Annotated in this window: 28 protein-coding genes; 11 read left to right on the top strand and 17 right to left on the bottom strand. The window is 75.5% G+C overall.

Translation table 11 applies throughout. The features are described from left to right. Window positions 1-303: 303 nt before the first annotated feature. The gene (locus QK440_RS28515) at window positions 304-948 is read right to left on the bottom strand and encodes an FMN-binding negative transcriptional regulator (protein WP_282796098.1); all 645 of its coding nucleotides are present in this window, start codon (window positions 946-948) and stop codon (window positions 304-306) included. A gap of 387 nt (window positions 949-1,335) precedes the next feature. Between QK440_RS28515 and QK440_RS28510 the strand changes: the two genes are divergently transcribed. Further along, on the top strand, window positions 1,336-2,661 hold the full coding sequence (locus tag QK440_RS28510; RefSeq protein ID WP_282796097.1) for a lysine N(6)-hydroxylase/L-ornithine N(5)-oxygenase family protein: 1,326 nt from the start codon (window positions 1,336-1,338) through the stop codon (window positions 2,659-2,661). 238 nt (window positions 2,662-2,899) lie between these two features. Here the strand turns inward: QK440_RS28510 and QK440_RS28505 are convergent, their stop codons facing one another. Next, on the bottom strand, window positions 2,900-3,124 hold the full coding sequence (locus QK440_RS28505; protein ID WP_190139609.1) for an MbtH family protein: 225 nt from the start codon (window positions 3,122-3,124) through the stop codon (window positions 2,900-2,902). A 648-nt stretch (window positions 3,125-3,772) separates the two neighbouring features. On the opposite strand from QK440_RS28505, the gene argJ reads away from it, so the two are divergent. From argJ to QK440_RS28490, 3 genes are read left to right on the top strand one after another with little or no spacing between them, the layout of a single operon-like run. Beyond that, the gene (gene argJ, locus QK440_RS28500; RefSeq protein WP_282796096.1) at window positions 3,773-4,927 is read left to right on the top strand and encodes a bifunctional glutamate N-acetyltransferase/amino-acid acetyltransferase ArgJ; all 1,155 of its coding nucleotides are present in this window, start codon (window positions 3,773-3,775) and stop codon (window positions 4,925-4,927) included. After that, the gene (gene argB, locus QK440_RS28495) at window positions 4,924-5,835 is read left to right on the top strand and encodes an acetylglutamate kinase (RefSeq protein WP_282796095.1); all 912 of its coding nucleotides are present in this window, start codon (window positions 4,924-4,926) and stop codon (window positions 5,833-5,835) included. Before argJ ends, argB begins: the two co-directional genes overlap by 4 nt. Then, on the top strand, window positions 5,832-7,064 hold the full coding sequence (locus tag QK440_RS28490) for an acetylornithine transaminase (protein WP_282796094.1): 1,233 nt from the start codon (window positions 5,832-5,834) through the stop codon (window positions 7,062-7,064). The genes argB and QK440_RS28490 overlap by 4 nt, the downstream gene beginning before the upstream one ends. Window positions 7,065-7,250: 186 nt before the next feature. On the opposite strand, the gene QK440_RS28485 is transcribed toward QK440_RS28490, so the two are convergent. Beyond that, window positions 7,251-7,769: a hypothetical protein gene (locus tag QK440_RS28485; protein WP_282796093.1), complete on the bottom strand. Its 519-nt coding sequence runs from the start codon at window positions 7,767-7,769 to the stop codon at window positions 7,251-7,253. A 329-nt stretch (window positions 7,770-8,098) separates the two neighbouring features. Then, window positions 8,099-9,598 carry an amidohydrolase family protein gene (locus QK440_RS28480; RefSeq protein ID WP_282796092.1) on the bottom strand — a complete coding sequence of 500 codons (1,500 nt, stop codon included), beginning with the start codon at window positions 9,596-9,598 and terminating at the stop codon, window positions 8,099-8,101. Window positions 9,599-9,730: 132 nt separating this feature from the next. Between QK440_RS28480 and QK440_RS28475 the strand changes: the two genes are divergently transcribed. Next, window positions 9,731-10,729 (top strand): Ppx/GppA family phosphatase, encoded by a 999-nt coding sequence (locus tag QK440_RS28475; protein WP_282796091.1) that lies wholly within the window; start codon window positions 9,731-9,733, stop codon window positions 10,727-10,729. Window positions 10,730-10,872: 143 nt separating this feature from the next. On the opposite strand, the gene QK440_RS28470 is transcribed toward QK440_RS28475, so the two are convergent. The 10 genes from QK440_RS28470 to QK440_RS28425 all read right to left on the bottom strand — a co-directional run bounded on the left by QK440_RS28470 (window position 10,873) and on the right by QK440_RS28425 (window position 30,674). Then, on the bottom strand, window positions 10,873-12,171 hold the full coding sequence (locus QK440_RS28470) for an aromatic ring-hydroxylating dioxygenase subunit alpha (protein ID WP_282796090.1): 1,299 nt from the start codon (window positions 12,169-12,171) through the stop codon (window positions 10,873-10,875). An 80-nt stretch (window positions 12,172-12,251) separates the two neighbouring features. Continuing rightward, window positions 12,252-15,113, bottom strand: a complete 2,862-nt coding sequence (locus QK440_RS28465; RefSeq protein ID WP_282796089.1) for a PEP/pyruvate-binding domain-containing protein — start codon at window positions 15,111-15,113, stop codon at window positions 12,252-12,254. After that, entirely contained in the window at window positions 15,110-16,264 is a 1,155-nt protein-coding gene (locus tag QK440_RS28460) for a methyltransferase (RefSeq protein ID WP_282796088.1), read from the bottom strand. Before QK440_RS28460 ends, QK440_RS28465 begins: the two co-directional genes overlap by 4 nt. Next, entirely contained in the window at window positions 16,252-17,067 is an 816-nt protein-coding gene (locus QK440_RS28455; RefSeq protein ID WP_282796087.1) for an alpha/beta fold hydrolase, read from the bottom strand. The genes QK440_RS28460 and QK440_RS28455 overlap by 13 nt, the downstream gene beginning before the upstream one ends. 39 nt (window positions 17,068-17,106) lie before the next feature. Next, window positions 17,107-25,392 carry a type I polyketide synthase gene (locus QK440_RS28450; protein WP_282796086.1) on the bottom strand — a complete coding sequence of 2,762 codons (8,286 nt, stop codon included), beginning with the start codon at window positions 25,390-25,392 and terminating at the stop codon, window positions 17,107-17,109. A 22-nt stretch (window positions 25,393-25,414) separates the two neighbouring features. Then, window positions 25,415-27,124, bottom strand: coding sequence for an amino acid adenylation domain-containing protein (locus tag QK440_RS28445; protein ID WP_282796085.1), 1,710 nt, complete (start codon window positions 27,122-27,124; stop codon window positions 25,415-25,417). A gap of 5 nt (window positions 27,125-27,129) precedes the next feature. After that, window positions 27,130-28,992 carry an aminotransferase class I/II-fold pyridoxal phosphate-dependent enzyme gene (locus QK440_RS28440; RefSeq protein ID WP_282796084.1) on the bottom strand — a complete coding sequence of 621 codons (1,863 nt, stop codon included), beginning with the start codon at window positions 28,990-28,992 and terminating at the stop codon, window positions 27,130-27,132. After that, a complete protein-coding gene (locus QK440_RS28435; RefSeq protein WP_282796083.1) occupies window positions 28,989-29,261 on the bottom strand; it encodes an acyl carrier protein in 273 nt (90 codons plus the stop codon). The genes QK440_RS28440 and QK440_RS28435 overlap by 4 nt, the downstream gene beginning before the upstream one ends. Before the next feature lie 7 nt (window positions 29,262-29,268). Next, entirely contained in the window at window positions 29,269-29,607 is a 339-nt protein-coding gene (locus QK440_RS28430) for a phosphopantetheine-binding protein (protein WP_282796082.1), read from the bottom strand. 35 nt (window positions 29,608-29,642) lie between these two features. Further along, window positions 29,643-30,674, bottom strand: a complete 1,032-nt coding sequence (locus QK440_RS28425; protein ID WP_282796081.1) for a beta-ketoacyl-ACP synthase III — start codon at window positions 30,672-30,674, stop codon at window positions 29,643-29,645. 452 nt (window positions 30,675-31,126) lie between these two features. Here QK440_RS28425 and QK440_RS28420 point away from each other — a divergent pair, with 452 nt between their 5' ends. From QK440_RS28420 to QK440_RS28395, 6 genes are all read left to right on the top strand, one after another. Next, a complete protein-coding gene (locus QK440_RS28420) occupies window positions 31,127-31,411 on the top strand; it encodes a hypothetical protein (RefSeq protein ID WP_282796080.1) in 285 nt (94 codons plus the stop codon). Then, window positions 31,408-32,757 carry a beta-ketoacyl-[acyl-carrier-protein] synthase family protein gene (locus QK440_RS28415; protein WP_282796079.1) on the top strand — a complete coding sequence of 450 codons (1,350 nt, stop codon included), beginning with the start codon at window positions 31,408-31,410 and terminating at the stop codon, window positions 32,755-32,757. The genes QK440_RS28420 and QK440_RS28415 overlap by 4 nt, the downstream gene beginning before the upstream one ends. 125 nt (window positions 32,758-32,882) lie before the next feature. Continuing rightward, a complete protein-coding gene (locus QK440_RS28410) occupies window positions 32,883-33,773 on the top strand; it encodes a DUF6206 family protein (RefSeq protein WP_282796078.1) in 891 nt (296 codons plus the stop codon). Window positions 33,774-33,777: 4 nt separating this feature from the next. Beyond that, a complete protein-coding gene (locus QK440_RS28405; RefSeq protein ID WP_282796077.1) occupies window positions 33,778-34,539 on the top strand; it encodes a hypothetical protein in 762 nt (253 codons plus the stop codon). 14 nt (window positions 34,540-34,553) lie between these two features. Continuing rightward, on the top strand, window positions 34,554-35,948 hold the full coding sequence (locus QK440_RS28400) for a RedV protein (protein WP_282796076.1): 1,395 nt from the start codon (window positions 34,554-34,556) through the stop codon (window positions 35,946-35,948). Between the two features lie 406 nt (window positions 35,949-36,354). After that, window positions 36,355-37,029: a response regulator transcription factor gene (locus tag QK440_RS28395; RefSeq protein WP_282796075.1), complete on the top strand. Its 675-nt coding sequence runs from the start codon at window positions 36,355-36,357 to the stop codon at window positions 37,027-37,029. A gap of 117 nt (window positions 37,030-37,146) precedes the next feature. Here the strand turns inward: QK440_RS28395 and QK440_RS28390 are convergent, their stop codons facing one another. From QK440_RS28390 to QK440_RS28380, 3 genes are all read right to left on the bottom strand, one after another. Continuing rightward, window positions 37,147-37,509 carry a RedY protein gene (locus QK440_RS28390; RefSeq protein ID WP_282796074.1) on the bottom strand — a complete coding sequence of 121 codons (363 nt, stop codon included), beginning with the start codon at window positions 37,507-37,509 and terminating at the stop codon, window positions 37,147-37,149. Between the two features lie 167 nt (window positions 37,510-37,676). Continuing rightward, window positions 37,677-38,852 (bottom strand): L-prolyl-[peptidyl-carrier protein] dehydrogenase, encoded by a 1,176-nt coding sequence (redW, locus tag QK440_RS28385; protein ID WP_282796073.1) that lies wholly within the window; start codon window positions 38,850-38,852, stop codon window positions 37,677-37,679. After that, the coding region (locus tag QK440_RS28380; RefSeq protein ID WP_282796072.1) for a polyketide synthase at window positions 38,849-41,000 on the bottom strand (2,152 nt) is incomplete at its 5' end. The genes QK440_RS28380 and redW, both read right to left, overlap by 4 nt.

Below are 41,000 nucleotides of genomic sequence, written 5' to 3'. Positions count from 1 at the left end.
GGGGGGGCCGCTGCGCGCTCGGGGGCGTTTACCGGCGCCTCCCGGCCGGTCCGGCGGCAACCCACCGGCCCCCCCCCCCGGGCGGGGGGGGGGGCTCCTCGCCGTCGGCGGGGCGCGGCCCCGCACGCCGGGGCGCCCCTGCCGCGGGCCGCGGGCCGCCGCGAGGACCCGGAGGCGCCGCGAGGGCCCGTCACGCCTGTCACGAGGGCCCGCCGCGAGGGCCCGCCCGGGGCGGCGCGCCACGAGGCGCGCGCCCTCACCCGTGGGGGCGGTGAGGGCACGCGCCCGCGGCCATGGGGGCTGCTACGGCAGCTTGTCCATGAGCCCGGCCGCCGCCCGGTGCCGGGTGCACTCACGGCCGCCGAACGAGCGCCGTACGCGCTCCTGGACCTCGGCCGGCTGCTCCTGGCTGAGCTTGAACATGCCCTCCGCGCCGGTCACCTTGAAGTGGAACGCGCCCACCGCGGGGACGATCTTCCGGAAGTAGTCGAGGGACTCGGTCATGTCCCAGCCCGCCCCGAAAGCGCCCTCGTAGGCGCGTACGGTCTCCTTCACCACGGCCAGGGTGTTCTCTATGCCCTCGATCTTCTCCACCACGCCGTGCACGTGCACCGAGGTGAAATTCCACGTGGGCGCCGCCGGCGTCACCTCGTACACCGTCGGCGAGACGTAACCGTGCGGCCCGGTGAACGTCAGCAGATTCACGCTGCCGGATTCGAGCGCCTTCCAGTGCGGGTTCGCGCGGTTCATATGGCCGAGCAGCCTGCCGCCCGCGAGGTCGTCGGACCATTCGCCCGTCCACTCCGGGTCCCTGATCACCGGCAGGTGCGTGGCGAACGGCCCGGCCTCCGGGCTGCCGTTGCTCACAAAGAGTGCCAGCGGATTGCTGAGGATCAGGTCGACCATCCACGAACTGTCCGGCTGGCGGTACTGGCTCGGAACGTACATCCGCAGCTCACCCTTTCGTTAATGTCACGCATGGCGCGGCGCCGAGTCGGCGACGTTAGCAACGCTTTGAGCGGCACGACCAAAATGCGGACGAGCGATCTGGCTGTCCCGTCGACAGGACAGCCGTCGCCTGGCCGGGCACGGTGGTCAGGTCCTCTTGAAAGGTCCGTCCGGCCCCTCTAAGTTGGCGTGGCGGTGTTCTCCAACGCAATACTCAATGCGTGTCTTCCGGGCCGCAGGTCGAGATGCCCGAGACCTTCAGCCGCAGACGGAAACGGGAGTTGCCAGCATTTCCGACCTCGGTCCTCCTGGGCAACCGCAGTTTTACTGAACCTCATCGATGATGCGGGAAGTCCCTGTCGAAGCTACGCCAGCGGGAGATTATCTATGGGTACGCGTGAACACGAGATATACGACATCGTTGGCATCGGGTTCGGCCCGTCCAACCTGTCCCTCGCCATTGCCCTGGAGGAACACCAGAGCAACACCTCCGACCAGCCGGTCACCAGCGTCTTCTTCGAGCGGCAGGCGGCCTTCGGCTGGCACCGCAACATGCTCCTTCCGCAGGCGACGATGCAGATCTCGTTCCTGAAGGACCTGGCCACCTTCCGGAATCCCGTGTCGCGGTACAGCTTCGTGTCGTACCTGCACGCGTCCGACCGCCTCGTGCAATTCGTGAACAACCAGGACTTCTTCCCGACGCGGCAGGAGTTCCACCAGTACCTGGAGTGGGCCGAGTCGAGCTTCAGCGACCGCGTCACGTACAACGCGGAGGTCACCGGCGTCCGGCTCGCGCAGGACACCGGGACCGGCCCGGAGCAGTGCCTCCAGGTCGAGGTCCGGGACACCGTGAGCGGCGCGACGCGCGTCGTGCTGGCCCGCAACGTGGCCGTGTCCACCGGCCTCGTGCCGCGCATGCCCACGGGCATGGAGCGCGACGAACGCGTCTGGCACAGCTCGGAGTTCCTGGCCAAGTACGGCCGGATGAACCCCGCGGAGCTGAAGCACGTGGCCGTCGTCGGCGCCGGGCAGAGCGCGGCGGAGATCACCAAGTTCCTGCACGACATGCTGCCGCACGCGCAGGTGTCGGCGGTCCTGCCGTCGTACGGCTACTCGGTCGCCGACGACACGCCCTTCGCCAACCAGGTCTTCGACCCCGCCGCGGTCGACCACTACTACTACGGCACGGAGACGACGCGCGACGCCTTCTGGCGCTACCACAAGAACACGAACTACTCCGTGGTCGACGACGACGTCATCCGCGAGCTGTTCCGCCGCGCGTACGAGGAGGAGGTCGCGGGTGAGCAGCGGCTGCGCTTCCTGAACCTGACCCGGGTCAAGGAGGTGAAGCGCTCCGGCAACGACACCCGCGTCGTCCTGCACTCGCTGCTCGACGGCGAGTCGGAGCAGGAGATGGACGTCGACGCCCTCGTCTTCGCCACCGGCTACAGCACCATGGACGCCACGGCGCTGCTCGGCGAGCTCGACCGCCACTGCCTGCGCGACGAGCAGGGCCGCCACCGCGTCGAGCGCGACTACCGCGTGGTCACCGACTCCGGCCTGACCTGCGGCATCTACCTCCAGGGCGGCACCGAGCACACGCACGGCCTGACCTCGTCCCTGCTGTCGAACATCGCCGTCCGCAGCGGTGAGATCGCCGAGTCCGTCCTCCGGCGCCGGCCCCGCCTCACCGCGGCCCGCGGCGAGGCCTAGCCGCCACCCGCCGCGCCGACGGCTCCCGCGCACGGCCCGTCAGCCCGGCTGGCGGGCCGTTGCCGTGCCCGGGGCGGCCGTTCCCGTGCCCGTGCCCGGGGCGGCCGTTGCCGAGCCCGTCACGCGGCCACCGGCCGGGGGAGGGCCGCAGCGGCCCGGTGGCGTACCGCCGCGGGCGTGCGCGAAGGCCCCGGTGCCGCACCCGGCACCGGGGCCCTCCGCGTCGCGCGAGGACGCGTCACGCGGCCGAGTCGGCCGCCATCGCGTCGCGCAGGCTCTTGGGGCGCAGGTCGGTCCAGTTCTGCTCCACGTAGTCCAGGCACTCCTGGCGGCTCGCCTCGCCGAACACGACCCGCCAGCCCGCGGGCACCTCGGCGAAGGACGGCCACAGCGAGTGCTGCTCCTCGTCGTTCACCAGGACGTAGAACCGGCCGTCGGCGTCGTCGAACGGGTTGCTGCTCATAGGTACTCCAATTCAAGAGGTCTGGTCTCCGGTCGGACCGGTCCTCGCGCTCCGCAGATTCCGCGCGCCGCGGAGCATCGGCGAAAGGAGAATCCGGCCGGTGGACCGGGGCCCGCCGCCGCGGCGAGATCGTCCGCGGGCCGGGCTCCGGCTCCGCCATTGTGGTTCGGGACGGCTCCGGCGTCCAGGCCTGCCCGGCCGCCGGCGAATTGCCGGGTGCTGCCCGGGTGCATTATTGCGACGCGGTGAAATCCATGGGGACAACACAATGACCGGAGAATGCGTGGCCTCCCGCGACCGTCCTCGGCGGCGGGTGCGGCACGCACCGGTGCGTCCTGTGGACAGGACAACGCCCCGGTGCCGAACGCCGGAATCGCCGGTACTTTGTTGCGAGTCGCCCCTCACCCCGCCCGGCCGTCGAGGAGCGGCGCCGCCGATGCCCGTCGGTGCGCCGAGGGCTGGTGGGCGGGGTGGGCAACGACCGCGGCCGGACAGCGCCTTGTCGCGTCACGGCGCTCCGCCGCCAGAATCGAGAAGGGGACGGCACGGCCCGTGCCATTTCACCGGAGTCGTGGCCGGTGTCCTTGCCGGCGGCCCCCTCGGCCTTCCCGGACGACCGGGAACTTCCGCTTTAGGAGTCGTAGAGCCATGAGCGTCACGGCAGCAAAAGGGTTTTCGGCCGCGGGCGTCGCGGCCGGAATCAAAGCAAAGGGAAAACCCGATCTGGCCCTGGTCGTGAACAACGGCCCGCGCCGGGCCGCCGCGGGGGTCTTCACCGCGAACCGGGTGAAGGCCGCCCCCGTCGTCTGGAGCGAACAGGTCCTCGAGGGCGGGCAGGTGGCGGCCGTCGTCCTCAACTCCGGCGGCGCCAACGCCTGCACGGGCCCCGCCGGCTTCGACGACACCCGGGCCACCGCCGAGAAGGCGGCCGCGGCCCTCGACGGCCACCGCGCCGACCAGGTCGCGGTGGCCTCCACCGGCCTCATCGGCACCCGCCTGCCCATGGACAGACTGCTGCCGGGCGTCGAGGCCGCGGCCCGCGCGCTGTCCGAGGACGGCGGCGAACAGGCCGCCGTCGCCATCAAGACCACCGACAGCGTGCACAAGACGGCCGTCGTCGAGGGCGACGGCTGGACCGTCGGCGGCATGGCCAAGGGCGCGGGCATGCTCGCCCCCGGCCTCGCCACCATGCTGGCGGTGCTCACCACCGACGCCGACCTGCCCGCCGCCGACCTCGACCGGGCGCTGCGCGCGGCGACCCGCGTCACCTTCGACCGCGTCGACTCCGACGGCTGCATGTCCACCAACGACACCGTGCTGCTCCTGGCCTCCGGCGCCTCCGGGGTCACACCGGCGTACGAGGAGTTCGCCCAGGCCGTCCGTACGGTCTGCGACGACCTCGCCCGGCAGCTCATCGGCGACGCCGAGGGCGCAAGCAAGGACATCCGCATCGACGTCGTCCACGCGGCCACCGAGGACGACGCCGTGGAGGTGGGCCGCTCCATCGCCCGCAACAACCTCCTCAAGTGCGCCATCCACGGCGAGGACCCCAACTGGGGCCGGGTGCTGTCCGCCATCGGCACCACCTCCGCCGCCTTCGAGCCCGACCGCCTGAGCGTCGCCATCAACGGCGTCTGGGTGTGCAAGGACGGCGCCATCGGCGTGGACCGCGCGTCCGTGGACATGCGGGGCCGGGAGGTCGTCATCACCGCGGACCTGGCGGCCGGCACCGCGTCGGCCACCCTGTGGACCAACGACCTGACGTCCGCGTACGTCCACGAGAACAGCGCGTACGCGTCATGAGGATCCCCACCCACGAACACCCCGCCCTGGAGAAGGCGCAGTCCGTGATGGACGCGCTGCCGTGGCTGAACCGCCACCAAGGCATGATCTGCGTCATCAAGTTCGGCGGCAACGCCATGATCGACGACGAGCTGAAGGCCGCCTTCGCGCACGACGTGGTCTTCCTGCGCCACGCCGGCCTCAAGCCCGTCGTCGTCCACGGCGGCGGCCCGCAGATCAGCGCCGCGCTGCGCCTGCACAACATCGAGAGCGAGTTCAAGTCGGGCCTGCGGGTCACCTCGCCGCAGGCCATGTCCGTCGTCCGGATGGTCCTCGCCGGGCAGGTGCAGCGCGAGCTGGTCGGGCTCATCAACCAGCACGGCCCGCTCGCCGTCGGCCTGACCGGCGAGGACGCGGACCTGATCACCGCCGTCCAGCACCGGCCGAAGAGCGAGGACGGGGAGATGGTCGACATCGGCCGCGTCGGGGAGATCACCCAGGTGAACCCGGGCGCCGTCGAGGCGCTCCTCGCGGACGGCCGCATCCCCGTGATCTCGCCCGTGGCCCGCAGCGTCGACGACGACTACGTCTACAACGTCAACGCCGACACGGCCGCCGCCGCGGTCGCGGCCGCCCTCAACGCCCACACGCTGGTCTTCCTCACCGACGTCGAGGGGCTGTACCGGGACTGGCCGCAGAGCGACGAGGTCATCAGCCGCCTGAGCGCCAGCGAACTGGAGAAGATCCTGCCGGACCTCGCCGACGGCATGGTGCCGAAGATGGCCGGGTGCCTGCACGCGGTGCGCAACGGCGTGGGCAGCGCGCGCGTCATCGACGGCCGCGTCCAGCACTCGGTGCTCCTGGAGATGTTCACGCGCGAGGAGATCGGCACGCTGGTCATGCCCGACATCGTGGAGGGCCTGGAGTGACAGCGATCGTGGAGGGGTCCGGCACCGACCGGGCCGGCCGGTCGGAGAAGACGCTCACGGAGCGCTGGCAGGCGTCGATGATGGACAACTACGGCACCCCGCGGGTGCCGTTGGTGCGCGGGGAGGGCGCCGCGTTCTGGGACGCGGACGGCAACAAGTACCTCGACTTCGTCGGGGGCATCGCCGTCAACTCCCTGGGCACCGCGCACCCCGCCGTCGTCCGGGCCGTCAGCGAGCAGATCGGACGCCTCGGCCACGTGTCGAACCTGTTCGTCGCGGAGCCGCCGGTCCGGCTCGCCGAACGGCTGCTGCGCCTGACGGGGCGCAGGGGCCGGGTGTTCTTCGCGAACTCCGGCGCCGAGGCCAACGAGGCCGCCTTCAAGCTCGGCAGGATGACCGGCCGGCGCCTCACGGTCGCGGCCGAGGGCGGCTTCCACGGCCGCACCATGGGCGCCCTCGCGCTGACCGGACAGCCCGCGAAGCGGGCGCCGTTCGAGCCGCTGCCGGGCGAGGTCACGCACGTGCCGTACGGCGACACGCAGGCGCTGCGCGCCGCCGTCGACACCGACACCGCGCTCGTCGTGCTGGAGCCGATCCAGGGCGAGAACGGCGTGGTCGTGCCCCCGCCCGGCTATCTGGCGGCGGCCCGCGAGATCACCCGGGCCGCGGGGGCGCTGCTCGTCCTCGACGAGGTGCAGACCGGAATCGGCCGTACCGGCCACTGGTTCGAGTGCCAGGCGCAGGGCGTGGAACCGGACGTGCTCACGCTCGCCAAGGGGCTCGGCGGCGGGCTGCCGATCGGCGCGACCCTGGCGTTCGGCCCGGCCGCCGAGCTGCTGGCACCCGGCACGCACGGCACCACGTTCGGCGGGAACCCCGTCGCGTGCGCCGCCGCGCTCGCCGTGCTCGACACCGTCCACGCCGACGGCCTCCTCGACCACGTCAAGCGCCAGGGCGAGGCACTGCGCCAGGGCATCGAGGGCCTGGACCACCCCTTGGTGGACCGGGTCCGCGGGGCCGGGCTGCTGCTCGGCATCGTCCTGACCGAGGCGGTCGCCGGGCGGGTGCAGGAGGCGGCCCAGGACGCGGGGCTGCTGGTGAACGCCGTCGCGCCGGACACGATCCGGCTCGCCCCGCCGCTCGTCGTGGGCGAGGACGAGGTGACCGCCTTCCTGCGCGCGCTGCCGGGCGTACTGGAGCGGGTGCGGCGGGAGGCCGCCTCCGCCTGAGGCGCGGCACGCCGGGGCGCGTACGGCTGCGGGCCGCGCGGTGGCCTCCGGCGCCGCCTGATCCGCCTCGGCACGCGGTGACCGGACGGGGCCGCCCACCACCGGTGGGCGGCCCCGTCCGCGGTGTCCAGCGGCCGTTCGCCAGTGTCCAGCGGCCGTTCGCTCAGCCCGCGTCGCCCCCGCCGGTCACGTGCCGTCCTCGTCCGGACTGCTGTCCTCGTCCGGGCCGAAGAGCGCCTGGCAGACGTCGTCCAGGCACGGCGTGCGCGGGGCGAGCGCGGTGGCCTCGGCACCGGCTCCGTCGAGCGCGTCCTGGAGGGCGCGCAGCGCGGGCGTGCCGCCGTCGTCCGGTACGTCCAGGGCCAGTGCGGCGGGGTCCGGCACGGCGCGGTCCAACAGGGCCGCGGCGGGCTCCGGTTGGCTCACGGTGGCGAACCCCAGCGGGACGTGGCCGCCGGACAGGAGGTCGCTCACCCGCTCCAGGGAGCCGTGTCCGCCGGGTGTCGGCGGGGTGGCTCCGTCGGCGTCGGGGCCCGTGCTGAGCAGCGTGAGCCGGGCGGGCCGCTCCTCGCGCGCGGTGAGCCGGACGGGCGGATCCTGCGGCGTGCCCGGTCTCCGGTGCGGGTTCCGCCCGTCTACTCCGCCCGCGTCCGCGGCGGCGGCGAGCTCGTACGGGGAGTCGTCGGCGTAGGGCGTGAGATCCATGACGCCATGGTGGCACAGTTGTGGCGCCATAAGGGGCAACTCGCGTTCCGGGTGCGGAACTGTCCGGATTCCGCCCCTCGCCCCCGGCGCCCACCGCCCCGGAATGCCTGGTGCCACTTCACCGTGCAGCCGTTTCACCAGCACTTCACGGTATACGCGCACCGCCTGCCCCTTCCCGTCCGCAGGCGGCACCGGTCGCTGACGGGCGCGCCTTCCGCAGACCACCGTACGCCCGGCGCGCGCCCGGTGTGGCCGTTCGCGGTGCCTGCGGGGGCAATGTGGCGCCATTCGTGCTGCCAGTGGCGCCATCCCGCCGCGCCGGGTGACGGTCAGCGGCGCACCGGGCGCCCCGGCAGCGCGTCCGGGAGCAGAACGCCGTCGCGGACCACGGGCGTGCCGCCGACCAGGACGTGCGCATGGCCTGTCGAGGGCCGGGTGCTGTCGGTGTACGTGGCCCGGTCGCTCACCGCGGCGGGGTCGAAGACGACGAGGTCGGCGTCGCACCCCGCCTGTACGCGCCCCTTCTTGCGCAGCGCGGGCACCCCCGCCTCCAGGATCCGCGCCGGGAACAGGCTCGCCCGCGCGACCGCGTCCATCAGGCCGAGGGCGCCGAGCTCCCGCACGTACCGGCGCAGCACCTTGGAGAACGTGCCCGCGGTGCGCGGGTGCGTGACCGCGGCCCCGGGCGGCACCGGCCACGCCAGCGGGTCCGCCACCGGGCCCGTCCAGGTCAGCGGCATCGCGTCGGAGCCGATCACGGTGTGCGGGTGCAGCAGCGCCCGGTCGAGGAAGGCCCGGTCGCGGGCGTCGTCCTCGTCCAGGAAGGGCAGGAACGCCAGCGCCCCGGGGTCGGCCGCGCGCAGGGCGCGCAGCTCCTCGGCGTCGCGCACGCGCCGGCCGGTGCGGGCGTACACGATGTCCGACGCCTCCCGGCCGGACAGCCGGCCGGGGTCGAGGAAGGCGGCACCGACGGCGGTCATGCCCGCGCCGTACGGATAGGCCTCCGTGGACACGCGGGCGCCCTCGGCGCGGGCGCGGTCGAGGACGGCGAGGACGCGGTCGGTGTGCCGGTGCGAGGTGGACGGCACGTGGCAGTAGTGGGCGTGCACGCCGGTCTCGCCCGCGGCCCGGGCGATCTCCTCGGCCCCGTCGACGGGCGTGTCCGGCTGCTGCTCCACCAGGTCCCGCGCGTGCGTGTACGTGGGTACGCCGGTCTCCGCGGCGAGGCGGGCCACCGCCAGGTACTCCTCGGGGCGCACGCGCGGCGCGTAGCCCATGAGCACGCCGATGCCGAGCGCGCCGGCGTCCAGGTCCCGGCGCACCAGGTCCAGGAGCGCCTCCTCCTGGACCCGGGTGGCCTCGCGCCGCCAGGCGGGCTCACCGAGGCGGTGCAGGGTCGCGGTGATGCCCCCGCCGTGCGGCAGCCCGCCCACGGCCGCCATCCGGGCCTGCGCCCAGGACGCGGAGAAGCCGTAGTTGAGGGGGCGGCCCTCGGCGGCGGCGAGCCGGTAGGCCTCCTCGACGGGGGACAGGCCCGCTTCGAGTTCGAGGACCGTGGTCACGCCGTCCAGGGCCTGGAGCCGGTGGCCCTGGACGGTGTGGGAGTGGCTGTGCAGATCGATGAAGCCCGGGGCGACCACGAGCCCCGAGGCGTCCACGACCCGGCGCCCCGGCAGCGGCGTCGCCGAGACCCCGGAGATCTCCCGCCCTGTCACGCCGACGTCGGCCACCGCGTCGAGGCCGCTCTCCGGATCGAGCACGCGGCCGCCGCGCAGGACCAGGTCGTGGTGGGGGGCGGGGCGGTGGGCGGGGCGGGTGGGTGAGGTCATGGAGCCACGCTACGGACCCCGGAGCCGAGGGGGCGGCGCATGCGGCCCATGGAAACGGGGCATGTCATGGAGGGAAACGGCACATGTCGTGTGTGTGGGCGTGCCGGGGTGCTGCCGGGGTACTGAGGGCTCATGCGAGTGAGCGTGCTGGATGTGGGGTCGCGCACGGCGCGGCTCGTGGTCGTGGACGCCGGCAGCGGGGCCCCGCTGCCCGTGCACACCGCCAAGTGGAAGCTGCGGCTCGGCGAGCAGGTGGAGCCCGGCGGGCCGCTGGGCGAGGAGAGCGTGGAGCGCCTGGCGCACGCCGTGGCCTCCGCCGCCGCGACGGCCGAACGCTGGGGGGCGGGGCGGCCGCTGGCCTTCGCCACCGCCGTGATCCGGGACGCGCCGAACCGCCAGGAGGTGCTGCGGGCGGTCGCCGCGCGGACCGGTGTGTGGCTGCGCACCCTGCCGGGGGAGCTGGAGGCCGAGCTGACGTTCCTCGGCGCCCGCCGCTGGCTGGGCTGGCGGGCCGGGCCGCTGGTGCTGATGGACATCGGCGGCGGCTCGCTGGAGGTGGCCTTCGGCCGGGGCCGGCTGCCGGACTTCGCGGTGTCGCTGCCGCTCGGCGCCCACCGCCTCACCCACCAGTACCTCGCCGCCGAGGACCCGCCCTCCGAGCAGGCCCTCAGGGACCTGCGGCGCCAGGTGCGGCACCAACTGCGGGACGTGGCGGCGCGGATCCGCTGGGAGGGGCCGCGCACCGCCGTGGCGACCTCACGGACGTTCCAGCAACTCGCCCGCCTGGCCGGGGAGGAACCGGGGAGACACGGCCCGTTCGTCGACAGGACCCTGCGCCGCTCCGGCCTCCGCGAGGCCCGTGAGCGGCTCGCTCGTCTGCCCGCCGCCGAGCGGGCGCGGCTGCCCGGCATCTCGGCGCCGCGGGCCGGGCAGAGCCTGGCCGGCGCGGTCGTCGGGCACACGGCGATGAAGCTCATGGGCGTCAAGGCGGCGGCCGTGTGCCCCTGGGCGCTGCGCGAGGGCATCCTCCTGCGCCACATCGAGGACGGCTCGCAGTGGTGGGACGAGCTGGCCGAGGACGGCGACCCGGTCGCGCCGGGCAAGGCACCGCTGCGCGTGGCGACCTCCTGACCCGGCTCCCGGGCCGGTGCCCCGGGGCCCCGGTGCTCCGGTGGCGCGGCTGCCCGATGACCTCCCGGCCCGGGTTCCCGTCGGTGGCGGCCCCGCCGCCGCGGCGCGCGTCCCGGCCGCCCGTGCCGGAACGCGCGCGCGGCTCAGGACGCGCTCTTGCTGAGGTCCTCGGCGGGGGCCGCGGACTCCTTCGCCCCGGCGCCGCTCCGGGCGGCGGCGCCGTTGCCGCTCCCGGCGCCGTTCCCGCCGTTGCCATGGGCGTCGCCGTTTTCGCTGCCGCTGCCGCTGCCGCTGCCGCTGCCGCTGCCGCTGCCGTTGGCCGTGACCGCCGCCGTCGGCGGGGCCTCCGCCTCGGCCGTCGCGGGGGCCGAGGCCGCGGGGGCCGGAGCAGGCGCGGCGGCGCGTGCCTCGGCCTCGGCGCGGGCCTCCGCCTTCAACCGGTCCCGCATCTGCAGGTACTTGGCGTTCATCTCGTCCGGGGCGATCAGCTTGTTCACGCCCCGCTCGCTGACCTTGGGCTCCTGGCGCGCCATGATGTCGTTGTCCTGCTGGTCCTGGACGTACTTCTCCATCTGGAGCGACGCCCGCAGGATCCACGGCCGCAGCGGCTTGATCGGCACCATCCGCTTGAGCAGCGGGTACTCCCACAGCCGCATGATCGCCTGGGTGTTCTCGTCGTCGATCGGCGTGAGCCAGGTGGTGACCTCCAGGAGGCCCTGGCGGACGTGCGTCATGCAGGGCGCCTGGTAGATGAGGTCGAAGTGCCAGATGTTGTCGGGGTTGCCCTCCTCGCACTGGTCGAAGGTGGAGCGGATGATCGTGCCGTCCACGTCCACGCGATGGTTCACGATCTTGTTGGCGGCGATGTAGCGCTCGCGGCCGTCCGTCCAGAGCTTGCGCCAACTGCCGTACATGAACGTGTAGTCGATTATGTTCGCCCAGTGGTCCCGGTGGACGAACGTCACGTGGTAGAACTCCAGCAGGCTCTCGATGTACCGGGTGTAGTGGACCGGCCTGCTCCAGGTGATCGTCTCGTACGGGCGCGGGTGCTCGGCGAGTTCCCGCGGCAGCACGATCTCCGGCAGGGTCGCGCGCTTGTCGCCCCACCACAGCCACACCAGGCCGTACTGCTCGCGCACCTCGTACGTGTCGATCCGCATCGACGCCGGGATACGGCCCTCTGCCCCGAGGGCCGGGATCAGACGGCAGGCGCCGCTCGTGTCGTACCGGAAGCCGTGGTAGGGGCAGGCGATGGAGTTGCCCACGAGGCGCCCGTCGGACAGGTTCGCGCCCTTGTGCGGGCAGCGCGCCGACTGGCAGACCAGCCTGCCGTCGAGGTCGCGCCAGAGCACGAGCTCCTCGCCCAGGCGCTTCACCCCGGTCGGGGCGCCGCGTTTGACGTCTTGGGTCCGCAGGATCGGATACCACTGGTTGGGGATCATCTGGTCGCCTCTCGCTTTCCTCTGCGCTGCTGCTGTCCGCTCGGGACCCCGGGGTCCGCCGCTCGGACTTCGGGGTCCGCTCAGCCCTCGACGACCTCGACGAGCCCGGTGTCGCCGTCGACCAGGACCATGTCGCCGGTGCTGATCACTTGGGTGGCGTGCTTGGTGTTGACCACCGAGGGCACGTTGAACTCGCGGGACACGATGGAGCTGTGCGAGAGCATCGACCCGATGTCCGTGACCACGCCGCCCGCGATGGCGAACAGCGGCGTCCAGGACGCGTCGGTGTGCCGGGTCACGAGGATCTCGCCCGCCTGGAACTCGTCGGCCTGCCACACCAGGTCCTCCACGATCCGCGCCCGGCCCACGATCCGCCCCGGCGACGAGCCGAGGCCCGTCAGCCGCGCCCCGTCCCGGGCCGGCCGGGCCGCGCGCGTGCCGTCGTACGTGCCGACGAACGTCAGCGGCGGCTCCGGCAGGCGGTTGTGGTACTCGTGCACGCGCCGCCGCTCGTCGACGGCCTCCCGCGGGAACGCCTCGCCGGCCGTCGCCGTGCCCGCCACGAAGCGGCGTACGTCCGCGAAGTCCAGGTAGGCGACCTCGTCGAGCGAGCGCAGCACGCCGTCGGCGACGAGCCGCCGCCCGACCTCGTACACCACGTTCCTGACCAGCCAGATCGACGTGATCATCGACATGCGGGTGGACTCGCGCAGCTCGCTGCAGAGCGCGTACATCGCCATCACGCCCTCGAGGGTCTTGCGCCGCGGCAGCGGAAGACCGGCCAGCACCGCGCGGACGTCGCCCTCCTGGCGGGCGCGGCTGCGGCCCATGATGTCGTCGGCGGTGAAGCCGTCGGCGGCGTAGCGGCGGATCATCTGGAAGACGTACGACGGGTCGTCGATCCAGCGCGGGTGGGTGAGCTCCATCTCCTGCCGGCCGCGGGTGCCGTTGGCGCGCAGGAACGGCTCCATCCGCGTGTCCCAGAACACCTGCCCCTCGGCGTCCGCGCGCAGCCGGTCCGGGACCTCCTCCAGGGGCGCCGACTCGATGATCTCCATGACCCGGGGGCGGGCCTTGGCGGCCTGCGCGACGGCCCAGATCTCCTGCGCGGACGCCACGGTGCGCAGGCTCGACATATCGGTCTTGAGGCGGTTCTGGAGGTTGTCGCCCGCCGCGCCGAGCCACCGCGCGCACAGCTCCGTGAGGATGCCGTAGAACCCGAACGCGTTGATGTAGTACGGCATGTAGCCGACGTGCGCGTCGTGGAAGTAGTGCAGGTAGCGGGTGAGTTCGGCGTCCAGCTCGCGCCGGGACATCCGGGTCAGGTCCAGGCGCCGGGCGCGGTCGAACTCGTAGTCGCGCGTCCTCGCCATGTCCCGGGCGCGGCCCTTCATGACGACCATCTCGCGCCCCGTCTCGCGCAGCCAGTGCACGGTGGACAGGAGGTCCTCGACCCCGCCGGGGAAGGTGCCGAACGGGTTGGTGTACGTCGCGAGGTCGACCTCCTCGCTGACGAAGCGGCGGGTGAAGTGCCGCTGGTCGCGCGTCGGCAGGGCCTGCCCGAGCAGGTACGCGGTGTAGGAGATGTTCAGGTACACATGGCCCTGGAGGTAGCCCATGTGCAGGTCGACGTCGCCGATGTCGCGCACGCCCAGGGCCCGCGCGCAGTCGCCGTGCACGTGGTCCTGGTAGTGGCGGGCGAAGCTCAGGCCGAGCGGGGACATCAGGCCCACGAAGATCTCGCCGATGTCCATGCGCGACCACAGCGTGCCGCCAAGGACCGCCTCCGGCTGCCGCCCCCGGCTGCGCGGCAGGTACGGGCTGCGGTCGCCGTCGGCCGCCTCCGGGCGCGGCCGGGTGGTGATGGGACGGGCCTGGAGCAGGTGCAGGGTGCCGTCGCGCAGCGCCCACTCGACGTCCTGCTCGCAGCCGTAGTGCTCGCGCACCCGGAGGGCGAGCCGGGCCAGGGCCGTGAGCCGCTCCCGGGTCAGGCAGGGCGCGTCCCGGTCGGCGGCGTCCACCTTGGTCATGCCGATGCGGCCCGGAGCGAGCGGCGCGCACTTGGTGACCTTGTAGCGCACGCGCTCCTCGACGACGTCCAGGGTGCGGTCGTCCACCACGAAGAAGTCGCTGGAGACCCGGCCCGACACCAGGCCCTCGCCGAGCCCGCAGCACGCCTCCACCACCAGCCGGTGCGGCCGGCCGCCGACGGGGTCCACGGTGAACAGCACCCCGCTGACGTCCGCGTCCACCATCTCCTGGACGACGACGGCGATGGCCCCGGCCGGGCCGGAGCGGTAGGCCGCCGCGCGGTCCGACCAGAGCGACGCCCAGCAGACCCTGACCGCGTCCAGCAGCGCCGCGTCGCCCGCCACGTCGAGGACGGTGTCGTGCTGGCCCGCGAAGGAGCGCCCGGCGGAGTCCTCCCGCACCGCCGACGAGCGCACCGCGACGCGCGGCCGGCCGAGCTCCTCGTAGGCCGCGACGACGGGCCGCGCGACGGCCTCCGGGAGCTCCCGCGCGAGCACCAACTCCCGGAGCACTGAAGCGGGTTCGTGCCGCGCCTCGGCCGCGCGCAGCTCGGCGCCGAGCCCGCTCTCCCGCAGGAACAGCTCGAAAAGCCCGGTGGTGAGGCAGAACGCGGGCGGCACCGGAAGCCCCGCCCGCATCAGCTCGTCGAGCCGGGCCCCTTTGCCGCCGAGTACGTCCGCACCGCTGAGTACGTCCGCACCGCCGAGCGCGTCGGCACCGCCGGCGCGCGCGCGGCCGAGGACGGTGACGAGGCCGGTGCCCGGGGTGGCGGCGGAGGCCGTCGTGGCGTCGGTGGTCCCGGAGGCGGAGGTCGCCCCGGCGTCGGTGGTCCCGGCCGCCGGGTCCGTGCCCGTGTCCGTGTCCGTGGTCGTCGGGCCCGTGCCCGTGTCCGTGGTCGCCTTCGTGGTCATGACGCGGCCTCCTCGACGGCCTGCGGGGCGGGGGAGAGCGCCCGCGCGGCCGGGCGGTGGCGCACCGGGCCCGCGGGAACGTTGACACCGGTGACGGCGCGGAACGGCTGGCCGGGCACGACGCCCGAGGCCCGCACGTCGGTGAACCCGGCCTCCCGCACCTGCCCCAGCAGCTCGTCCTCGCGCGGCAGCGGCCCGCCGAACGCGGCCAGCTCGAACCACAGGTTGAGCACCTCCAGGCCGAACGCGCTCCCGCCCCGGAAGGACGAGGTGAGCAGCAGCCTGCCGCCCGGGGCCAGGAAGGACCGCGCCCGCGCCAGGACCTCGGCGCGCTCCTCGACCGGGAAGTAGTAGATGTTGTTGTGCAGGGTCACCAGGTCGAACTGCGGCTGCAGGTCGAGGGTGCGCAGATCGCCCCGGCGGGTCTCGACGCGGTCGGCGAGGCCCCACCGCGCCATGTTCTTCGCGGCCTGCTCGGCGACCTCGTCCTGGAGGTCGACGGCGAGCGCGGTCAGGCGCAGGTTGAGCCCGGCGGCGTACCGGACGTACGCGCCGCTGCCGCAGCCGATCTCCAGGAGCCGTACCGGCCCCGTGCGCGGCAGCGCCCGGCCGACGGCCTCCTCGACGAAGCCGCGCAGCACGAGCGAGGAGCGGGCGACGACCAGGCCGTCCTGGTCGGAGAGCGTGAACCGGTCCCCCGCGGCGAGCATGCGCGGGGCGTCGCGCAGCGCGGGCACGTGGAAGCGCAGCACCTCCTCCAGGGCCGCGGCCACCGGATCGTTGGACACCTTCGCGAGCGCCTTGGCGGTGCGGCTGCGCAGCAGGTAGCAGCCCTCCTTGCGGCGCAGCTCGCCGAGGCGCACCCCGGCGTCCAGCCAGGCCCGCAGCCGCTCCCGGTCCGCGGGCCCGGCGCCGGTCCGCTCGGCGAGGCTCTCCAGGTCGCAGGGGCGGGCCGCCAGGCACCGCAGCACACCGGAGCCCGCCGCGGCCGCCAGGAACGAGGCCCGGTACAGCGGGTGGAACAGGGTCCGGTCGAGCGCGAACAGCAGCGGCAGGCGGGGGTCGGTGACGACGCGCGCCGCGGCCGGCACGTCCGCGACCGGCTCCCGCGCCCGGTCCTTGACGGCCCTGGCCAGGCTCAGTAGGTCCATGAGGGTTCCTTCTCCTCGGCGGTACGGGTGAGTTCGGTGCGCAGGTCGCGCAGGAGGGGACGGCGCTCGGGGCCGTTGAGGAAGAAGTGGCCGCCCGGCACGCGGCGGCACAGCAGCGAGGCGCCGGTGTACGCGCGCCACGCCTCGACGTGCGGCGCGGGCGCGACCGGGTCGCCGTCGGCGGCGTACGCGGTCATCGGGCAGGCCAGCGGGCGGCGCGGCCGCCAGCGGTAGCGCTCGCACGCCGTGAGGTCGGCGCGCAGCACCGGCAGGCGGCGCTCCAGATAGGCCCCCGCGACACGGTCGCCGGGCGCCAGCGCCCCCAGGTCGTGGACCAGGGCGCGCAGCGCGTCGTCGCCGAGCGCGTGGTCCGCGCGGTCGCCGTACAGGTGCGGGGCCCGGCTGCCGGACACGAACAGGTGGCGCGGCTCGGGCGCGCCGCGTGCGCGCAGCGCGCACGCCACCTCGTAGGCGACGAGCGCGCCCATGCTGTGCCCGAACAGGACGTAGTCGCGGGCGAGTCCGGCCGCGAGCAGTGCGTCCGTCACGTCGGACACCAGCGCGTCCAGGTCCGTGTACGGCGCCTCGCGCAGCCGCCGGCCGCGCCCGGGGAACTGCACCGGCACCACCGGCGCCCCCAGCAGGTCCGGCCAGTCGCGGTACACGGAGGCGGTGCCGCCCGCGTAGGGGAAGCAGATCAGGCGCGGCGTCCCGGCGGCTGCCTCCGGGTCCGGGCTGGGGCCGGGGAACCAGTCGGCGGCCGTCGGGGGCGCCGGCCGGGCCGGGCGCGCGGATGGGTGCACGGGTGGGGTCCTCTCGCGGTGCGGTGGCCCGGGGGGCCGTCAGCGCTTGACGTGGGCGCGGCCCTCGGGCGAGTCGAGCCAGTCGAGGGTGAGCCGCACCCCCTCCTCGAAGGTCACCTCGCTCTTGAAGCCGAAGTCGTCGCGGGCCCGGTCGACGGCGTACGACTGGTCGCGGTCGAACAGGTGCACCGCGTGCCGCGTGAGCACCGGCCGCGCCGTGACCCGCAGCGCCCCGTACACCCCCTCGGACAGGGTCGCGACGCCGCGCGCCAGCGGAGCGGGCAGGCTCAGCGACGGCGGTTTCACCCCGAGGCCGCGGGCGAGCGCCTCGATGTAGGCGCGCCACGTCGTGCGCTCCGGGTCGCGCAGGTTGTACGTCCCGCCGGCCGCCGCCTGCGCCCCGCAGGCGGCGATCATCGCGTCGGCAGCGTTGCGCACGTAGAGCAGCCCGGCCGGGACGTCGCCGCCGCGGATGTAGACCATCTGGCGGGCGAGGAGCAGCGTCGCGATCTCCACGACGAAGTCCTTGCTGCGCGGCCCGTACACACTCACCGGCCGCACCACGGTCAGCGGCAGCAGGGCGCGCGCCGCCGCCTCGCGGACCGCCTGCTCGCCGAGGAGCTTGCTGCGGTTGTACGGCAGCCCGATGTCGCGGGGCGGGGTGCTCTCGTCGCCGGGCCGGACCGGGTAGCCGTACACGTCGGTGGTGCTGACGTGCAGGAACCGCTCCACGGTGCCCGCGTGCGCGGCGGCCTCCACGAGGCGGCGGCTGCCGTCGATGTTGACCCGCTGGAACCGGTCCCACGGGCCCCAGTCGGCGGACAGGCCGGTGCAGTTGTAGACGTGCCGGACCCCGGCCGTGGCGCGGCGCAGGCTCTCCGGGTCGTCGAGGTCGCCGACCGCCACCTCGACGGCGTCGGGGTCCGCGCCCGCGAACCCGGACCGGTCGCTGCCCGCGCGCACCAGCGCCCGGACCCGGTGGCCGCGCTCGACGAGGCGGTGCGTGAGGTGGCCGCCGACGAAGCCGCTGGCTCCGGCGACGAGCACCTCCGGGGCGGCGGCGACGGGGCCGGGAGCGGGGGCGGCGGGGCGCGGGGCGGTGGTGGCGGCTTCGCCGGCGGGCCCGGTGGGGTGGTTGGTCGCGCTGGGGTCGGTGGGCTCGGGGTCGGTGGGTTCACCGGCTGCGGCGGCCCCGGCTGCCCGGGCTACCCCGGCGGCCCCGACAGCCTCGGCCGCCTCCGTGCCCGGGATTCCGTTCTGCTGCTGCTCTGCCATGGCTCGTCCCAACAGGTCGAGGGCGCGGTCGAGTTCGTCGCGGGTGTGGTCGGCGTTGATGAAGAAGCGCAGGCGGCACTCGTCGCGCGGGACGGCCGGATAGCCGATCGGCATCACGTTCACCCCGAGCCGCAGCAGCGCGTTCGACAGCGCCATGGTCCGCTCCCAGCCGCCGATGACGACCGGGACCACCGCCGAGGCCCGGGACACGCCGATGTCGAGGCCGCGGGCGCGGGCCGCGTCCCGGAAGTGCTCGGCGAGGTGCCGCAGCCGTGCCACGCGCTCCGGCTCGTCCCGGATCACCCGCAGCGCCGCGAGGGCGGCCGCCGCGTTGGCCGGGGCCGTGCCGGTGCTGAAGATGTGCAGCGGGGCCGTGAACTTCAGGTACTCCACGATCGTGCGCCGCGCCGCCACATAGCCGCCGAGGCTGCCGACGGCCTTGCTGAGCGTGCCCATCCACAGGTCGACGTCGGCCCGGTCGACGCCGAAGTACTCGCCGATGCCCCGGCCGGTGCGGCCGAGCACGCCGATCGAGTGGGCCTCGTCGACCATGAGCATGGCCCCGTGCCGCCGCTTGACGTCGATGAACCTCGGCAGGTCCGGCAGGTCGCCGTCCTGGCTGTAGGCGCCCTCCACGAGCACCAGGGCGCGCCGGGCCCGGCCGCGCGCGGCGGTGAGCATCCGGTCCAGGGCCCGCCAGTCGTTGTGCGGGAAGGGCCTGCGCAGGGCGCCGGACAGGACGCTGCCGCGCACCGCGCTGTCGTGGATCCACTCGTCGTGCAGGATCAGGTCCTCGGGCCCGAAGAGGTGGCCGATGGTGGCGACGTTCGTGGCGTGCCCGCCCGCGAACACGATCGCGGCCTCGGTGCCGAGGAACGAGGCGATCTCGGCGTCGAGTTCGTGGTGCAGCGGGGTCTCCCCGCACAGCAGCGGCGTCGCCGAGCAGGACGTGCCGTACCGGTCGACGGCGGCCCTCGCCGCGGCGCGGACCCGCGGATGGTGGGAGAGCGCCAGGTAGTTGAAGGCCGCGAAGTTCAGGACCCGCGCGCCGCTCACCCGGGCCCGGCCGCCGTTGAACCCCTCGTGCGTCCGGCCGTACGGGTTGGCCCCGTCCGCCGTGGCCAGCCGCAGCCGCTCCCGCAGTTCGGCGTACTCGGGCCACTCCTCGAAGACGCGCTCCTGGACGACGGGTCCTGGGGCCGGTACGGGGGCCTCCTCGGGCACCGGTGGCACCGGAGCCGCAGTCCGCTCAGGAGGCGGTTCGGGGCTCTGCCCCGCGGCCCCTGCTCCTGCCCCGGCTCCGTCGAGGAGGTCCACCAGCTGCCCGACGGTCGGGTCCTCGGGCAGCCGCTCGCGGTTGCCGTTGAGCCGCCCCGGGAACCGCCGCAGCAGGGCGCGCTCCAGTTCCTGGCGCATCAGCGAGTCGAAGCCGAGGTCCATGCCGAGCCGCGCGTCCTGCGGTATCCGCCGGGCGTCGTAACCGCAGACGCGGGCGACGTGGGCGAGGACCTCGTGCCGGGTGGAGGGGGTCCCGCGCGGGGGCGCGGGCGCACCGTCCGGCGTGGGGGCGGGCGCGGTCCGGGGCGCCGTGGGCCCGGACGTGGCGGGCGCGGGCCCGGTCGTGCCGGGCCCGTACGTCTCAGGCCCCTCCGGGCCGGGCTCCGCCGTGACGGGCGCCGCCGTCCCCACCCCCGCCGTCCCGGGCCCGGCCGCGCGAGGTGGCGCCGCACGGCCCGCGGAGCCCTCGGGCCCGGCGGCCCCGTGCGCCTCCGCCTCGTCGGTCTGACGCGCCACCGCCTCCGCACGCCCGGCTCCGTCCCGCATGTCTGCCTCCTCCGGCGGTGTGAACCAGTACGGCTCGGGTTCCAGGACCGCGTGCGGCACCGGCACCCGCGGCCCGGGGCGGCCCTCGTCGAGCGCCGCCCAGTCCACCGCGCCGCCCGCGCAGTGCAGCCGCCCCAGCGAGGTGAGCAGCGTCTCCCAGTCGCCCGCGCCCGCCGCGGCACCGGCGTAGGGCCGCCGCAGCGACGGCAGCCACAGCTCCGGCCCCCGCGCGGCCGCGGCCTCGGCGGGGGTGCCCGCGAGCGCCGCGCGCGCCAGGCCGAGCAGGGTCGGGTGCGGTCCCGCCTCCACGAACGCGGTGCAGCCGAGCCGCCGCAGCGTCGCCACGCCGTCGGCGAAGCGCACCGTGCCGAGCAGGTGCGCGGCCAGGGCGTCGGCGTCGATCCGCCCGACCGGCTCCCCGGTGGCGTCCGACACCCACGGCACGGCCGGCTCGGCGAACCGCACGCCCCGCGCGGCCGCCCGCAGCGGCTCGGCGGCACCCGCCATCAGCGGCGAGTGGAAGGCGCCCGAGACCGCGAGCGGCCTGACCGTCACGCCCCGCTCCACGAGCGCGGCCCGGGCCCGTTCGATGTCCGCCCGCTCCCCGGAGAGGGCCAGGTGCGTGGGGGAGTTGACCGCGGCGACCGCCACCGACGCGTACCCGGCGGCCACCTCGGTGACCGTCGCCGCGTCCCCCACGCAGGCGATCATCGCGCCGTCGCCCGGCTGCTCGTCCATGAGGCGGCCGCGCACCGCGGCCAGGGCGAGCGCGTCCTCGAAGGACAGCGCGCCGGACACGCACGCGGCGGCGTACGCGCCGACGCTGTGCCCGAGCACGGCCGCGGGCCGCACCCCGAGCGACCGCCACAGCTCGGCGAGCGCCACCTCCAGCGCCACGAGCGCGGGCTGGCAGCAGCGGGTGGACCGCAGCTGCCCGGCCCGGTCCTCGTCGAACAGCAACTCCTGCAGCGGGATCCCCAGTTCGGGCCGCAGGACGCGGTCGGCGCGGTCGATCGCGCGGGCGAAGGGGGCGTGCGCGTCGTACAGGCCCCGGCCCATGCCGGAGTACTGCGCGCCCTGGCCGGTGAACAGGAACGCGACCTTCGGCGGGGGCCCGTGCCCGGCCGTCCCGCGCACCACGGCCGTCGACGCCTCGCCGTGCGCCAGCGCCGCCAGGCCCGCGTCGAGCGCGGCGGCCGACCGGCCGACGACGACGGCGCGGTGGGCGAGCCGCGCGCGGCCGGTGTTCCCCGCCCGGCACAGGTCGGCGGCGGATGTGCCGGCGTGCGCGGCGAGGTGGGTACGCCAGTGCCGGGCCAGCGTCGTCAGGGCCGTCGGCGTGTGGCCGGACAGGCACAGGGCGTGCACCGGCCGCGCGGGCGGCGCCTGCGGGGCGGGCTCCGGCGCGGGGGGCGACTCCAGGACCGCGTGGGCGGTGGCGCCGCCGAACCCGAAGGAGCTGACCGCCGCCCGCACCGGCCCGTCGGCGGCGAGCGGCGTCGGGCGGGTCGGCACGCGCAGCCCCGCGCCCTCCCAGTCGAGGCGGCGGCTGGGGGTCGTGAGGTGCAGCGTCGGCGGCACCACGCGGTCCCGGACGACGAGCGCCGCCTTGATCAGGCCCGCGACGCCCGCGGCGGCCTCCAGGTGCCCGAGGTTGGTCTTCACCGAGCCGACCAGGCAGCGGGCCCCGTCCGGGCGCCCCATGCCGTAGACCGCGGCGAGGCCCTCCCACTCGACGGGGTCGCCGAGCGGCGTGCCGGTGCCGTGCGCCTCGACGTAGTCGACCTCCTTGCCGCTCAGCTCGGCGCGGCGCAGGGCCTGTTCGATGACGGCGCGCTGCGCGGCGCCCCGGGGCGCGGTCAGGCCGTTGCTCCGCCCGCCGTGGCCGGTGGCCGTGCCCCTGATCACCGCGTGCACCCGGTCACCGTCGGCGAGCGCGGCCGACAGCGGCTTGAGCAGCACCAGGCCCGCGCCCTCGCCGCGGACGTAGCCGCCCGCCGCGTCGTCGAAGGTGCGGCAGCGGCCGTCGGCGGAGAGCATGCCGCCGTCGGCGAAGGCCACCGAAAGGCCGGGCGTGAGCATCAGGTTCACGCCGCCCGCGAGCGCCTGGGCGCACTCGCCCCGGCGCAGGCTGTCGCAGGCCAGGTGGACCGCGGTCAGGGACGACGAGCACGCGGTGTCCAGGGCGAGGCTCGGGCCGCGCAGGTCGAGGACGTACGAGAGGCGGTTGGCGGCGATCGCGTGCGCGTTGCCGGTGGCGCCGTACACGTCGACGGTGTCCAGGCGGCCCATCTGGAGCGCGCTGTAGTCGTGGCTGCTGATGCCCGCGAACACACCGGTGGCGCTGCCCGCGAGCGACGTCGGGTCCAGGCCCGCGTCCTCGACCGCCTGCCAGGCGACGTCGAGCAGGAGCCGCTGCTGGGGGTCCATGCGGGCCGCCTCGCGCGCCGACAGGCCGTAGAAGCGGGCGTCGAACTCCTCGACGCCGTCCAGGAACCCGCCGTACGCGGGTGCGGCGACCCGGGCGGCGTCCCAGCGGCCGGGCGGCACCTCGGTGACGGCGTCCCGGCCGTCGCGCAGGAGCCGCCCGTAGCTGTCCGCGTCGGGCGCGCCCGGGAAGCGGCAGCCGATGCCGATGACGGCCACGGGCTCGGGCCGGCCGGGGCCGCCGGGCGCGCCGCCGCCGTCCGGAGCCGCGGCCGGGGTGGTGGCCGGGGTGGTGGCGAGGTGGGCGGCGATCGCGCGGATCGTCGGGTGGTCGAAGACGACGGACGGCGGTATCTCGCGGCCGGTGCGCGCGCCGAGTTCCGCGAGGACCGCCACGGCCTGCTTGGAGTCCAGGCCGAGCGAGGCCAGCGGCTTCGTCGGGTCGACGGCCGCGGCGGACAGGCCGAGCCGCCCGGCGACCCGCGCGGTCAGCCACGCCTCGACGGCGTCGGGCGCCCACGCCTCGCCCGCGGGAGCCCGGTCCTCGAGCAGCTCGACGAGGGTCGCGACCCGGGGCCGCGCCAGCAGCTCGCCGACGGGCAGCGGGGTGCCGAAGCGCCGCTCCAACTCCGCGCTGACGGCGCGGAGTTGGCCGTAGGTGACGCCCAGCTCGGCGAAGGTGCTCCCCAGGAGCCCGGTGGGCCCGCCGCCCGCCGGACCGCCTTCCCCCGGGTCACCCTCCCCGGTGCCGTCCCCGGTGCCGTCCCCGGCGTACTCGCGCAGTACCTCCGCGGCGACCTCGCCCACCGGCCGCCCGAGCCGCGCAGTGGGCGCCGCTGCCGTGGGCTCGGGCGCGTCGCGGGCCACGCTCGCCGCGACCACCTTCAGACCGAGCCCGAGGAAGTCCGCGCGGCACGCCTGCCGCTGGATCTTGCCGCTGGTGGTCCGGTGCACCGTGGACCGCTTGAGCAGCACCACCGCGTGCGGGGCGACCTCGTGCTCCTCGGCGATCGCGGCGCGCAGCCGGGCAAGCAGCTCCGGCGTTCCGGCGGCGCCCCGGCCGTCGATCTCGTACGCGACCACGAGCTGCTCGGCGCCGTCGACCTCGACGGCGAACGCGGCCCCGCAGCCCGGCCGGACCGCCGGGTCGGCCCGCTCCACGGTGAGCTCGATGTCGTGCGGGTAGTGGTTGCGGCCCTGTACGACCACGACGTCCTTGGTGCGGCCGACGACGTGGAGCTGCCCGGCGCGCAGGAAGCCCAGGTCGCCGGTGCGCAGATACGGCGTCCCGCTCCCGTCCCGGCTCCCGTCCTCGTCCCGGCTCCCGTCCTCGTCCCCGCCCTCGCCCGTGAGCCGCGCGCGGAACGTCTCCCGCGTCGCGTCGGGGCGCCGCCAGTAGCCCTGCGCGACGCTGCCGCCCGCGATCCAGATCTCGCCGACGGCGCCCTCGTCCGTGATCCGCCGCCGGGTCGCGGCGTCCACGACCGCCACGTCCAGGCCGTCGACGGCGGGGCCGCAGCCCACGACCCGGGTGGCCCGGCCGCCGGCGGCCGGTACGGCGCGGCCCGCGCCGAGCGCCGCGGCGTCGAACGCGCCGGTGGCGGGCGGCTCCTGAACCCGGACGCCGGTCACCATCAGGGTCGCCTCGGCGAGCCCGTAGCAGGGCAGCAGCGCGCGGCGCCGGAACCCGCAGGGGGCGAACCGTTCCACGAACCGGTCCAGGGTGTCGGCGCGCACCGGCTCCGCGCCGTTCAGGGCGAGCCGCCAGTGGCTCAGGTCGAGCCGGTCGCGCTCCTCGTCACTGATCCTGCGGACGCACGCCTCGAAGCCGAAGTTGGGCGCGACGCTGGTGGACGCCCGTGTGTCGGACAGGGTCCGCAGCCACAGCAGGGGCTGCCGCACGAAGGACAGCGGCGCCATCAGGTGCGCGGGGAACCCGCCGTACAGCGGCGACAGGATGCCGCCGATCAGGCCCATGTCGTGGTACGGCGGCAGCCACGACACCATCGCCGAGCCCTCGTCGTGCTCCAGCCTGCGGTGGATCGCGGCCAGGTTGTGCAGCAGGTTGCCGTGGCTGACCATGACGCCCTTGGGCGCGGCCGTGGACCCCGAGGTGTACTGGAGGAAGGCCAGCGAGTCACCGGTGAGGTCCGGCTCCCGCCAGCCGTCCGCACCGCCTGGGTCGTGCGCGCGGCCTGGGTCGAGCGCGCTGCCCCCACCCTCGGGCGCGTGCGGCCCGCCCGTCGCCAGCCAGCGCAGCCCGCCGAGCCCCAGCGCCGCGAGGTCGTCCCTGCGGTCGGCCGCGAACCGGGCCAGGCGCCCGGTGGTCAGCGCGTGCGTGGCCCGCGCGTCCCGGGCGATCGCCGCGAGCCGCGGCATGGTCCGGCCGAAGCGCCGGGTGTCCGGGGGATAGGCGGGCACGGCGACGGCCCCCGCGTACAGGCAGCCCAGGAACCCCGCGACGTAGTGCAGGCCGGGCGGGTGCAGGAGCAGCACGGGCGCGCCGGTGGCGCCCTCGTCCCGCAGCAGGGCGGCGACCCGCCGGGCGCACAGGTCGAGTTCGGCGAAGGTCCACGCGGCCGGTGCCGGGGCGCCCGGGCCGCCCGGGGTGTCGATGGCGTCTGTGGAGTCGGTGACACCAGTGGAGTCAGTGACGCCGATGGTGTCTGTGGCGCCGGTGGCGTCGAGGAAGCGGTACGCGAGCGTGTCGGGGCGGTGCGCGGCGTGGTGGCGCAGCAGCTCGACGACGGTGCGCGGCGCGCCGCCCCGCCAGGGAATGTCGGTCGGGCCTTGGGTCATGGACGTCTCCGTCGGTCGCCGGTCAGGTGCCGGGCACGGCCCGCGGGCGGTGGTGGGCGGGCTCGGGCGCGGCACCGCCCAGGCGGTGGTAGTCGGTCTTGCCGTTGGCGTTGCGCGGCAGTTCGTCGAGGCAGGTGGCGGTGCGCGGCAGCATGTAGCGCGGCAGGTGCCGGGCGCAGTGCCGCTTCAGCTCGATGAGGCCCGGGCGCGGGGTGCGGCCGTTGAGCGTGTAGTACACGGCGACGCCGGGCTCGCCGTCGCGGGACGCGGCGACGACGGCGGCGGCCTGCGCGATGCCGGGGTGGCGCACCACCGCGGCCTCGATCTCACCGAGCTCCACCCGGTGCCCGGCGAGCTTGACCATGCGGTCCTTGCGGCCCCGGTAGACGAGGTCCGCGCCCTCGCGGCTCACCAGGTCGCCGGTGGCGTGGCGGCCCTGGCGGTGCCCGGCCGACGCGGGCTCGGCGTCACGGTGCCAGTAGCCGGGCGTGACGCAGTCGCCCTCGACGACGAGTTCGCCGAACGCGTCCGGGCCGGTCACGACGCGGCCGCTGTCGTCGACGACGGACACCGTGGCGCCCGGCAGCGGCGTGCCGATGGGCACGGGCTCGTGCCGGGACAGGTCGGCGCGGGTGACGCGGTGGTAGGTGCACACGTTGGTCTCCGTGGGCCCGTACAGGTTGTAGAGCCCCACGTCGCCGGGGAGCAGCGCCGCCAGCGCCCGCACCTGCGGCATCGGGAACACCTCGCCCGCGAACAGCACGTACCGCAGGCTCCGTACGGCGTCGGGGGTGAGGGCGCCGGACACGGTGAGCAGGTGGAGCACCGACGGCACCGAGTACCAGACGGTGACGCCGTGCTCGCGGATGCCCGCGGCGAGCGCGCCCACGTCGCGGGCCTGCTCGTCGGGCACGATCCACAGCGCCGCGCCCACGGACAAGGCGGTGAACAGGTCGAACGTGGACAGGTCGAAGTTGAACGAGGCATGGCCCGCGAAGACGTCACCGGGGCCGACGGCCAGTTCGTCGCGGGCCCAGCGGATGAAGGCAGCCAGGTTCCGGTAGCTGATCCGCACCCCCTTGGGCGTGCCGGTCGAGCCGGAGGTGTACAGGATCGCGGCGAGGTCGTCGCGCTCCAGCGCCGGGAGCAGCACGACGTGCCCGGCGGCACCCGAGCTGAAGCCCGCCCAGCCGCACACGGGCACCCCGGGCGGCACGCCCCCGACAACACCGCCCTCCCCGCGGTCCATTCCGCTCCCGCCGTCCTCGTCCATCAGCACGATCACCCGTACGGACGCGGGGAGCCGGCGCGGATCGAGCAGCGTGAGCCGGTGGCGGTCGGTGAACAGGGCGACGGGTTCGGCGTCCGCGAGGATCGTCTCCACGCGGGCCACCGGCTGGCCGCCGTCGAGCGGGACGTACGCGCAGCCCGCGTGCAGGGCGGCGAGGATCGCCTCCGCGTAGCGCGGCTGCTTGTCCGACCAGATCGCCACCCGGTCGCCGACCGCCGCGCCGAGCCCGAGCAGGCCCGAGGCGACGGCCGCGACGTGCGCCGCGAACTCGCCGTACGTGCGCGGCCGCGGCCCCACGAGGGCGGGGCGCGCGAGCTGCTCGGCGGTCGGCGGCCACGGCTTGCGGATCAGGGCGACGTCGGACAGCGCGGCGCGGGCGTCCGCCCCGGCCCGCGCCGCGCCGGCGGTGCGCGCGGCCCCGGTCCCGGTCCCGGTCGTCATCGCGCTCACCCCGCCGACGGCAGGACGCCGACCTCGCGGGCGGCCTCGACGAGGACGCCCGCGGCGGTCTCCAGGTCCTCCCGGGTGTGCTCGCAGGTGACGCTGACCCGCAGCCGCGCGTCGCCGAGCGGCACCCCGGGGAACACCACCGTCTGGCAGAACAGGCCGCGGGCCCGCACCGCCCGGCCCAGCTCCAGGGCCCGGCGCTCGTCGCCGACGACGAGCGGCAGGATGGCGCTCTCGGTGTTCTCCAGGTCGAAGCCCGCGTCGACGAGCTGGCGGTGCAGGAAGCGGATGTTGGACCACAGCCGGGCGACGCGCCCCGGCTCCGCCTCGATGACGTCGAGCGCGGCGATGAGCCCGGCGGCGACACCCGCGGGGATGTTCGCGGCGAACACGTACGAGCCCGCGTAGAAGCGCAGGTACTCGATGACCTCCGGCTCGCCGACGACGAAGCCGCCCATGCCCGCGAGGGCCTTGCTCATGGTGCCGAGCTCCAGGTCGACCTCGCCCTTGAGGCCGAAGTGCTCGGCGGTGCCGGTGCCGCGCGCGCCGAGCACCCCGGTGGCGTGCGCGTCGTCGACCAGGACGCGGGCGCCGTACTCCGCGGCCAGGCGCACGATCCGGGGCAGGTCGCAGATGTCCCCGTGCATGCTGAACACGCCGTCGGTGACGATCAGGCGGCCCGCGCGGTCGTCGCACCGCCGCAGGACGCTCTCCAGGTCGGCCATGTCGTTGTGCCGGTAGATCCTGCGGGCGGCGCCGGAGAGCCGGGCGCCGTCGACGATGCTCATGTGGTTGAGCTTGTCGACGACCAGCGTGTCGTAGCTCTTCACCAGGGCCGAGAGGGTGCCGAGGTTGGCGGCGTACCCGCCGGGGAAGACGATGCACGCCGGGCGCCCCTTGAACGCGGCCAGGCGCCGCTCCAGCTCCTTGTGCAGCATGTTGGTGCCGCCGATGAAGCGCGATCCGGTGTGGGTGGCGCCGAACGTACGGGTGGCCTCGCAGACCGCCTCGACGACCTTCGGGTGGTTGGCGAGCCCCAGGTAGTTGTTGGACGCGAACATCAGGAACTCGCGCTTGCGGCCCGTCAGTTCGTCGAGGATGAGCGCCCGGTTGCCGCACCGGGAGTGCAGCGGCATGCCGTACCAGTAGAGGTGCTCGGCCTCACGGCCGCGCAGGTACGACCGGAAGCCGCGGGCCTTGGCGAACAGGTCGGGGTCCCGCTGCTCCACGAAGTCCTTCATGGACCGGCCGTCCCAGCCGTCGGCCGCCCCGCCCGCCTCGCTCGCCTCGTCCGCCTCGCCCGCCGGGGTGCCGTCGGCCGCTCCGACGCCCTCTCGCCCGGGCGGGGCGTCGCCGCCCGTCAGGTACGGGCGCAGCGCGGCGACCAGGGCGCGCAGCGACGGCGCCGTGACCGTGCCCGCGAGGTCCTCGGGCAGGCCGAGGTCGCGGGCGCAGTCCGCGACGACCGACACGAGCACCACCGAGTCGACGCCCAGCTCGCCCTCGAAGTCCGCGTCCAGCGGGAGTTGCTCACGGGTGTACTGGGTGTGCCGCATCGCGGCCCGTACGACGGCCTCGGTGAGCGGGTCGCCGGTCCGCTCCGGCGGCGGCGCGGCGGCGGGCGGCACCGCGCCCGCCAGCGCCTCCTCGACCGCCTCCACCAACTCCCGGATCGTCGCGAGCCCGGGCGGCAGCGCGGCCCGCAGCGCGAACTGCTCCCGCACCGCCGCGAGGATCGACTCCAGGACGACCGAGTCGATGCCGAGCTCGGCCTCGAAGTGGCTCTCGGGCAGCAGGTACGACTCGTCGTACAGCGTCCGCGAGGCCACGATGTCCACGACCTGCCGGTGCACACTGGTCATCGCAGGGCCTCCCCGCCGGCCTTGTCCGCGGCCCGCAGCCGCTCCACGAGCGCGGCGATCGCGTCGACGGTCCGGAAGTTCGCCGGGGAGATCTCCCGGAGCGGCACGGTGACGCGGAAGTCGCTCTGGAGGTAGTGCACGAGGTCGAAGATCCCGGCCGAGTCGATGATGTTCAGCTCGGCGATGGGAAGCTGGGCGTCGAGGCCCTCGGCGTCGCCGTCGAGCCACACGTCGGCGATGTAGTTGATGATCGACTGCTGGGTGCTCATGGGCGTCCTAGGCTCGCTCTCCGGTTGCCGACACGGCCGGTGCCGCGGGTACGGGCGCCGCCGCGGGCACGGGTGCCGCCGCGGGCACGGGTGCCGTCGGTACGGGCGCCGCCGCGGCGCCGTGGCGGTCGATCAGGTCGGCGACCGCGGTGATCGGGTCGCCCGGCGACGCCGCGTCCTCCGCCAGGTCGGCCCCGAACTCGGCCTGGATCACCAGGAGCAGCTCGACCAGGAACAGCGAGTCCATGTCGAGGTCCTCGAACGTGGTGTCGGGACCGATCTCCGCGCGGTCCACCTCGAAACGGTCGACCAGCAGGCCGACCAGCCTGTCGTACGTCGCGCTCATGCGGTTCTCCCTTGTCTTCGCCGTGCTCCGGGCCGTCAGGCGCGGTCCAGCCGCGGCCAGGTCAGTACCGTCGAACCCCAGGTCAGGCCGCCGCCGAACGCGGTCAGCAGCACGCGCCCGCCCGGTGTCAGGACGCCGTCCGCGTGCGCCTGGTCGAGGGCGAGCGGGATGGAGGCGGCGGCCGTGTTGCCGACCTCGGCGATGTTGCTGAAGCAGCGCCGCCGGGGGATGCCGACCGCGTCGGCCACGTGGTGGGTGATGCGCAGGTTGGCCTGGTGGCCGACCAGGTGGTCCACGTCCTCGGCGCGCCAGCCGGCCCGGCCGAGGACGGAGCGCGCCGACGCGGACATGCGCCGCACCGCGTGCCGGAACACCTCCTTGCCGTCCATCGCGAAGTACCGGTCGCGGGCCCCGGGTTCCACGCCGGACAGGCGCTGGCGCGAGCCGCCCGCGGCCACCGTGATCAGCTCCTCGCGGCCGCCGTCGCTGCCGAGGTCGAACGGGCCGAGCGCGCCCGGCTCGGCGGCGTCGCCCGCGCGCAGGACCACCGCGCCCGCGCCGTCGCCGAAGATGACGGCCGTGGACCGGTCGTCCGGGTCGAGCAGCGTGGAGAAGGTCTCCGCGCCGATCACCAGGACGCGGTCCGCAGCCCCGGCCGCGATGAGCCCGGCGGCACCGGCGAGCGCGTACACGAACCCCGTGCACACCGCGGACACGTCGAGGGCGGCCACCCCCGTCAGGCCCAGCCGCGCCGCCACGGCCGGGGCCGTGGCCGGGCACGGGCGGTCGGGCGTGGTGGTGGCGAGCAGGACGGCGTCCACGTCCGGGGTGCCCGACGACTTGAGGGCCTTGGCGCCCGCGCCGACGGCCAGGTCGGAGGTGGCGGTGCCGGGCGAGGCGACGTACCGCTGCCGGATGCCCGTGCGCGAGCGGATCCACGCGTCGGAGCTGTCCAGGCGCTCGGCGAGTTCGTCGTTCGTGACGGCGGTGGGCGGCAGGCACCCGCCGACCCCGGTCAGGACGGCGGCCCGGGGCGGCGGTGGATGGCTCGGCGGGAGTGTGCTCACGCGTGCTCCTCGGTCTCGTCGGTCTCGTCCGGTACGCCGACGGCAGGCGGCCGTGCTGGCGTCGAGTCTTACGGGGCGGGCTGACCGAACGCGGTCACGCGTGCTGACGGCTCACTGACCGCTCGCTGATCGCGCCCGCCGGGCCCGGCACGCGGCGCCCCGGACCGGCGCGGTCAGCGAGCCGTCAGCGACGGGCGCGGTGCCCGGTCAGCCACGGCCCGCAGACTCGACCGGGGCGACCGAGCGGGTCTCCGCCCGGGTGTCCGGGGCGTGGGGTGCCCCGGGCCGGGCGTCCGCCGGGATGCCGGGCGCCACGTCCCGGCGGACGCCCGGGACCGCGACGTGGGGGGATGCCGTGGCGCAGACCCGGCCGACCGAGCGGCAGACCCGGCCGACCGACCGAGCGAGCGACCAGCCGAGCGACCGAGCGACCGAGAGGTGGGGCGCATCCGATGAGCGCGACGCAGACCGCCGTGACGTACACCGGCACGAGGTGCACCGGCACCAGGTGCAGCGGAACGAGGCACGCCGGAACGAGGCACACCGACGTGACGCACGTCGCGGTGACGCGCGTGCACGCGACGCACGCCGCCGCGACGCACACCAAGCCAGCCGTCCCGACCGGGCAGCCCATCCGGTACGACGACCGCGACGACCACGACGACCGCGGCGGCTACGACGGCCGTGACGGCTACGACGACCGCGGCGGCTACGACGACCGCGCGGTGCGGCGATGACGCCGCCCGCGCCGCGGTACGGCGACGCCCCTGAGGCGGGGCCCGACCACGGCCCCCGCGCGCCGGGCGCCACCACGGCCACCACCCGCCCCACCCCGGACCTCCTCACCGGCGCCGCGTCCCCCGAGCGCGACGCCGTGGCGGTGACCGGGGTGGGGCTCGTGACCGCCGCGGGGATCGGCGCGGAGGCCACCTGGGCGGGGGTGTGCCGGGGCGAGTCCGCCGCGGCGACCGACCCGGCGCTCGCGGGGCTGCCCGTCGACATCTCCTGCACGGTGCCGGGGTTCTCGCCCCGGCACCACGTGGGGCGGCGCAGCGCGCTCACGCAGGACCGGTTCACGCAGCTCTCCGTCGCCGCCGCGCGCGAGGCCGTCGCCGACAGCGGACTGGACCCGCAGACCTGGGACGGCGCCCGCGTCGGCGTCGTCGTCGGCTGCGGCCTCGGCGGCGTCACCACCTGGGAGGCGCAGCACCGGCGCCTGCTCGACGACGGGCCCAAGGCCGTGTCGGCGCTGCTCATCCCCATGCTCGTACCGAACATGGTGGCCGGGCACCTGGCGATGGACCTGCGGGCCACCGGGCCGAACCTCGTCACCGCGACGGCCTGCGCGTCCGGTGCCACCGCCCTCGGCACCGCGCTCCAGCTCCTGCGCGACGGCAGTTGCGACGTCGTCGTCGCGGGCGGCGGCGAGGCCGGCGTGACACCGCTGATGGTCACGGGCTTCGCGCAGATGGGCGCGCTGTCGCGGCGGTGCGCCGAACCGGCCGCCGCCTCGCGGCCGTTCGACCGGGACCGGGACGGCTTCGTCATCGGCGAGGGCAGCGGCATGCTCGTCCTGGAGCGCGCGGCCGACGCCCGCGCACGGGGCGCCACCGCGCGCGCCCGTCTCGCCGGGTACGGCGCGTCGGCCGATGCCCACCACCTGACGGCACCCGACCCCCGGGGCACCGGCGTGCTGCATGCGCTGCGCACGGCCCTCGCCCGGGCGGGCGTGGTGCCCGACGAGGTCGACCACGTCAACGCGCACGGCACGGCCACGCCCCTCAACGACGCGGTGGAGGCCGCCGTGGTGCGGAAGTTCCTCGGCACGGGTGCCGCCGTCACCTCCGCCAAGGGCGTCCTCGGCCACACCCTCGGCGCGGCCGGGGCGATCGAGGCCGCGCTCACCGTCCTCGCCGTGCAGCACGCCACGGTGCCGCCCACCGCCAACCTCCACCACCAGGACCCCGACGTCGACCTCGACGTCGTCACCGGTGCCCCGCGCGAGCGGCCCCTGGAGGTGGCCGTCAGCAACTCCTTCGGCTTCGGCGGCCAGAACGCCGTCCTGGTGGTGACGCAGGCGTGACCGCAGGCCCGCGCCCGGGGCCCAGGCCCGCCACCGGCACGCCGCCGACGCCGGGCACGGCCGCACCCGCCCCACCCGAGAGGCCCACAAGGCCGGCAAGGCCCGAAGAGGGAGGACCGGACACCATGACCTTCGAGGTCCCGCAGGCCGAACTCGCCGACCTGGAACGGCGCGTACGGCACGCGCTGCGCACCGCCGACGACAGCGCCCTGGACGTCCTCGGCCACGGCGAGATCACCCTCGTCCTGCGGTTGCGCACCGCCTCCGGCTCCTACGCCTGCAAACGCCTGCCCGCCTTCCCCGACCCGGCCCGCTTCGACCGCTACCGGGCCTGCCTCGACGCGTACCTGCACCGCCTCGCCGACCGCGGCCTCACCGTCGCGCCCACGGAGGTGTGGCACACCCGCGGCCCCGGCGGCAGCGTCGTCGCGTACTGCGTCCAGCGCGAACTGCCGGCCGAGCGGCTGTGCTCCCGGCTGCTGCACACGGAGGACGAGGTGTGGGCGAAGACCTTCTTCAGCCGCTTCCTCGACCTCGTGTTCGCGGCCGCCGACCCCGCCGTCGGCCTGGACGCGCAGGCCTCCAACTGGGTCGACACCGACGGCACGCTGACCTACCTCGACGTCACCACGCCGCTGCTGCGCGACGCCCGCGGCCGCGAACGCCTCGACGTGCGCCTGTTCTTCACCTCGCTGCCGTGGCTGCTGCGCACCCCCGTGCGGCTCGCCATGAGCAAGTCGATCTTCGACAAGTTCTACGCCCCGCGCGGGGTCCTCCTCGACTTCCTCGGCAACCTCCACAAGGAACGCCTCGGCGCGCTCGTGCCCGCCTTCCTTGACGAGGCCAACGCCCGCCTCGCCACGCCGCTCACCGCCGCCGAGGTCGCCGCGTACTACCGCGAGGACGCCCGGATGTGGGAGCTGATCCAGCGCCTGCGCGCCGCCGACCGGTTCTGGCATCGCAAGGTCAGGCGGCGCACCTACCCGTTCCTGCTGCCGCCGCCCGTGGACCGCTGACCCCATGGCCCTGCTCGTACGCACCCCGGCGCCCGGCCTGGACGAGAGCGTCGCCCTGGACCCGGCACGCCCCCTGCGCGTCACGCACGCGCGGGGCCCGCTGACCCTCTGCGTCGTCTCCATCGCCTGGATCCGCGCGCGCGACGACGCCGGCCGCGCGGCGCTCCAGGCCCGGCACCTCACCGCCGAGGAGCGGGCCCGCGCCGCCGAGCTGCCCGTGCCCAAACGGCGCGCGGAGTGGCTGGCCGGGCGGCTCGCCGTCAAGCACGGCGTCACCGCCTACCTGCGGCGCCACGGCGGCACGGGCGTCCGCACCCGCGACGTCCGGGTCGGCGCGGTGGCGCACGGCATGCGCGCCGGCAAGCCCACCGTCGACGCGCCCGTCGAGGTGGGCCTGACGCACTCGGGCGACCTCGCCGTCGCCGCCTGCGGCCCGCGCCCCGTCGGCGTCGACCTCGAACGCACCCGCCAAGTGCCGCGCCCGCTGGTCGAGTTGCTGACGCCCACGGCCCCGGGGTGCCCGGCCCTCGACGTGATGCCACTGTCGCTGCGCTGGGCGTGCAAGGAGGCCGTGCTCAAACACGTCGGCTTCGGCCTGCGCGTCGACACCCGTGAGGTCGAGCTCACCGCCTGGCGCCCGGACGGCCGCTTCTCCTGGCGCGCGGGACCGGTGCTGCGCCGCCACGCCCCGGCGGCGGACGGGCTGCGCCTGGACAGCTGGGCGCGCGAGGTCGACGGCTACTGCCTTGCCCTGGTGTGGAGTTGAGGGGAGCGACACCGATGACCGCTGACCGGACCGGGCTGTCCGCCACGGCCGCGCGGGGGGTGGCCGCGGAGGCGGACTTCGCGACCGCCCTCGGCGCGGCCGCCGGGATCGCCGCGCTGAGCCCGTCCTCGCACAACTGCCAGCCCTGGGCGGCGGCGTGGGCGCGGACCACAGCGGCGCGCGCGGCCACCGCACGCGCCCTGGCACCGCCCGCCCTCCGGGTCGACCGGACACCCCCGGCGGGTCCCGCCGGACCGCCCGACGACCCCGCTCGCCCCGGCCGCTCCGTCGACCTTGTGCTGGCTCTCGACAACCAGCGGCGGCTGCGGGCACTGCCCGCCCTGCACGTGGAGATGCTCGTGAGCTGCGGCGCGTACTGGCGGCTGCTGCTGCGGGCGCTGGCCGCGCAGGGCTGGGGCGTGGACGGGCTGCGCTTCACACCCGGCGGCCTCCTGGAGCAGCCGGGCGAGGCCTGGCCGTGGCCAGGACCCGGCCCGGCGGACTGGCCCCGGTCCTGGGCACCGCTGTGCGTGGCCCGCCTGCGGTACGACGCCGGGGCCGCGGCCCGCGCCGAGGACCTGCCCACCCTGCGCGCCACCGCCGGGGCCCGCCGCACCCACCGCGCGCCCTACCGCCCGGAGCCGCTGCCACCGGAGCTCTTGGAGCGCCTGGAGAGCGTGCCCCTGGGGAGCGAGTGCGTGGACAGCTGGCCCCTGGAAAGCGAGCGCCTGGAGAGCCAGCCTCTGGGGAGCGAGCGCCTGGAGAGCGGGCCTCTGGGGAGCGAACGCCTCGCGGGCGGGTCCGGCATCGCCGTACGCCACCTGACCGCGGACGCCGACCGCGCGGCGCTGGCCGACCTCGTCGCCCGGCACGCGGGGCGCGACTTCAGCCACGGCCCCGCCTGGCGCGAAACGCACGCGTACCTGCGGTTCAGCGAGGCCGACGCGGTGGCGCGCGGGGACGGGTTCACGCTCGGGGAACTGTTCGGACCGCTGTCGTGGCCGCACCAGCGGGCCCGGCGGATCGCGCTCGCCCCGGCGACGATGCGGGCGCTGCGGCACGTCGGCTACCCCCGGCTGCTGGCGCGGCAGCTCGCCGCCGTCGTGCGCCCGACGCCCGCCCTGACCGTCATGAGCCTGACCGGGACCCGGCCGCCGACGCTCGCCGACGGCGTCCGGGCCGGCGCGCGAGTGGCTGATTACTGGCTGTCCGCGACCGGCGAGGGGCTGGTTCTGCACCCCATCAGTGCCGTTCTCCAGCACGAGGTGTCACGGCGCCTTCTGGAGGATCGATTCCGCATTAAGGGACGCGCGTTCTTCCTGAGTCGGATCGGTCGTCCGGCCACGGAGTTCCCGGCGTTCCCGCGCTCGCATCGCCGTTCCGCGGGAGCCGCCTTGCGAGCGATCTGAGATTCGGGCCGCGACGTTTCGAGCCATTTTCATACTTCTTCCGATAAGGCTCGCCCGGATGCCGGGTGCGCCCACATACTGTTGCCGTGCGGACGGAATATCCCGCTCAGACGTGCCTGTCTCGATACCGGGGAGGGGAGAGTGCGGGCACGGACAAGTGCAGAATCGAACAGTAGATGGACGCGATTGCGCGCAGCAGCGACGAGGGGTACCCGAAGGCACATGGTCGTGTCATTCACAAGGGGGCGGCGAGATGGGGAACTGCTGCAAGGAACACCCGCCGGAAGTCGGCACCGGGCCGGCGCGGTCGGCCCGTCCGGGCGTGATGCCGTGACGAGTGGCACCGCGCGGACCGCCGACGGGCACGGCGGTCCCCGCCCGGACGAGATGCGGTGAGGCGGCGACCATGAAGATCCGCGTCCTGGTGTGCTGTGACGAGTCGATCATGTCCGCCGCGATGCGTGCGCTGCTGGACCAGCAGCCCGACATCGAGGTCATGGGCTTCACCACGGGCCGCGAGTCCGCCGCGGCCGTCGCCGAGCACGCGCCCCACGTCATGATCGTGGTGGCCCCCGCGCTCGGCTTCGAGGACAAGCGCGAGCTCGCCGAGCTCGCCGCCCTGACGAAGATCGTGCTGATCGCCAAGGCCGAGTCCGCGGACCGCTCCGTCGAGGCCCTGTGCGTCGGCGTCCGGGCGGTCCTGGCCCCGGACTCCTCGGCCGACGACCTCATCCACGTACTGAGAACGGTGAGCGCGGGCGCCACCATGGTGATGCCCGCCGCCGCCCGCCGCAGCCTCCAGTACCTGCCGCGGCCGGACGCCTCGCCCCGCTCGGCGCGCCTGGCCGCCGGGCTCACCCCGCGCGAGCTGGAGGTCGTGCTGCTGCTCGCCCAGGGCAAGTCCAACGCCGAGGTCGCCGAGAAACTCTCGGTGTCCATGGCGACCGTCAGATCCCATGTCCACCACGTGCTGCGGAAACTCGGCGTCGGCACCCGCGCCCAAGCGGTGGCCATTGCTTATGAAAGCGGTTTGATGGCGGCCATCGGGCGGACCGCGGAATGCCGCGGCCAGGAAGGCTGAATCCCCGGAAAGGCCGGGGGTGCGCAAAAGGGCCGGGCGGTGAATACGGCGGGAAGGGAAAAGAGGTGCCGCCGGAAGGGGAATGGGACGCGGCCGCCCGGCCGCGCCCCTTCGCATTCACCCGCGGTCGGCACGCCCCGGTGTTTTCCGACCGTCGGCCCCGCGCGCCCGGTATCCCGGACCCACGCGCTCACCGGACCACTCGGCCACCACCGAGGCCATCTTCTCGAAATCGGCGACGAGGCGGCGGAACGGTTCCGAGCGCATGTCCCGCTCGAAGTCGGCCCGCCCCGTCACCTCCACGACCTCGTAGTACTCGGCGGGCCCGCCGCCGGTGGCGGGCGCGAGCCGCTGCACGGCGAACGCCAGCACAGAGGGCAGTTCCGGACAGGTCGCGTAGTCCACCTCCCGGACCCAGGACTCGAAGCGCTCCGGCTCCACCCCGTCGTGCAGCCGGATGCGGTGAACGATGAACGTCATAGGACCACCCCTCGTCGTCCGTCCGTCGGACCTGTCACCTCGTCGCCAGCGCCACGGCCCGGCGGCACCCGGCCGCGACCCGGCCACCGCACCACCAGGGCCCAGCGGCCCGTCCCACCCCGGCCCAGCGGCCCCGCCCCGGCACGGCCCAGGGCCCCCGGCCCGGCTCAGCGGCGCCCGGCCCCGCGGCGGCTGCCGCCGAGGCCGAGCGCACGCGCGACGTTGTTCCGCTGGATCTCGTTGGTGCCGGAGAAGATCCGCGCGGGCAGCGCGTCCCGCAGCAACGTCTCCGCCTCGCCGCCCAACACCCCGAGCGCGCCGTGCAGTTGCACCGCGTCGAGCCCGACCCGGACGGCCGCCTCGCTCACCGCGAGCTTCGCCAGGGCGGGCGCCACCTGGTCCTCGCGCCCCCGCGCGAGCTGCCACGCCGCCTTGTACAGCACCAGGCGCGCCGACTCCACGGCCAGCGTCATGTCGACGACGCGGTGGCTCACCGCCTGGAAGTCGCCGATCGGCACCCCGAACTGCTCGCGCCGGCCCGCGTACGCGACCGTGGACTCCAGAACCCGTCGCATCGCGCCGAGGTAGGCCGCGAACAGACAGGTCCGCTCCCACTTCATGGAGCCCGCGAACACGCCGGCACCCGCGCCCTCCGCGCCCAGCACGGCGGTCGCGGGCACCACGCACCCGTCGAGCCGCACATCGGCCGTCGGCGACCCGCGCAGCCCCACCTTCTCGTACGGGGGACCGACCGTGAGGCCCGGCGTACCGGCCTCCACGACGAACGCGGTCAGACCGAAGAAGCCGCCGCCCGGCGCCGTCGCGGCCTGCACCACGAACACGTCGGCGACCGGGGCGTTCGTCGTGAACGCCTTCACCCCCTCCAGCACGTAGTGGTCGCCGTCGCGCACCGCCCGCGTACGCAGGCCCAGGGTGTCCGAACCGGCCTCGGGCTCGGTGATGGCGTGCGCCGCGATCCGCTCGCCCGAGCACAGCGCGGGCAGCCAGCGCCGTTTCTGCTCCTCGGTGCCGAACTCCACCACTGGCACCAGCGCGGCGAACAGGTGCGCCGCCACGGAGAACGCGAAGCCCGTGTCCGGGCAGCCGTACCCGAACGCCTCCATGACCGCGGCCGCCGCCACCGCGTCCAGGCCGCTGCCGCCGTAGCGCTCCGGTACGACGCTGCCGACCAGGCCCTGCTTGCCCGCGAGCTGCCAGCGCCGGCGGAACTCCTCCCGGTCCGGCACCCCGTCCCGCGGCGGCGCGCCGCCCAGCTCGCGGCGCGCGAACCGCTCGACGGCCTCGCGCATGTCCTCGGTCTCGTCGTCGAAGGCGAAGTTCATCGCGGTCCGTGCCCCTTCTCCTGGATCGCCCCGGCCGCGGGCCCGCGCTGGTCACGGTCCTCCTCGACGAGGACGTGGTAGTTGATGCCGCCGGTGCCGAAGGAGCTGACGGCGGCGCGCCGCGGCCTGCCCGGCGGCCGCGGCCACGGCTCGGGCCGGGTGGCGATCTCGGCCGGGATGGCGGCGAGGCCGAGCGCCGGGTTCAGCGTCCGCAGCAGCGCGTTGGGCGGCAGGGTGCCCGCGCGCAGCGCGAGCAGGGTGCGCAGCAGGCCCGCGCTGCCCGCCGCCGCGAAGGTGTGCCCGAAGAACGACTTCGCCGAGCCGATGCGCAGCGCCCCCGCGCGCGGCCCGCCCGCGTAGAGGCGGGCCGCGGCGGCGATCTCGACCCGGTCGCCGACCTTGGTGCCGGTGCCGTGCGCCTCCAGGTAGTCCACCGTGCAGGGCTCGAAGTCGACCTGGGCGAAGGCGCGTTGCATGGCCCGCACCTGGCCCGCGACGTCCGGCGCGATGAGCGACTTGGCGTCGTTCGACGCGCCCACCGCGCGGATCACCCCGTGCACCGTGTCGCCGTCGCGGCGGGCATCGTCGTACCGCTTGAGGAGGAACAGACCGCAGCCGTCGCCCGGTGTGAACCCGTCGGCGGCCGCGTCGAAGGGCGCGTTCCTGCTGTGCGAGAGCAGCCCGAGCGCCGAGCAGAGCACCATGTCCCGCGCCGTGCAGGCCAGTTCGACGCCCCCGGCGACGGCGAAGTCCGCCGTGCCCGCACGCAGCGCGGCCACCGCGACGTCCAGCGCGGCCAGCGACGACGCGCAGGCCGCCTCCACCGCGAGCGGCACCGCGCACAGCCCGTACTCGTTGGCGAGCAGCGCGGCCACCCCGCTGGCCAGACAGCCGTCGAGCAGCGCGGGCGACGGCTCGGCCGCGGCGCCCGCGGTGCGCTCGCGCAGCCGCTCGACCAGCCGCTTGCGGCGCAGCGACGAAAGACCGGCGAGCGCCGGCAGCGCCGCCACGGTGTCCTCCAGGCCGCTCAGGACCAGCTCGGCGTGGGCGCGCCGCTCCCGCGTCAGCCCCAGCGTCGTACCGACCGCGACCACGCCGCGCCCGGTGAGCGGCGCCCGCCGGGGCAGCCCGGCGAACAGCTCCGCCGCGACGGCGAGCGCCAGCCGCTGCGCGCCGTCCATCGCCGCGTACCGCGGCCCCAGGACCGCCAGGTCCTCCGGCGGCCCGTCCGGCACGGGGACGTGCCCGCCCTGGTCGGCGTACGTGTGGGTGAGGCTGAGCGCGCCGGGGGAGTGGTACAGCTCCCGGTCGAGCACGGACCGCGGCACCGGCCCAAGGCGCGTGCGGCCCGAGCGGACGACGCGCCAGAACGCGGCGGCGTCCGGCGCCCCCGCGAACCGCCCGCCGAGCCCCACCACCGCCACCGGCACGGCCCGCGCCCCGCCCCGGGAGCGGGAGCGCGGCACGGCCGGGGCGCGGCGGCGGTGCTCCTCGAGGACGAGGTGGCAGAACGTCCCCGTCAGGGAGGCCCCGTGCACCACGGCCCGGCGCGGCGCCCCGCCCGGCGCCGCCCACTCCTCGCCCGCGCGCGCCCGCCGGAAGGGCGGCCCGGGCAGCGGCCCGGCACCCGGGCGCGGAGCCGGGTAGCGCCGCTCGTGCAGCGCGCGGGCGACCCGGGCCAGGGAGGCCAGCCCCGCGTGGGCGAACGCCCGGCCGTCGCCCTCCCCGAGCACCACGCTCCCGTCCGCGCGTCCCGCGTGCAGCCGCGCGAGGGCCTCCCGCTCGGCGGCGGCCTCCCGGGGCACCGAGGACCCCGCGCACTCGACGTACTGGACGGTGTCCGGGCCCGCCCCGGCGGCCCGCAGCGAGGCGGCGGCCGTCTCCTGTCGCAGCCCGGCGGAGTACGAGTGCCGGAAGCAGCCCGGCCGCGGCTCGTGCCGCAGCGCGCAGTCGAGGACGGTGGCGTAGACCCGGTCCCCGTCGCGCCCGGCCGTGGAGAGCCGCTTCAGCAGCACCGCCCCGACGCCCTCGCCGACGGGCCGGTCCGGCGGCGCGTCGAGGTACGGCCCGGCGCCACCGGGGGCCGCCTGCCCGGGGGCACCCGCCGCCCCGGCGCGGGGCCCCGGGCCCGCCGTGCCCGCATCGGGC

Origin of the sequence: Streptomyces sp. CC224B, from assembly GCF_030010595.1 — a bacterium.
Classification (GTDB): Bacteria; Actinomycetota; Actinomycetes; order Streptomycetales; family Streptomycetaceae; genus Streptomyces; species Streptomyces longispororuber.
Note: the sequence above shows the minus strand (reverse complement) of the source record. Positions and strands in the feature narration are given on the sequence as shown.

Bases quoted from the DNA above. Each gene is read 5' to 3' on its own strand.
- argB (WP_282796095.1), top strand. From the start codon at position 4,924: ATGAGGATCCCCACCCACGAACACCCCGCCCTGGAGAAGGCGCAGTCC.
- QK440_RS28415 (WP_282796079.1), top strand. From the start codon at position 31,408: ATGACGCCGCCCGCGCCGCGGTACGGCGACGCCCCTGAGGCGGGGCCC.
- QK440_RS28390 (WP_282796074.1), bottom strand. From the start codon at position 37,509: ATGACGTTCATCGTTCACCGCATCCGGCTGCACGACGGGGTGGAGCCG.
- QK440_RS28505 (WP_190139609.1), bottom strand. From the start codon at position 3,124: ATGAGCAGCAACCCGTTCGACGACGCCGACGGCCGGTTCTACGTCCTG.
- QK440_RS28450 (WP_282796086.1), bottom strand. From the start codon at position 25,392: ATGACCCAAGGCCCGACCGACATTCCCTGGCGGGGCGGCGCGCCGCGC.
- QK440_RS28430 (WP_282796082.1), bottom strand. From the start codon at position 29,607: ATGAGCGCGACGTACGACAGGCTGGTCGGCCTGCTGGTCGACCGTTTC.
- QK440_RS28400 (WP_282796076.1), top strand. From the start codon at position 34,554: ATGACCGCTGACCGGACCGGGCTGTCCGCCACGGCCGCGCGGGGGGTG.
- QK440_RS28395 (WP_282796075.1), top strand. From the start codon at position 36,355: ATGAAGATCCGCGTCCTGGTGTGCTGTGACGAGTCGATCATGTCCGCC.
- QK440_RS28470 (WP_282796090.1), bottom strand. From the start codon at position 12,171: ATGATCCCCAACCAGTGGTATCCGATCCTGCGGACCCAAGACGTCAAA.
- QK440_RS28480 (WP_282796092.1), bottom strand. From the start codon at position 9,598: ATGACCTCACCCACCCGCCCCGCCCACCGCCCCGCCCCCCACCACGAC.
- QK440_RS28475 (WP_282796091.1), top strand. From the start codon at position 9,731: ATGCGAGTGAGCGTGCTGGATGTGGGGTCGCGCACGGCGCGGCTCGTG.
- QK440_RS28420 (WP_282796080.1), top strand. From the start codon at position 31,127: ATGAGCGCGACGCAGACCGCCGTGACGTACACCGGCACGAGGTGCACC.
- QK440_RS28515 (WP_282796098.1), bottom strand. From the start codon at position 948: ATGTACGTTCCGAGCCAGTACCGCCAGCCGGACAGTTCGTGGATGGTC.
- QK440_RS28435 (WP_282796083.1), bottom strand. From the start codon at position 29,261: ATGAGCACCCAGCAGTCGATCATCAACTACATCGCCGACGTGTGGCTC.
- QK440_RS28410 (WP_282796078.1), top strand. From the start codon at position 32,883: ATGACCTTCGAGGTCCCGCAGGCCGAACTCGCCGACCTGGAACGGCGC.
- QK440_RS28510 (WP_282796097.1), top strand. From the start codon at position 1,336: ATGGGTACGCGTGAACACGAGATATACGACATCGTTGGCATCGGGTTC.
- QK440_RS28440 (WP_282796084.1), bottom strand. From the start codon at position 28,992: ATGACCAGTGTGCACCGGCAGGTCGTGGACATCGTGGCCTCGCGGACG.
- QK440_RS28460 (WP_282796088.1), bottom strand. From the start codon at position 16,264: ATGGACCTACTGAGCCTGGCCAGGGCCGTCAAGGACCGGGCGCGGGAG.
- redW (WP_282796073.1), bottom strand. From the start codon at position 38,852: ATGAACTTCGCCTTCGACGACGAGACCGAGGACATGCGCGAGGCCGTC.
- QK440_RS28485 (WP_282796093.1), bottom strand. From the start codon at position 7,769: ATGGATCTCACGCCCTACGCCGACGACTCCCCGTACGAGCTCGCCGCC.
- QK440_RS28465 (WP_282796089.1), bottom strand. From the start codon at position 15,113: ATGACCACGAAGGCGACCACGGACACGGGCACGGGCCCGACGACCACG.
- argJ (WP_282796096.1), top strand. From the start codon at position 3,773: ATGAGCGTCACGGCAGCAAAAGGGTTTTCGGCCGCGGGCGTCGCGGCC.
- QK440_RS28445 (WP_282796085.1), bottom strand. From the start codon at position 27,124: ATGACGACCGGGACCGGGACCGGGGCCGCGCGCACCGCCGGCGCGGCG.
- QK440_RS28405 (WP_282796077.1), top strand. From the start codon at position 33,778: ATGGCCCTGCTCGTACGCACCCCGGCGCCCGGCCTGGACGAGAGCGTC.